The organism is Massilia sp. Dwa41.01b (assembly GCF_014171775.1).
Lineage (GTDB): Bacteria > Pseudomonadota > Gammaproteobacteria > Burkholderiales > Burkholderiaceae_D > Telluria.
On sequence record NZ_CP050454.1, the window covers coordinates 2,051,554 to 2,109,107 of the forward strand.

Consider the following 57,554-nt stretch of genomic DNA (forward strand, 5'->3'; position numbering starts at 1 on the left):
CGAGGGTGCCTGCAGCACGCGCGGTGTATTCGGGGGCGACCAGGCGGCCAAGCGGGTCGGTGCCCGGCTGGCCGGCGTCGCCGCCGCTGCTGAACACCAGGTTCGCCGGTTCGGCCTGCGGACCCGCATACACCGACATCCGGATCCGCTGTTTGCCCAGCAGGCCGGCGGCGGCCAGGGTGGCGCGCACCAGTTCGCGCCCGCGCACGACCGCGGCGGTATCGCCGATCAGGGCGCCGCTGCTGTCGTACACCGGCATCAGGAGCTGGAAACTCGGCTGGGGAACGGGATTCTGCACCAGCGGGAACAGCGTGGAGGCGGCGACCTGGCGCCCGGCGTGGGCACGCGCCAGTGCCGCATTGATCGCAGGGCGCGTTGCCGAATCGAAGCCGAAGGCCGCTTCATTGCCGGCCATCGGTTCCAGGTACTGGACGATGTTATAGCGTGCGCGCCGCCCGGCCGGCACCATCCTGCCGCCCTGCGCCTCGCTGATGAAACTGCCTGGAACGACCGTGTTCAGGTCCGCCTCAACTGCCGCGCGCTCGCTGTCGGCGATTTGCCGGTGGAAGTTGAAGGCCTGGATGTAGGGATGGCGCTGCAGCAGCGGCGTCGTGAAATCGTGGAACTGGCTGCGCGTGACCGGTGCGCCGAGGGCAAACAGCTGGTTGGTGACCGCTACCACCTCGACGGCGTCATGCAGGCCCTGGCGCACCGTGGCCACGCGCTCGTCGGCCTCCTGGGCGAACACCAGTGCCAGGTTGTCGTATTCGAGTCGGCTGACCCCGACGAACAGCACGCAGGAGGCGGCCAGGCCGGCCCCCAGGGTGAGGGCCGCCGCGCGGGTCAGGGAAAACGGCAGGCGACGCAACATGTCCTGTTCCTAGAAAGATTTTTTGCCTGTAGGCATGAAAACGACCAAGTGTGTCATATCTTGGCCCGTTTTCGCAAACACTTCCTCTCCCGGGCAGCGGTGGGCGGTGTCATTGTCGCCGCGATCAGACAAGCGCCGTTGTCGGGCTGATCAGGTTTGCATCCGCCGTGCGGCGCGCGCGGGCCGCCATGCCAGCCAGGCGACGACGGCGCGCGCGAGCAGCCGGTTCAGCAGGCCGAAACCGAGGCCGCGCCGGCGCATGACACGCCGCTGCATGCGCAGCGCGGGGAGCGAGCTGGCGTCGACGCCGGCGCCGGTCCGGACTGCGAAGAGCAGGTGGTTGTTGCCGGCGATGCCCGCAAAATCGCAGACGCGTCCGCCGAAGGCCGCCGCCAGACGCGCCGCCAGCTGGGTGCGGGCAGGGTCGTAGCTGAGGAAGTTGGCGACCAATACGCCGCCGGCGCGCAGGGCGCGGCGGCAATCGGCGTAGAAGCGTTCGCTGCCGAGCGACTCCGGCATGCCGGTGGCGTCGAAGCCGTCGACCAGGATCACGTCGACAACCGCGTCGGGCAAGGCGTCGGCGCAAGCGAGGTAGTCGGCGGCATCGGCATGGACGATGCGCAGGCGCGCGTCGTCCGGCGGCACCCGGAACTGCTCGCGCAGGGCGATGACTTCGCTGCTGATCTCGACCACGGTGATGCGCGTATCGGGGAAATGGCGATGGCAGAACTTCACCATCGAGCCGCCGCCCAGGCCCACCATCAGGATATGGCGCGGATGCGGCACGAACAGGGCAAAGCACATCATGGCGCGCGCGTATTCGAGCACCAGCGCGTGCGGTGCGGACAGCAGCATCTCGCTCTGGATGTCGCCTGGCTGGAATTCGAGGGTGCGGCGGTTGCCGCGCGTGCTCACCAGCGCAGTGGAGGCCCGCGCGGCGGCGGGCGGATCGGCAGGGTCGAGGCGGGGCGGCATGGCGCCAGTATACCGATGGGCGCGCGGCGGCGAGCACCGCTGCCAATGCAAGGGTGGCAAGGCGGCGCTCGCCTTGTCCACAGGCATGAAGTTCTGCTAAGCTGGCCCTTGCCGCCACACGGAGTCGTTCATGTTTCTCGATCATCCATCGATCACCGCCACCAACAGCCAGACCGAGCCCGACCGCATCGAGCGGCTCAACCGCGTCTATGGATATGCGATGGCGCTGGCCGACAGTGCCGGCAATGCGCACTTCGTCGACAAGCTGACCCAGCTGCATGACCACAAAGGCACCCTGATCGTGTTCTGGAACGAGCCGCCCGACGAGGCCGAGCGCGCGTATTTCGCCCGGGCCTGGGCCAGCAAGGTCGGCGACGGCAGCAGCAACGTCGAACACGAATGCTGAACCCGACCATGCTCGCACTCGATTCCACCACCATGGTGCTGGTGCTGGCACTGGGCAACCTCGCCCTGTGCAGCCTGCTGTTCTTCTTCGATTACGGGGCCGTGCGTACGCCGGCAATGGCGAGCTGGAGTTTGTCGCGCCAGGTCCAGGCCGCGAGCTGGCTGCTGCTCTGCCTGGGCGGCGCGCGCGTGGTGCCCGAACCGCTGGCGCTGCCGGCCGGCTGGGCCCTCCTGATCGGCGGCGTGGCACTCGAAGCCGGCGCGCTGTGGGAAGGCGCCGGTTCGGCGCGCCTGCGGCGAGCCGCTGTGCCGCTGGCGGTGGCCGCGGTGCTGGTGTTCCCGGTGTCGTACTGGATCGATCCGCTCGGCCTGCGCACGCTGGCCGCGGCGCTGCTGCTGGGCGCTTTCTACCTGATGGGCGCGGCGGCGCTGGCGCGCGGCTGGCGGGCTGCCAGCATGCTGCAGCGTGCGCTGGCCATCGTCACGGCGCTGCTGGCGCTGGTGGTGGCGGCGCGCGGCATCCTGGTGCTGGTCATGCCCGACGGCTGGCGCTGGCTTTCGCACGACCTGCTGCGCCAGTTGTCCACCGCCGCCTTCTACCTGCTGATGCTGGTCGGCGCCTTCGGCTGCCTGCTGCTGGCGCGCGAGCGCCAGCAGGTCGACCTGGCGCGCCTGGAGACAAGCGACCTGGTGGCCGACGTGGCGAACCGGCGCGGCTTCTTCCGTGCGCTCGCGCCCTGGATCTCGCTGGCGCGCCGCCCAGGTTCGGCCACTGCGCTGCTCGTCCTGGACCTCGACAGCTTCCGCCGCGTCAACGACGGCTACGGCCACCCGGTGGGCGACGTCGTGCTGCGCCATATCGCCGACCTGTGCAAGCGCCAGCTGCGCGACAGCGACCTGCTGGGGCGCCTGGTCGGCGGCGAATTCGTGCTGCTGCTGCCGCGCACCGGCGCCGAGGAAGCGCTGCTGGTGGCCGAACGCATGCGCGCCGCGATCGAGGCGACGCCGGTCAAGACCGAGCGGGCGATGATCTCGATGACGGCCAGCTTCGGCGTCACCACGATCCGCCCGGACGACAGCAACGTCACGCTGCTGCAGCGCGCCCGGAAGCGCTGCGGGGCGCCAAGGACGCGGGCCGCAACCAGGTGCGGCTGGCGCCGCGTCCCCAGGCCGTCGAGAGCCAGGAGAGCTAGGCCGCAGCCAGCCACGGCTTGCCGCGTCGTCATCGGGCCGTCACAATGGCGGCCCATACTCGGGGTTCCTCCATGACCAGGACGAACCGATGGCCGTCACTTATTCCGTCCCGATGTATGCCGCGGTCGAACTCGGCTCGAACGGCGTGCGCATGCACGTGGCCAGCTGCGAAGCCGGCGTCGTGCGCGTGGCCGCGACCCTGAGCGAGACGATCCGCCTGGGCGCGCCCGGGCGGGACGGCGGCGTCGACGCCGCCACGATGCGGCGGGTGCTGGCCTGCCTGCGCCAGTACCGCCAGGCGCTGCAGCCCTGGTCGCCGCGCGCGGTACGGGTGGTTGCCACGGCCGCGCTGCGCGCCGTCTGCGAGACGCCGGCCTTCCTGCCCGCGGCCGGCGCGGCGATCGGCCATCCGGTGGAACGCATCGGCAGCGAAGAAGAGGGCCGCCTGGTCTACCTGGGCGTGACCGGTGCCCTCGGTCGCGGCAGCGAGCGGCGCCTGGTGCTCGACATCGGCGCCGGCTCCACCGAAATCGTCCGGGGCCAGGGTGCCGAGGTTGAACTCGTGCAGTCTTTCGGCGTCGGTGCGCTGCGCCATGGCCTGGCATTTTTGGCGCGGGTATCTCGCAGGCGGCATTCGACGCGGCGCTGGCGTCGGCGCGCAGCCGCTATGCCGATTGCGCCCAGCTGCCCGGCATGCGGGGCTGGGAGTGCGCGTATGCCGCGCCTCGGGAACCGTGCGCGCGCTGGCCGAGCTGGCAGGCGAGCCGCTGCTGGACGCGGCGCGCCTGCGGCTGCTCTGCCGTACCCTGGTGGCGGGGAGGGCGATGGCGGCAGGCGGGGAGCAGGCCCTCGGCGCGGCCCAGGTGGCGGGCGGCCTGGCGCTGCTGCTGGCCATGGTCGAGGAACTCGGCATCGAGGCCGTCATTCCGGTGCGCGCCGGCCTGCGCGCGGGCGTCATCCGCGAGCTGCATGCACGCCATGAAGGTGCCGCACGGCAGGACGCGCCCTATCCGGAATGCGCCTGATCGACTATATTGTTTATCTTGTTAAGTTGTGGAATACCCAATGACCAGAAAATCGGTTGCCGTGGCCGCGGGCGCAGCCCCGTCGGCACGGACGAAAGCGGGCACGCCGCCCAAGGCCGCCTCGACGGCATCGCGCGAGAGCGCTTCCAGCACTGCCCCAGCCAGAAGCGCGCGCGACAACGGGCATCGCTGCAAAGCCCGCTGTAAAGCCTGCCGCAAAGCCTGCTGTAAAGCCTGCCGCAAAGCCTGCTGCAAGATCCGTGAAGCCGCCGTCGACAGCCGCCGCCAAGCCTGCCGCGAAGCCCGCCGTGAAAGCGGCTGTCAAACCGGCTGCGAAGCAGCCCGCGAAGGCGCCGGCGCGCCCTGCGGCGAAGCCGGTCGTGAGGGCTGCCGCAAAGCGCGGCGCCAAGCCAGCTGCCGCCAGGTCCGCCACCGGGGTTGCAGGCAAGTCCGCCGCTGCGCTCAAGACCGCGGCGAAAGCCGTGGTCAAGGCGGGCGCCGGCCGTGCCGCGCCAGCGCCTTCGCCGGCGACGGCGCGTCCCGCGCTGGTACGCGACAGCTTCACCATGCCCGAAGGGGAATATGCGGTGCTGGCCGCCGTGAAGGGGCCTGCCTGAAGGCGGGTTTCGAGGTCAAGAAAAGCGAACTGCTGCGTATCGGCGTGGCCACTGGTGGGCCGCCTCGACCTGGCAACGCTGCGCCAGGTGCTCGACAGCCTTCCCCAACTCAAGACGGGCCGTCCGCCCGCGCCGTAAGACGCGCTGGCGACTTACGGCGACTCGTGCCGGGACGCTTGCCGTCCCGGGGGCGCGAACGCCGGGCGCCAGCGGCGCGGCGTGCGCCTGCGCTAGTGCACCGAGGCCGAGGTCAGCTCCTTCAGTTCGCGGATAGGGATATTCGATTTCTCGTGCATGCGCAGCAGGATCGTGGCACCGACATTGAGCTTGCGGTGACGAATCTTGCTGATGATCGGCGGCTGCACCTCGAGTACGCGGCACAGCTCCGCGTCATTCTTGAGATGCATCTTCTCGATCAAGGTGTCGAGCAGCTTGTTGGGGACGAAGCTCGACGGCTCGAGGGCGCGGGCGCGGTGCATCGCGGCCAGCATTTCCTGCTTTTTTTGGCGTACGTTCATGTACTCCTCCAATACATTGGTTGGGGGGACAGGACCGTTTTGGAAGCGCCCGTTGTTGTGATAGCTTCGAGCACCTGACAACAGCTTCATGGCGGCCTTGCATCGCCTCGCCGTACACACGTACCGCCTTCGCGGTCCGCCGATGCGGGCAACGCGCCTGGCCTCGAGGCGCTCGGCCTCAAGGCCCATGAAGGCCGTATTGGATGCTCTTCTGCGTGCGGGTCGTTGTGATAGTACTACGGCTTTGCAGGGTACTCCGCACGATTCAACACAACAGCATGCAAGCTGATTGTTTCTTCGCGGAACTCACGCCAACTTGAGTCCATCTTTGGTCAGGAGCAGCACCTGGTCGGCCATGTCGGCCGCCGCGTGCGAGTGCGTCACCATGATGGCGCCGGCACCGTTGGCCCGGATTTCCTCGCGCAGCAGGCGCAGCACGCCGCCGGCCGTTTCCGGATCGAGGTTGCCGGTCGGCTCGTCCGCCAGCAGCAGCGCCGGCCTGTGCACCGGGGCGCGCGCAATCGCGACGCGCTGCATCTCTCCGCCCGACAGCTGGCGCGGGAAATCGGCGCCGCGTCCCCCAGGCCGACCGCCGCGAGCATGCCCTCGGCACGTGCCGCGCTCTCGCGTCCGTGTTCGCCGTTTAACAGCAGCGGCAGCGCCACATTCTGGTGCAGGGTCAGGTGCGGCAGCACGTGGAAGGCCTGGAAAATGAAACCCATGCGCGTTCGGCGCAGGCGCGTGGCGGCGCCGTCGTCGAGCGAGGACATCGGCGTGCCGTCGACGATCACCTGGCCGCTGTCAGGGACGTCCAGGCCCGCGATCAGGTTCAGCAGCGTGGACTTGCCGACGCCCGATTCGCCCATGATGGCGACGAACACGCCGGCCTCGAAGCGGTGCGACAGGGCCGACAGCACGGTGCGGCCGCCATAGGTCTTGGTGAGCTGCGACAGTTCGAGCATGGGTGCCTTTCGCTTAACGGGTGAGCGTGCGCCGCAGCGCGAAGCTGGCGGCATCGACCAGGGCGACCAGCACCAGCATGGCCAGCACCACGGTGGCCGCGCTCGGCATCTGGAACAGCGACAGGTGGTACTTCAGCATCTGGCCAAGCCCGCCCGCACCGACCACGCCCAGCACGGCGGCGGCGCGGATATTGTTCTCCCAGCGGTACAGGGTATAGGACAGCATTTGCGGCAGCGTCTGCGGCAGCGTCGCATAGAAAAAGGCGGCCAGGCTGGGGGCGCCGTTGGCGCGCAGCGCCGCTTCCGGCAGCGGCTCGGCGTTTTCCAGCGCGTCGGCAAAGAGGCGCCCGAGCACGCCCGCGGTGTGCGCGGCCAGGTCCAGCGTGCCGGCAAACGGACCCAGGCCGGCGGCCACCAGCAGCAGCGCGGCCCACACCAGTTCGGGAATCGAGCGCAGCACGTTCAGGACAAGACGCACCAGCGCGCGCGGCACGGCGCCCCAGCGCCCGCCTGCCGGCAGCGCCAGTACCAGCCCGGCGACGACCGCCAGCAGCGTGCCCAGCGCCGACATCGACAGGGTCTCGAGGGCGGCGAACGCGGTTTTCTTGAGAAAAGCCGGCGCCAGGTCGGGCGGCGCGAACCCGTCCAGGAATTCGAGCATGGTGCTGGCCGCCTCAGGCGTGAAGAAGGCGCCAAGATCCATGCTGAGGGTGGCGAAGCTGGCCACCACCAGTACCAGCAGGGCGCCGACGAGGAGCAGGGTACTCAGGCGCGCGCGGGCGCCGCCGGCATGGTCTTCATCCCAGCCTCCGGCGCAAGAGGGTCGAGACCAGGTCGGCCGCGGCCACCAGCAGCACGAACACGATCAGCATCGTCGCCACTTCGCCGCCGGCCATCATCCGGGTCGATTCTTCCATGCGCTGCCCGAGGCCGCCGGCACCGACGAAGCCCATGATGGCCGAACCGCGGATCGCGCACTCCCAGCGGTAGACGGTGTAGGACACCAGCTCGGCGGCCGACTCGGGCAGGGCGCCGTAGAGCAGGGCGGCCAGGCGCGAGCCGCCGTTGGCCAGCAGTGCGTCGCTGGCGTGGAAGTCGCCGGACTCGAGGATCTCGGCATAGACTTTCGCCAGCATGCCGCAATAGGTGAGGGCGATCGCCAGCACGCCGGCCGTGGGCCCGAGGCCGACCACGCGCACGAACAGCAGCGCCCACACCAGTTCCGGCACGCTGCGCAGCAGCACCAGCACCCAGCGCACGGCCTGGCGCAGCAGCGCGGCCAGCGGGCGGATGCGCCCCGTGCCCGGCGCGAGATCGACAGCCGTTCGCTGACTAACAGGGTGGCGGGAATCGCGCCCAGCAGGGCCAGTGCGAGTCCGGCCGTGGCGATCGCGACCGTGACCCAGGTCTGCTCCAGCACCAGCAGCAGGAATTCGGCGCCGTGCGCCGGGTGCAGGAAGTCCTTGAGGAAAACGCCAGCCGCGGCCAGGCTTTGCAGGTCGAACAGCAGCCGGGGCTTGAATTCGCTGTAGACGAGCATGGGCCAGAGCAGCACCAGGGCGCAGCCGCAGGCGACGAGGCGCCCGCGCCAGGCGGGGTCGGGATGCAGGGGAGCGCCGCCATCGTCAGAAGCAGGCGCCCACGGCGATGCGGTCGGGGCTTTCGTGCTCCGGATGCGGGTGCGGCGCCGCGCTCTCGTTCGCGTAGAGGGCGGCGACCATCGCGTCGGTGACCTCTTCGCGCGGCAGGTCGAACACGATGCGGCCGGCGCGCAGGCCGACGATGCGCGGAAAGTGGGCGCGCGCCATCTCGACCTGGTGCAGGCTGCAGACCAGGGTGGCACCACGTGCCCTTGCTTCGTCCAGCAAGGTGGAGAGGGTCAGGCGTGCCAGCGCCGGGTCGAGCGCGGAGATCGGCTCGTCGACGAGGAAAGCCTCGGCGCGCGAGAGCAGCAGTCGCGCCAGGCTGCAGCGCTGGCGCTCGCCGCCGGACAGGCGGTCGACGCGCGCATAGAGTTTGTCGCCCAGGCCGAAACGCGACAGTGCCTCGAAGGCGGCGTCCGGGTCGCTGGGCTTGAACAGCGAGGCCAGCGCCTGCCACAGGCTCCACTGCGGCAGGCGGGCGGCCAGCACCGCCGTGACCACGCGCTGGCGCGGCGGCAGCGGCGGCGTTTGCGGGGCGAGGAACAGGCGTGCGCGCAGGGCATGGCGCGCCCCTGCGGCAATGCCCGGGGATCCTCATCGAAGACGGTAAAACCGCCCCCGGCCGGCCGGTGGGCGCAGGCCAGCGTCGAGAGCAGGGTGGTCTTGCCGGCGCCGGACGGCCCGATCAGCGCGACTTGTTCGCCCTGCGCCAGCGCGAGGTCGAGTTCGTGCAGCGCGACCGCGCGCGTGCCGGTCAGGTGGCGCACGGTCAGCTTGTCGAGCCTGAAGGTCATGGCGTGGCGGTCCGTTCTTGCAAGGCTTACTTCAGCAGGCCGGCATTCTTCGCCGCCGCTTCAATCGCCACGTAGTTCTCGGCCCTGGTCGGGACGAATTTCGTTGCGCGTTGCAGTTCCAGGATTTCCTTGCCCTGCGCAGTAGAAGCGTCCAGGGCCAGGAAGGCGTCGCGGATTTTCTTCTGCAGCGCCGGGTTCATGTCCGAGCGCACCGACCAGTTGTAGTCGAAGTAGCCGGGCGTGGTGTAGAACACGCGCACGGCTTTTGGGTCGACCTTGCCGGCTTCGACCAGCTTTTCCCAGACCGAGATGTTCAGGGCGCCGGCATCGACCTTGCCGCCGGCGACAGCCGCGACGGTGGCGTCATGCGCACCCGAGAAGGCCACGCGTTTCAGGTCGGTGTCCGGATCGATCCTGGCGGTGAGCAGGAAGGAACGCGGCATCAGGTGGCCCGAGGTCGACGATTCCGAGCCAAAGGAGAGCGTCTTGCCACGCAGGTCTTCCAGCTTGTTGATGTCGGCCTTGGTGGTGATGAAGACCGAGCGGAATTTTTCGTCTTCGGCGCGCTGCACCAGCGGCACGACCTGGCCCTTGGAACGGACCTTGGCCTGCACGAAGGTGAAGCCGCCGAACCAGACCATGTCGAGCTTCTTGTTGACCAGGCCTTCGACCGAGGCGGCGTAATCGGTGACCGGGGTGAATTCCACTTTCAGGCCGGTCGCCTTGGCCAGGTAGTCGCCCAGCGGCTTGAACTTGCGCTGCAGTTCCGTCGGCGCCTCGTCGGGAATGGCGGACACGCGCAGCACGCCCGGCGTATTCTGGGCGGCGGCATGGCCGGCGGCGAACAGCAGGGAGGCGGTGGCGGCCGCGGCAAACAGCGACTTGAAGGTCGACTTCGAAACGGACAATGGATTCATGCGAACTTTCTCTTTTTATGGGGAATCGAATGGTCTGCACGCTTGGGCAGCAGGCGAACGCGGGATCGAGGGGGTTCCGCTATCATAGCAAAAACGGCAACTCATCCCATGCCGGGCGCATCGGGCGCCTCGGCGGCACGAATGATAAACCTTATGCTGACGTCCTGCACAATCGAGAAGCCGGCCGCGCCCAGCGCCCATGTCCCGGCGGAGCTGTACGCCGGCCTGGCGGCCGAAGCGGCCTGCATTTCGCCGAAATTCCTCTACGACGCGCTTGGCTCGAAGCTGTTCGAGGCGATCTGCGAGCTGCCGGAATACTATCCGACCCGTACCGAGGGCGCGATCTTCGAGCGCCATGGCGCCGAGATCGCCCAGGCCTGCGGGGCCGGCACGACCCTGATCGATCTTGGCGCCGGCAATTGCGCCAAGGCGGCGGCGCTGTTTCCGCTGCTGCGCCCGAGCCAGTATGTCGCAGTCGACATTTCCACCGATTTCGTGAGCGAAGCCCTGGCGCGCCTGCGCCAGCGCTTTCCGCACATCGCCATGAGCGCGCTCGGACAGGACTTTTCCAGCGGCCTGCGCCTGCCCGACAGCGTGCGTGCCGAGCGCCGCCTGTTCTTCTATCCGGGTTCATCGCTGGGCAATTTCACGCCGGCCGAAGCACGTGCCTTCCTGCGCCGCCTGCGCGGGCAGTGCGGGCTCGACGGTGCGCTCCTGATCGGCATCGATCTCGCCAAGGAGAAGGCCCTGCTCGATGCCGCCTATGACGACGAGCTCGGCGTCACGGCCGCCTTCAACCTCAACGTCCTGCGCCATGTGAACCGCCTGCTCGGCGCCGATTTCGACGTCAGGCGCTGGCGCCACGCCGGCTTCTACAACGAGGCGCTGGGCCGGGTCGAGATGCACCTGGAAGCGCGCGAGGCGCAACGCGTGCGCTGGCCGGGCGGCGGACGCAGCTTTGCCGCGGGCGAGCGCATCCACACGGAAAACAGCTACAAATACCGCCAGGCCGACGCCATCGCGCTGCTCGAGCAGTCCGGCTTCGAAGCCACCCGCGTCTGGCTCGACCCGCGCCGCTGGTTCGCCGTGATCCATGCGCGGGCGATCGCGCCGCTGGGCGCCTGAGGCCAGGGGAAAGCATGAGCGCGCGCGACGGGGGACTGGCCGGACGACTCGACTACGCGGCCGTGCGTGCGCGCTCGCTGGCGCTGGCCGCACCCCTGTCGCCGGAAGATTGCTGCGCCCAGTCGATGGCGGACGCCAGCCCGGTGAAATGGCACCTGGCGCACACCACCTGGTTTTTCGAGACCTTCATCCCGGAAGCGCGCGAGGCCCGGTTTGCGCCGTTCGACCCGGCCTTCCGGGTGCTCTTCAATTCCTACTACAACGGCATCGGCGCAAAGCACCCGCGCGCGGCCCGGGGCCTGCTTACCCGGCCCTCGCTGGACGAGGTGCGCGCCTACCGGGCCGACGTCGATCGGCGCATGGCGCGCCTGCTGGCTGCCCATCCTGCGGATGCCGGTCTGGACGCGCTGGTGGAACTGGGCCTGCAGCACGAACAGCAGCACCAGGAATTGCTGCTGACCGACGTCAAGCACCTGCTGGCGCACAATCCGCTGGCGCCGTGCTATGACGACAGTCCCCTCGAGGTGGCTGCCGAGCCCCCGGCCATGGCCTTCCTGCCTTTCGACGGCGGCCTGTTCGAGCTCGGCCACAACGGCCGCGGGTTTTGTTTCGACAACGAACTGCCGCGCCATCGCGTCTATCTCGCGCCTTTCGAACTTGCCTCGCGGCTGGTAACCAATGGCGAATACCTTGCCTTCATCGAGGCGGGCGGCTACCGCGACCCGGCGCTGTGGCTGGCCGAGGGGCTGGGACCGGGTCGCTGGCGGCGAACTGGCCGCGCCCCTGTACTGGCGCCGCGAAGGTGACGCCTGGCACGAATTCACCCTGCACGGCACTGTGCCGCTCGACCCCCACCGCCCGGTTACCCACCTGTCGCTGTACGAGGCCGACGCCTATGCGCGCTGGCGCGGCGCGCGTTTGCCCTCCGAGGCCGAATGGGAATTCGCCGCGCGCCAGGCGGCCATCGACAGTGGCGGCCTGCACCCGGGTGCGGCAAGCGGCGCAGGCCTGGCCCAGATGTTCGGCGCCTGCTGGCAATGGACGAGCAGCAGTTATGCACCGTATCCCGGCTATGCGCCGGCTGCCGGCGCGATCGGCGAGTACAACGGCAAGTTCATGGTCAACCAGTATGTGCTGCGCGGCGCGTCCTGTGCCACGCCGGCCGGGCACGCGCGCGCCAGCTACCGCAATTTCTTCCCGTCGGGTGCGCGCTGGCAGTTCACCGGACTCAGGCTCGCACGATGATGCCGGGCGGGCGCCTGCGCGTGCGTCGCCTGCGCGTACGTATCCTCAACCGGCGCGCCAACGCCTACATCCTGTCGCACCCGCTCGCCTTCACGCTCAGCGTGCTCAAGGGCTTTCGCGCCAACCAGGGCCTGCTGCTGGCCGGTGCCGTCGCCTATTACGCGCTGCTGTCGATCGTGCCCTTCCTGATGCTGGTGGTGGTGGTGCTGTCGCACTTCCTCGACCAGGCCGAACTGCTGGTCACGATGCGCCGCTACCTCGAACTGCTGGTCCCGGGCCAGTCGGTCTCGATCGTGGCCGAGGTCGCCAACTTCCTCGACAACCGCGACCTCATCACCTGGGTGCTTGCGGTGACGATGCTGTTCTTCAGTTCCTTCGCCTTCACGGTGCTGGAAAACGCCATGAGCGTGATCTTCATCCACCGGGTGGCGATCCGGCGCCGCCATTTCCTCGTCTCCGCCGTGCTGCCCTACTGTTACATCCTGGCGCTGGGCTTCGGGGTGATGCTCGTGACCCTGGTGGCCGGGACCCTGCAGGTGATGGGGCGGGAGAGCGTGCAGCTGCTGGGCATCACCTGGTCGCTCGGGGGACTGTCCGGGGCGCTGCTCTACCTGCTGGGGCTGGCCGGCGAGATCCTGGTGCTGACCTCGATCTACCTGGTGATGCCGGTAGGGCGCCTGTCGCTCTCGCATGCGCTCGTCGGTGGGGTAACGGCCGCGCTGCTGTGGGAAGTCGCGCGCCATGTGCTGGTCTGGTACTTTTCCACCCTGTCGCAGGTGAACGTGGTGTATGGCTCGATGACGACGGCAATCGTCGTCATGTTCAGCCTCGAGATCGGTGCCACGCTGCTGCTGTTCGGCGCCCAGGTGATCGCCGAGTACGAGCGGGTAGGGCGCGGCAAGCCGGAGCGCCATCCGCCGCTGTCGACCGAGCCGGTCTAGGAGCGCCTGCATCCTGTGTTCGCGCTGCGCTATGTTGCAGACCTGGAATATCTTGCCTGTCAGCATTTTTCAGCGTACGATGTTGAATAGGTGACAACTCGCACGTCGCTCCCTGCCATTGCCGCCGAGTTGATCGCGGCGACTTCCTTCCTTCGACCTGAATGACATGAACGCTTTGAAAAAGAACCCGCAGCACCTGCCCGGCGCCTTTCTTCGCCTCCTTATCACGGCCGTGGCCGCCTTTTTCCTGGCCGCCCCCCTGGCGGTCGGTGCGGCGGAAGCGACCCCAGCCCCGGCCCTGGCAGCGGGAGACGTGCCGCCCGACTATGTCGGCAAAACCCTCGACGGCGTGCCCATCAAACTGTCCGGGCAAGCGGGGAAAGTCATCGTCGTGTCGTACTGGGCAACCTGGTGCCCATACTGCCTGAAAGAACTGCCGATCCTGGACAATTTGCAGAAACTGGCCGGCAAGGAGCACATGTACGTGCTGGGCGTGAATACGGAAGAGCGTGCGGTGTTCCGCAAGGTGCTCGGTGCCGTGTCAAAGATGAACATGCACTTCGCCTACGACCCGGATGGTGCCGCCCAGAAGGCCTACGGCGTCAAGGGCATCCCGCATATGGTCATCATCGGACGAGACGGCAAGATCATTCGGGTGTACCGCGGCTATGGCGAAGACATGCTGGACCAGATCGTTGCCGAGATCAATACGGCGCTGGCAGCGCCGGTGGCCGGTGCCGGTCCGGCGCCAGTCCAGGGCGCGGCGCAATAGCCGGCCCGGTGCCGGGCCGGCCACCCGCAAAGCGGGGCGCTACCCGGAGCGCATCAGGCGGGCATCCATGTGCCCCCGCACAGCACGACGCTTGCGTCAGCTCAATTTCCCTTAAGAATCCCAATGGCACAGTCGGTTCTTGCGCCGGCATGACGCTGGGCAAGGAGAACTGTGATGGAACAAGACGTCATCCCGGGTTTGCCGCTGCTGGTCATGGCAGCGTTCATCGCACTGGTGTTCGGACTGGCGCTGCTTGCGCGCCAGTTGCACCGCCTGCACAAGCCGGTCATCGTGCGCCGCGGGGCCGGCCAGCCCGCATCACGCCAGGCGCCGCCCGAGCGCTAGCGGCCCGCGCGCTTCAGAGCACGACGCTGCGGTTGCGCCCGGCCGACTTGGCCGCGTACAGCGCACGGTCGGCCCGTTCGATCGCCTGGTCGATCGGCTCGCCATCCTCGTAGCGCGCCAGTCCCGCCGAGAAACGCACGCGCAAGTCCGGCAGCGTCGCCACCGAGGCGCTGGCCGCCAGCGTGTCGCGCAGGCGCGCCACGCCCGGTCGGGTCGCCTGGCGGGGTTTCCGGCAACAGCAGCAGGAACTCCTCGCCGCCCCAGCGGCCGATCATGTCGGTCGTGCGCAGCACCGCCTGTGCCTGGTTCGCAAAAGCGCGCAGGACGGCGTCGCCGGCCGCGTGGCCGTAGGTATCGTTGATGCTCTTGAAGTGGTCGAGGTCGATGATGCAGACGAGGAAGCGCGGCCCGCCGCGCGCGTGGCGCGTCGCGTGTTCCTGCAGCAGGGTCATCATGCGGCGCCGGTTCGGCAGCCCCGTCAGTTCATCGCGCGCGGCCATTTCCTTGATGTGGGCCAGCGCTTCCTGGAGCGCAATCTTCTGCGTCTTCAGGCGCGTGCGCATGTCCATCAGCTGCCCCGAGAGCTGGGAGATGGCCAGCATCACGATGGCCGTCAGCGCAAAATTGAACAGTTCCACGTGCGGGGGGTAGGTCGCCGGCTGGTGGTGGGCGCACCACCAGGTCACCAGGCCCATGATGGCCACCGTGTACAGGCAGACGGCGCGCAGGGCGGCCGGCCGCAGGCTGAACATGCCGAACACCATGACCAGCGCCAGCATGATCACGGTCGCGCCATGGACCGAGCCCGTCATCGTGTAGCCCGCCGCGATCAGCGACTGGGCAATGACGGTTTGCGGCAGGGCCAGCGTGGGGTCGGCGAAGCGGCGGTTCAAGCCGCTGCGGATGAAGGTATAGAAACCGCCCATGAACAGCAGGAACATGGTGGCAAGTGCTTCGATCTGGCCGACGCCGGCCACGCCGATCGATGCCATGTAGCACAGCAGCCCGACGACCGTGGCAGTGATCAGCCCCGCCAGGCCAAGCAGGGAGAGCGTCAGGCGCTGCAGGCTGTCGCTGCCGAGCAGGATATCGCCCAGGCGAGCGAACCAGGAGGGCGGGCGATGAGAATCCGGCGCCGTGGTGGTGGCAGCGGCAGTGTGCATACGCATTGTCTCGGAAGAATTTATTGGATGTCAGGGCCGGTCTGCGCCGGCAGCCTGGATTATACAACCGACAATTCTCTAAAAAACAATTTGTTGCCTTACGGATGCAAATAAATCTGCTCCGTCGCTACACTTCGACGGCGTACCGCCCGTCAGGCCCCCACCACCACCCGCGGCGTCCCCGCCGCCATGCGTCCGATCACGGCCGCCTCGCCGAAGCCTTCGCGCGCGAACAGGGCCAGCACGTCGTCGGCGACGCCGCTGTCGCAGGACACCAGCAGTCCGCCCGAGGTCTGCGGGTCGGTCAGCAGCGCACGCTGCGCCGGCGTCAGCGTCCCGGTCAGGGCCACGTCCGCGCCGTAGGCGTCCCAGTTGCGCCCCGATGCGCCGGTGAAGAAGCCGTCCTGGGCCAGCTGCAGCACGCCAGGGAGCAGCGGGATCGCCCCCATGTCGAGCTCGGCGGTGAGGTTCGCGCCTCGCGCCAGCTCGAGCAGGTGGCCCAGGAGGCCAAAGCCGGTGACGTCGGTCAGCGCGTGCACGCCTTTCATGTCGGCCAGGGCCTTGCCTGGTTTGTTCAGCTTGGTCGTGTTGGCGATCATGGCAGCATAGCCGTCCGCCCCCAGCGCATCTTTTTTCAGCGCCGCCGACAGCACGCCCACGCCCAGCGGTTTGCCGAGGATGAGGACGTCGCCGGCACGGGCGTCCGCGTTGCGCTTGACCTTGCCCGGGTGGACCAGGCCCATCACCACCAGGCCGTAGATCGGCTCGACCGAGTCGATCGTGTGGCCGCCGGCGATCGGGATGCCGGCCTCGGCGCACATCGATTCGCCGCCGCGGATGATCTCGCCGATGGTCTCGAGCGGCAGCTTGTTGATCGGCATGCCGACCAGCGCCAGTGCCATGATCGGGGTGCCGCCCATGGCATACACGTCCGAGATGGCATTGGTGGCGGCGATGCGGCCGAAGTCGAAGGGATCGTCGACGATGGGCATGAAGAAGTCGGTGGTGGCGATCAGGGCCTGCTCGTCGTTGAGCTTGTAGACGGCGGCGTCGTCGGCGGTCTCGATGCCGACCATCAGCTGTGGCGGCACGGGGAAGCCGCTCGACTTCTTCAGGATCTCGGCCAGCACGCCGGGGGCGATCTTGCAGCCGCAGCCGCCGCCGTGGGAGAAGGAAGTCAGTTTGATGGTCGGGGGGAGGCTCATGGTCGTTTCCAGTCGTTCGTTGTTCGGGGCGGGTGATCGCGCAGCAGATTATCCACCAAGTCGCGCAGCGCCGCTTGCTCGGCCGCCGGGGCGAACAGCGGCGCGCGCGCGCGCACCCGGCGCGCAGGGTGGCGTCAAAAACGGCGTCGGCTGCACAGCGCTCGATCAGGCGCGCCAGTGCGACAGCATCGCCCACCGGGAAATAGCCGGCATAGTCGGGGCCCAGCATGCCGCGGTTGCCGTCGATATTCGATGCGATCACGGGCACGCCGCTCGTGACGGCTTCGATGATCACGTTGGCGCCGCCTTCCATGGTCGACGCGATCACGAGTGCCCGGCTGCGGCGCAGGTGTGCGCGCGTTTCCTCGTGCGCCAGCGCGCCGAGCCAGCGGTAGCGCGGGTGGCGCGCGGCAGTGGCGCGCGCCGCGGCGGCAAGGCCAGGGTCGAGCGGGCCGCCGATATGCAGCAGGCGCACGCCGGGCGCCGTCACCAGGCTTGCCGCGCGCATGAAAGTGGCCGGATCCTTCTCGGCGCGAAGGTGGCCGATCATGCAGAAGGTGTGCCCGGAGGGCGCCGGCGCCAGCGCGGGCAGGGTGGGGGCGGACTGGTAGATCACGCGTGCCTTTGAATGCAGCCCTGCAGGCAGGCGCTCCAGGGCGGCTTCCTGCAGCACTACCAGCGCATCGGCCTGCTCCAGCGCGGCCTGCGCCTCGGGCGAAGTATCGATGTCGCGGTAGAGGTCGGTACCGGTCAGGACCAGCACGCGCGGCCGCTCCGGGTAACGCGCGGAAAAGGCGGCCAGCGCGGCGGCCGAGCGGCGCGCATGCAGGGCGATGAGCAGATCCGGCGCCATCTCGTCCGCGCCTGGCCAGCCGCTTGCCAGGTCGACCTCGCAGGTATCGGCCAGGAAGGCGGCCCAACGGCTGGCGGTGTGCCAGTTCCCGTTGTTGTCGGCGGCAGCAGCGGGGCTGACGATCGTGATGCGGGGACGGTCCATCGGCAGGCAGGAAAGCGGTGAGATGGGGATTATACGGCTTGTGGCGGGAGGACAAACCGCGTACGGAGCGTGGGATTCCGATCCCCGCCTTGGGCATGCGCCGACACGTCGGTAGGAGTGATCCGATTCCAGGCATTCGCCGGCTGAGGTGTAATACTCCCACGGGAAACGAAAAAGCAGCACGGGGTGGCAAGATGGGCTTCAAGGACAAGGCATGGGTGGCAGTGGGCGCATCGGCGGGAGCGGGACTCGCGCTCTATTTGCTGTCGCAGCGCCTGCGTGCCCGGGAAGCGCGGCGCCCGCTGTTGCCTGGCATGCCCGTCCTGGCTGCCGGCCAATCGCCCTCGACGCAGGCCCGGTACACGCCGGAGCCTGCCAGGCACATCACCGCGCGCGCCGTACGGCCGCACGATGTGCGCCGGGCTGCCGATCGTGTTGCCGCGGCAGGCGCGGACCTGGGCCGCCGCGCCATGGCCTTGCCGGCCGCGATTGCACGCATGCTGGCGCTGGTCGTCAGCCTGCTCCACGGCCTGCTCCGGACGGACTGGCTGAAGTATGTCGGCACGCCGGCAATGCAGAGCGGCCTGTTCCTGCTGATTCCGGCAGCCTGGCTCCTGATCTGGGAAAATTTTCTCGCCAGGAGGCGGGGACATGCGCAGCCAGTCGAGCGCAGGGGGTGGGCCCGCGGCGTGAACGGCGGGCGCCTGCTGGCCGCGGCGAGGGGCAGGGGCTGGAACAGCGTCCCGAGGAACATGCCGCATGAGCGCGCCGCGTGCGCGCGGCCGCGTGGACGAAAAAAAACGGCTGCCGAGGCAGCCGTTTTTCATTGCGGGCAGAACTTAGTTGTCGCCGAAGCTGCGACGGGCACCGTCGGCCGAACGCGGATGGGCACCGCGGTAGCCGCCGCTACCTTCACGGCGTGGTGCGCCGGCGCTCGGGCCGGTGCGGAAACCTTCGCGCGGTGCCGCGTCGCGGCTGTAGCCGCCTTCACGCGGAGCCGAAGGCTTGCTGAAGCTGCGCTGGCCCGGCTTGGCGGCGCTGCGGCCGTCGCCCGGCTTCCAGCCGCCTGGACGGGCGCCGGTGCGTGCCGGTGCCGAACGCTTCGGCTCGAAACCTTCCACCACGTCGACCGGGATGATCTGCTTGGTGAAACGCTCGATGCGCTTGACGTTCATGCCTTCGGCGTGGTTCACCAGCGACACGGCGACGCCATTGCGGCCGGCACGGTCCAGTACGGCCGATACGGTGCACGTAGTCCTCGGGGAACTTCGGCAGGTCGTAGTTCACCACGTGGGTGATGGTCGGCACGTCGATACCGCGGGCGGCAACGTCGGTCGCCACCAGCACGCGCACTTGGCCGCGGCGCATGCTGTCCAGGTGCGGTTGCGCGCGCCCGGTGTGCATGTCGCCGTGCAGCGCGGCGGCTGCGAAGCCGGCGATGTTCAGGCGGTCGGCGATGGTGTCGGCGTCACGCTTGGTGGCGGTAAACACCACGGCCTGGTCCATCGACTCGTCGCGCAGCAGGTGGTCAAGCAGGCGGTTCTTGTGCGACAGGTCGTCGACGAAGTGCACCTTCTGCACGATGTTCTCGTGGCGCTTGGTGCCGCTGGCGATCTGGATCGTCAGCGGGTCCCTGGTGATGCGGCGCGCCATGTTGCCGACGACGCCGTCGAGCGTGGCCGAGAACAGCATGGTCTGGCGGCTGGCCGGGGTGGCGGCCACGATCTTCTCGATGTCGTCGATGAAGCCCATGTCCAGCATGCGGTCGGCTTCGTCCAGGACCAGGATTTCCAGTTCCGAGAAATCGATCTTGCCCGACTCCATGTGGTCGATCAGGCGGCCCGGCGTCGCCACCAGGATTTCAGGGTTTTTCGACAGCAGTTGCATCTGCTTCGGGTAAGGCATGCCGCCCAGGATCGACACGGCGCGGATGCGGCGCATGTAGCTGCCGTATTTTTCGGTCGCGGTGGTCACTTGCAGGGCCAGTTCGCGAGTCGGGGTCAGCACCAGCATTTTCGGCTTGGCTGCGGTGAAACGGACGCGCTCGCCGCGCGAACGGGCCGACTGCGCTTCCTGCGCAGGGGTACGAGCGGGGGCCGGTGCAGGCTCGGCGCTGACCAGCTTGTGCAGGGCCGGCAGCATGAATGCCGCGGTCTTGCCCGAACCGGTTTGCGAGGAGACCAGCAGGTCGCGGCCTTCGATGGCGGCCGGCACGGCTTGTGCCTGCACCGGGGTCGGGACCGAGTAACCGGCTTCGAGGACTGCTTTGACGATCGTGGCGTGGAGGCCTAGTGCTTCAAAACTCATTGTTTTCTTTACTTTCCGTAGTGATCCGCGCTCGGTCGTGGTGACGAGCGCGAAATAGCAACGCGAACCAACAGAACGAAATGACTCAGAGATGAAAGAAATTTCGGCACAAAAGCTTTGCGCCGGGACGGTGTCAAGGATCGACACGCAGGGCGGGAGGGCTTTATGGAAGGCTACCGGACACGGTATGCCTGGCTGCGATGCTGCTTGTTAAACTGCTGTGTTTGGCTTTGCGCGCTGCTTGTCGGGCGACTGGGTGTCGCGACCTGTATTGCAACGCACAAACGACACTATACAGCACTTTGGGAAAGCGTGCAGAGTGTCGTCGATTTGATGCAGCGCAAGAATCGTGTGGGCGAATTTTGCGCTGCGTGGTTGATTGTAGCGCACCCGGCGGACCGGGTGCTTTTTTCAACGGTGCTTGCGGCGGCTGTCAGTGCCGCGGCTCACGCGCGTACCGGCTACGGCCTTGGTCTTGAAACGCTGGGTGCGGGCGCCGCTGCGCTTGTCGCCGCGGTCCGCTTCCAGTGCCATGACGGCGCCGTCGACGATGTTCTCGGCGATGTCCGAGTGCATGGTGGCCGAGGTTTTCGGCACCAGGATGGTCGAACCGGCCTTCAGGCGGGTCTGTGCCGGGATGTTGTTGGCCTGGCGAATGACTTCCGGGGTGGTGCCGAACTTCGACGCGAGCGAAGCGATGCTTTCCTTGGCGCCCGTGATCTTGTGCGTGGTCCAGGTCGACAGTGCCTGACCCCATTGCGCCAGGTTCAGGTGGAATTTCTCGGCGTTCTTTTGCGGCAGCAGGATCTTGGTGCGGTCGTCGCCGGTGATGACGGGGCGCTTGAATTGCGGGTTCAGCGCCTTGAACTCGGCCACCGACATTTCCGCCAGCTGGGCGGCAATGACCAGGTCGATGTCGCTGGTCTTGTCAATGGCCGTGAAATACGGCTGGTTTTCGATCGCCGGCAGGGAGACATTGTACTGGCCGGGGTTGGCGACGATGTTCTTGACGGCCTGGAGCTTCGGCACGTAGTTGCGCGTTTCCGCCGGCATCAGCTCGGCCAGGCTTTCGAAATCGGTTGGCTTGCCCAGCGACTGGTTCTTCTTGATCGCGCGCTGCACGTTGCCTTCGCCCCAGTTATAGGCGGCCAGGGCCAGCTGCCAGTCGCCGAACATCGTGTACAGGCGCTGCAGGTAGGTCAGGGCGGCGTCGGTCGAGGCGAGCACACCGCGGCGCTCGTCCTTGAACGTGTTCTGCTTGAGGTTGAAGTCGCGGCCCGTGCCAGGCACGAACTGCCAGATGCCGGCTGCGTCGGCGGTCGACAGCGCCTGCGGGTTGAAGGCCGATTCGATCACCGGCAGCAGGGCCAGTTCGGTCGGCATGTTGCGCTTTTCCAGTTCCTGGACGACGTGGAACAGGTACAGGGAGGCGCGGCCGGAGATGCGCGCCATGTAGTCGGGCTTGCTGCTATAGGAGCGCACGTGGCGCTCGACCAGGTTGTTGCTGATGTCGGGAATCGCATAACCGCTGCGGATGCGGCCCCAGACGTCGGTTTCCTTGTATTCGTCGACTTTCAGCTGCACGTTGCTGAAAGCGGCCGGGCCGGTGCCGAGGGCAGGGCGCGCGACGGCAGCATTCTGCATGGCGCTGACCGGAGCGGTGTCGATGGCGTGGGCCAGCGGTGCCGAGAGGAGCAGCGCCAGTGCCGTAGCGATAGAGTGTTTGCGGGTCATGTCGTACATAGCCTTCCAGTGTTGCGTCCAGGAACTGCGGACTGACGATAAGGGGGCAGTGTAAGTAGCAGCTGTCGAGCCAGTCAAGCAATTCGGGACCACGGTTACAAAATTTTTTGTCTATATTTTTTGCTAACACGCGATTCCTTTGATAACGAACGCATGGGGTATGCGGATCTGGCAAAGAATTTTACATAGGGTGCGGAGGGTAAGAAAAACGGATACCCCACCGAGTATGCCCAATATTTGGATAGAACAACATTCTACAAGGAAACAACTCAACCATTCCGCATGCTTGTTTGCTTACCAATACGGGCCGGGGATGGCAGCCGCGTTCGCCATGAAACGAACTTACGCGCCATGGATGAGTGGCCTATGAGCGCACGCAAACTGTGCGTACAATCCGGGTAACACCGCCTTGCACCTTCGCCTGCGCGGTTCACTATCTGAGAGCATCACATGAGTACCGCTAATACCAATGCCGACGACGACGCCATCGTCGCCGCCACCCGCGGCTGGCTGGAGCGGGCCGTCATCGGCCTGAACCTGTGCCCGTTTGCCAAGTCCGTCTATGTCAAGGAGCAGGTGCGCTACGTCGTCTCGCCGGCGCGCACGCCCGAGGCCCTCCTCGAGCAGCTGATGGACGAGCTGCAATTGCTCTCGGACACGCCGGCGGAGCAGGTCGACACCACCCTGCTGATCCACCCCTTCGTGCTGAACGACTTCCTCGACTACAACGAATTCCTCGATGTCGCCGATGCCGCCGTCGAGGACATGCACCTCGATGGCGAACTGCAGGTGGCCAGCTTCCACCCCGACTACCAGTTCGCCGATACCGACAAGAACGACATCGAGAACTACACCAACCGCGCGCCTTACCCGATCCTGCAACTGCTGCGCGAAGACAGCATCGAGCGCGCCGTCGAGGCCTTCCCGGATGCCGCCGACATCTTCGAGAAGAATATCGAGACCATGGAAAAGCTCGGCCACGACGGCTGGGACAAGCTCGATGTCGGCCCCGCCCGCTGACATGGGCGCGACGCCCGCCGACCCGGAGCGCACGGAGTCGCAACGTCCTGTCGGGACGACCCCGCGTCCTGTCGGGACGACCCCGCGTCCCGACACCCCCTGCGTCGCGGTCTGCTCCACCACCTTCGACGAAATCTGTCGCGGCTGCGGCCGCACGGTGGCCGAAGTCTCCCAGTGGGTGGTCATGAGCGCCGAGCAGAAGGAAGCCGTCTGGGAGCGCATCCTGGCCCAGGGCTATCCCAGGCGCAACACCTGACCGTGGGCTGCCCCGGCCGGGGCGCATCGTCATTACACCTGAGCACCGTTAAGAAGCGCACCTTCGGCGGCGCGCGGCTGTGCGATGATAGCGGCGTAACCAGTGGGATCGCTCAGTCTGCGACTATCGGTTTCGCGTGCGCCGTCACCAGCGGAATTGGTGACTTTCGGCAACAAGCAGGTGCATAATCGCGGCGTCGACCTTTCCACGATTCATGCCGGCAGCCCCGGCACCACCCATTGCGGCCACTACCATGCCCCGGATTGATGTGCGCGCTTTACCGTCCAGACTGAGCAGGCTCTACGCCAGGTCGATCTATGGCGCGCTGCTCGTGGTCGTCGCCTGCGGCCTGGTGATCCCGGCGCTGCTGGCGAGCTACTTCCTGCTCGGCGTGCAGGAACGCCGCGCCACCGTCGCCGAACTCAACGACACCCTGCAGCGCAATGCCGACATCCTCTCGCTCGGCATGCAGGAGTCGCTCTGGAACATGAACACCGAAGCGGCGCGTTCGCTGGTCGACTCGGTCATGCGCGACCCTTCCGTCGTGCGCGTCCAGGTGCGCGGCACCTCCGACACCGGATTCATCGATGCGCGCGCGCCCGCGCGTCCCCTTGGCCGGGTGGTGCGGGCCAGCCGCGACGTTGTCGTCCAGGGCGAACACATCGGCCAGCTGACGATCGAAATGGACGACCTGCGCAGCGAGCAGGAACTGCACCGCAAGCAGCGCGACTACGCGCTGGTGCTGGCGGTGCAGGTGCTGGTGTCCCTGAGCCTGATCCTTACCTTCCTGCGCCGCCGCCTGCGCATGCCGCTGCGCACCCTGACCGGCTTTTCCGACCGCCTCTCGCGCGGCGACTTCGACACCCCCCTGGTACTGGAAGCGACCGGCGAACTCGGGCGGCTTGGCTACCAGATGGAGCGCATGCGGGTGGCCATCCGCGAGCTGTTCGTCGACGTCGCGCGCCGCGAGGAACAATTCCGCACCATCGTCACCCAGGTGCCGGGCGCCGTGTTCCGCGCCCATCCGGGCGGCCCGATCGAGTTCGTCAGCGACGCCATCGAAGACATCTCCGGCTACCCGGCGGCAACCCTGATGCGCGGCAGCACCGAAGACTGGTCGAACCTGGTGGTGCCGGAAGACCGGCGCATCCAGCGCCAGGTCACGCGCGACGCCATCCTGTCCGGACGCAGCTACGAGATCGAATACCGCATTACCGATGCCCTCGGGCGCGAACGCTGGGTGCTCGAAAGCGGCCAGCCGCAGGGCCGGCCCGGCCAGCCCGGCTTCTGGGTCGACGGCATCATTTCCGACATCAGCGAGCGCAAGAACAATGAAATGCGCATCGAAGCGCTGCTGGCCCAGCAGGGCGCGATCCTCGACAACGTCATGTTCGGCGTCGTCTTCACGCGCGAGCGCCGCATCGTCTCGGTCAACCGCCGCTCCGAAGAACTGTTCGGCTATCCCGACGGCAGCCTGATCGGCAAGCCGGCCTCGGTGCTGTTCGTCAGCGACGACGAGCACGCCCGGGCCGAGGACAAATACTTCCCGGTGCTCGCGCGCGGCGGCGACCCCAGCCACGAACGCCAGTTCCGTCGCCAGGACGGCAGCCTGCTGTGGTGCCTGGTGAGCGGCAGTTCGATCGATCCCGGCCGCCCCGAGGCGGGCAACATCTGGGTCTTTGCCGACATCTCCGAGCGCAAGGCAGCCGAGGAAAAACTGCGCCTGTCCTCCACCGTGATCGAGCACATCGCCGACGGCGTGATGGTGGTCGACGCACATGGCACCATCGTCACCGTCAACCCTGCCTTCAGCCACATCACCGGCTACAGCAGCGCGGAAGTGGTCGGCCAGTCCTGGCTGGTCACGCGCGCCGGCCGCCACGACGGCGAGGCCCATGCCGGCATGCTGCGACAGGTGGCCGAGACCGGCTTCTGGCGCGGCGAACTGTGGAGCACGCGCAAGGACGGCGAGACCTATCTCGAGTGGCTGACCGTCTCCACGGTGCGCAACGATGCCGGCGAGGTGACGCATTATGTCGGCGTCTTCTCCGACATCACGCGCCTGAAGGAGTCGCAGGAAAAACTCGACTACCTGGCCCACCACGACCCGCTCACCAGCCTGCCGAACCGGCTGCTGTTCCAGGACCGCCTGCTGCATGCGATCGGCCGCGCCACCCGCGAACAGCAGCAGCTGGCCGTGATGTTCATCGACCTGGACCGCTTCAAGAACGTCAACGACACCCTTGGCCACCACGTCGGCGACGAGCTCCTCAAGCAGGTGGCCGCCGCCCGGGCGAGCGCCTGCGCGACGGCGACACCCTGGCGCGCCTGGGCGGCGACGAATTCATCGTCCTGCTCGAACACGTGGCGGGCGGCTTCGGCGCCGGCCAGGTGGCGGCCAAGATGATGGCGCTGTTCGAACAGCCCTTCACCGTGTCCGGCCACGAGCTGTTCGTCACCGGCAGCATCGGCATCAGCGTGTTCCCGGACGACGGCCAGGACCCGAACCTCCTGATCCGCAACGCCGATGTCGCCATGTACCAGGCCAAGTCGCGCGGGCGCAATGGCTACCAGTTCTATGCGCCCGAGATGGATGGCGAGGGCATCGAACGCCTGCGCATGGACGCGCTGCTGCGGCGCGCGATCGAACGCAACGAATTCTTCCTCGAATACCAGCCGCAGGTGGAAATTGCCAGTTCCCGCCTGATCGGCGTCGAGGCGCTGGTGCGCTGGCAGAATCCCGAGCTGGGTCTGGTCAGCCCGGTGCGCTTCATTCCGATGGCCGAAGATTCGGGCTTCATCAACCAGCTCGGCGAATGGGTCCTGTTCGAGGCCTGCCGCCAGATGGTACGCTGGGACGCGGCCGGGCTGGCGGTGCCGAAGATGGCGGTGAACCTGTCGGTGCGCCAGGTCGAGCGCGGGGCGATGGCGCCGCTGGTAAGCGCCGCGCTGGCGGCCACGGGCCTCGCGCCGGCGCGCCTGCAGCTGGAAGTGACGGAGTCGGTCATCATGGACAATGCCGACGCCACGGCCTTCGTGCACCAGCTGCATGCGCTGGGCGTGGGCCTGGCCATCGACGACTTCGGCACCGGCTACTCTTCGCTGGCCTACCTGAAACAGCTGCCGGTGGACGTATTGAAGATCGACCGCAGCTTCATCAAGGACATCGCGCTCGACTCCAACGACGAGGCGATCGCGATCGCCATCATCCAGCTGGGCAAGAGCATGAACCTCTCGGTGATCGCCGAGGGGGTGGAAAACGACGAGCAGGCCGCCTTCCTGCTGCGCCACGGCTGCACGCGCGCGCAGGGTTACCTGTACGGCCGGCCGCTGGCGCCAGAGGTGCTGCTGCAAGAATGGGGAACCAGGAACAATGAGAGACACGAACCCGCCCGGCACGACGCCGGCACCTAGCGCCGGCCAGCCGTCGCGCACGCGCCGGCGCTTCCTGCTCGGCGGCCTGGTGGCCGGCGGCGCCTTGCTGGTCGGCTGGGGCACGCGCCCGCCGCGCCAGCGCCTGCACACGAGCATGCCGCTGCTGCCGGTAGCGGATGGCGCGGTGGCGCTCAATGGCTGGATCGCGATTGCGCCGGACGGCATCGTCTCGGTCGTGGTCCCGCGCAGCGAGATGGGGCAGGGCGTACACACGGCGCTGCCCATGCTGCTGGTCGAGGAGCTCGATGCCGATCTCGCCAGCGTGCGCATCGCCCCGGCGCCGATCGACAAGATCTTCGGCAACCTGGCCGTGATGCGCGAAAACCTGCCCTTCCACCCGGACGAGCGCGGCAACGTCAAGGACGGCACCCAGTGGGTGCTCGGGAAAATCGGGCGCGAGCTGGGCATCATGTTCACCGGGGCTCCACCAGCGTGAAGGACGCCTGGCAGCCGATGCGCGAAGCGGGCGCGGTGGCGCGCGCGATGCTGGTCAAGGCCGCCGCCGAAGCGTGGAAGGCACCTGTCGCCCACTGCCGCACCGAGAACGGGTTCGTCATCCACCGCGACGGGCGCCGCGCCTCGTACGCCAGCCTGGTGGGGCGCGCGGCCAAGGTCGGTGCCGGCATCGACGCGGGCGACGTCAAGCTGAAGGAGCCGCGCGAATTCCGCCTGATCGGCAAACCCCTGCCGCGCCGCGACACGCCCGGCAAGGTCGATGGCAGCGCGCGCTTCGGCATCGACGCGCGCCCGCCCGGCATGCTGTACGCGGCGCTGCGCATGGCCCCGGTCATTGGCGCACGCGTGGCCTGGTACGACGCCTCGAGCGTGCTGGCGATGCCGGGCGTCGTGCGCGTGGTGGACGTCTCTTCCTCGGTTGGCCCGTATGCCGGCGCCGGTGCCGGCGTGGCCGTGATCGCGCGCAGCTGGTGGCAGGCGAAAACCGCCGCCGCCGCGCTGACCGTGCGCTGGGACGAGGAGGGCGTGGCGAAGCTGTCCTCGCAATCGATCTTCCAGGGCTTTGCCGACGCGCTCGACAACGCATCCGGCTACGCCTATTTCGAGAGCGGCAGCCAGGACGCCGATGGCGTGGCGAAGACCGTCACGGCCGAGTACCGCGCTCCCTTCCTCGCCCACGCCGCCATGGAGCCGATCAACTGCACGGCCCAGGTCGCGAACGGCAAGGTGACATTGTGGGTGTCGACCCAGGTGCCGAGCATTGCCGTCGACGTCGCCGCCAAGGTAGCCGGCGTGGCGCGCGAGGATGTCGCCATCGAGGTGATGCTGCTCGGCGGCGGCTTCGGCCGGCGCCTCGAGGGCGACATGGTGGCGCAGGCCGTCGCCATCGCGCTGCGCACCGAAGGCCAGCCCGTGCAGCTGATCTGGACGCGCGAGGACGACACCGCCCACGACGTGTATCGTCCGGCCGCGCTGGCGCGCGCTTTACCGCGCGGCTTGGCAGCGACGGCCGCCTGCTGACCTGGGACAACAAGTCCGCCAGCGGCGCCATCGGCCACCAGTACTTCCCGCGCAACCTGGGTCTCCCGGGCATGGGGCCGGACAAGACCACGGCCGAGGGCGAGTACGACATGCAGTACGAGATCCGCAACCAGCGCATCCGCCATGTCATCGTCGACAGCGCCGTGCCGCTCGGTTACTGGCGCTCGGTCGGCCACTCGCACAATGCCTTCTTCAAGGAGTCCTTCATGGACGAGGTGGCGCATGCGGCCGGGCAGGATCCTGTCGCCTATCGCCGGTCACTGCTGAAGGACCACCCGCGCCACCTGGCCGTGCTCGATGCGGCGGTCGCGAAAGCGGGCACTCCGGCGGCTGGGCGCGCCCATGGCGTCGCGCTGCACCAGTCCTTCGGCAGCATCGTCGCGCAGGTGGCCGAGGTCTCGGTGGAAGACAAGGAAGTCCGCGTGCACCGGGTCGTCTGCGCAATCGACTGCGGCATCGTCGTCAACCCGAACATCGTGGCCCAGCAGATGGAAGGGGCGGTGGTGTTCGGCCTGTCCGCCGCGCTGGGCGGCGAAATCACGATCAAGGATGGGCGCGTCGAGCAAAGCAATTTCGGCGACTATCCGGTGCTGCGCATCGACCGCGCACCGCTGGTCGAGACCGTGATCGTACCGAGCGCCGAGGCGCCGGAAGGCGTGGGCGAGCCGGGCGTGCCGCCGATTGCCCCGGCGGTGGCGGCGGCCGTGTTCAAGCTGACCGGGCAGCGCCTGCGCCCTGCCGCTGCGGCTGGCCTGAAGGGCGGGTAATGGCGGCGCCGAAGGCGCCACGCAAGCTGGCGGCGTCCGCGCGGGCGTCGTGATAGCGTGTCCCTTCGCCGTTTTCATTGACCTCATCCGTGACGACCGGGAGACCCGCATGTTCAGCATCGACGACTTCGCCAAACTGCAATTCCTGACCGGGCGCTGGCAGGGCCTGAACAAGGAAGGCAAGGAGCTCTACGAGGAATACGAGCGGCTCGACCCCGCCACCTTTCGCTCGCACAGCTATTCCAGCGCGGCTTTCATCGACCCGGCGGACGGCAGCACCATCGTTTTCAAGGATGGCGAGATCATTTCGACCTGGGGAGAGCTCAGCTGGCGCGCCACCGAGGTCAAGGACGACAGCGCCGTCTTCGAGCCGGTCAGCGCCCCGAGCCGCTTTTCCTGGCACCGCGTCGGCGAGACCGGCCTGGAAGCGCGCCAGCGCTGGACGGCCGAGGGCCGCGAGCAGGAATATACGATCCGGTTCAGCCGCGTGCTCGGGTAGGACCGCTCGCCTTTAACGTAAGCCCGCGCGTAGGGCGGACGGGAGACCCGCCTCGCCGGCCGCGTCCACCCTACGAAACCCGGATCACCCGGCCAGCCCCAGGTCCGTCGTCACCTGCTGGCGCAGCAGGTATTTCTGGATCTTGCCCGTCACCGTCATCGGGAAACTGTCGACGAAACGGATGTAGCGCGGCACCTTGTAGTGCGCGATCTGCCCCTTGCAGAAATCGCGGATCTCGTCTTCCAGCGCGCTCTCGCCGGGGCGCAGCACGATGCAGGCGCACAGTTCCTCGCCATACTTCGCGTCCGGCACGCCCACGCACTGCACGTCGAGCACCTTCGGGTGGCGGTACAGGAATTCCTCGATCTCGCGCGGATAGATGTTCTCGCCGCCGCGGATCACCATGTCCTTGGCCCGCCCGACGATCGTCGCAAAGCCCTGTTCGTCAATCACCGCCAGGTCTCCCGTATGCATCCAGCGCGCCGCGTCGATGGTCTCGCGGGTCTTCTCCTCGTCGCCCCAGTAGCCCAGCATGACGGAATAGCCGCGCGTGAGCAGCTCGCCCTTCACGCCGCGCGGCACGATGCGCCCGTCGGCGTCGACGATCTTCACTTCCAGGTGAGGGTGGACGCGGCCGATGGTCGACACCCGCAGCGGTACCGGGTCGGTGGTCGCACTCTGGAAGCTGACTGGCGAGGTCTCGGTCATGCCGTAGGCGATCGTGATCTCCGTCAGGTGCATCCGTTCGATGACCCTGCCCATCACCTCGGCCGGGCAGGGCGAGCCGGCCATGATGCCGGTGCGCAGGGTCGACAGATCGTACTGGCCGAAATCGGGATGGTCGAGAAGCGCAATGAACATCGTCGGCACCCCATGCAGGCCCGTGCAGCGCTCGGCCTGCACCGTGGCCAGTACCGACTTCGGCTCGAAGCTCTCGCCCGGGAACACCATCGTCGCGCCGTGCGTCACGCAGGCCAGGTTCCCCAGCACCATGCCGAAGCAGTGATACAGCGGCACCGGGATGCAGAGGCGGTCGCGCTGCGACAGCTTCATCGCTTCGCCGACGAAAAAGCCATTGTTCAGGATGTTGTGGTGGGTGAGCGTGGCGCCCTTGGGCGAACCGGTGGTGCCCGAGGTGAACTGGATGTTCACCGCATCGTCGAACTGCAGCGCCGCTTCAATGGTGGCCAGTTGCTGGCGCTGGGCCTGGCTCGGCTCGGCCAGCAATGCGTCGAAATTGAGCATGCCGGGCGTCCTGTCGCTGCCGAGGCGGATCAGGTGGCGCAGCTCGGGCAGGCGGGTTGAGGCCAGCTGGCCCGGTTCGCTCGCGGCCAACTCGGGAATCACGTCATTGACGATGCCGATGTAGTCGCTCGACTTGAAGCTGGGCGCCAGGATCAGCGCGCGGCAACCGACTTTCTCCAGCACGTACTCGAGTTCGGAGCGGCGGTAGGCCGGGTTGATGTTGACGAGGATGAGGCCGGCGCGCGCGGTGGCGAACTGCACCAGCACCCATTCGGCGCAGTTCTGCGACCAGATGCCGATGCGCTCGCCCGGCTGCAGGCCAAGCGCCAGCAGGCCGGCCGCCAGGCGCGTGACGCGCTCGTCGAATTCGCGGTAAGTCCAGCGCACGCCCTGGTGCGGCACCACCAGCGCCTCGTTGTCCCCATGGCGGGCGGCGATGTCGGCCAGGAAGGGGCCGATCGTCTGGCCGATGAGGGGGACGTCGTGGCCACCGTGGACATAGCTCAGGCTCTGTTGCATCGTGTCTCCTCCAGTCTTGTTGTCGTTCCTTCAAGGATAGCCTGATTGTACGGCGATTTCGCCCCGCTGATCCGAAGCCTGGCGCAGGCGCTGGAGGCAGGCGAACCATTTCAGCGCAGGTAAGCCTTCAGCACATCCGCGCCCTGGTCCATGCCGTACTGCAGGCGGTTGGCCGCGTGCGCGACGCAGGCGTCCAGGGTGCCGGTGCCTTCCACCGCGGCCTGGGCGGCAATGGCTTTCGCCGCGATGCCGAAGGCGATGATGGATTCGTCCCAGCTCAGGCCCGATGCCAGCGCATGTTCGACGATGTGCGCGGCGAGGGCGCCCAAGCGGTCGACGCGCGAGTTGTCCATGTTTCCTAGTTTTAGCATGCGGTACTCCCTTCGAATGGTCGAATGAACCGGCGCCGTAGCCGGATGCGGTGTCGGTTCGATGGTAAGCGATTCGCCCGTTCCCACTTCACACGGCTGGCTGCGCGATCGTGCACCGGCCTGCGTCTGGAAATACATTGGCATACAGCTAAGCGCCGATCGGCAGAAACTTTCAGGCGCTTCGTAAAATAGGGGTGGGCGTGTCTTATTTCCTGAAGGCTAGCGAACGCGCTATGCATATTGAATTGTCTATACTGGCTTCACGGTTGAATCCGCTTCTTGCAGAGGCTTGCAAGATAGTGGTTAGCCATTAATTAAAATCGACGTTCAATAACCCAGGAGTGAATTATGAAAAAAGTACAAGCTATTGCAGGTCGAACCATTCTCGCCGTTTCGCTGACCGCTGCCTGCGCACTGCCGCTGCATGCTCAAAATACGGCCGCCGACACTGCCACCACGGGCTCCACCACCACGACCCAGACGGTCCCGGTGCAGGAAGAAGACCATGACTACGGCTGGCTCGGCCTGCTGGGCCTGGCGGGTCTCCTCGGCCTGCGCCGCAAGCACGACGATCATCACCGCACCACCAATACCACCGCGCGTTAATTCGCGGAAAACAAATTCGGCGAATTGGTTTCAGTTTTGCGCTCGCACGCGGAAATGCAATAACTAGTTCGTCAAATTGAAAATGCCGGCACGGCCAATATGAATTTGGCGGTGCCGGCATTTGCCTTTAATGTTGCACGTGGCAGATAAACGGAAGTTGTTTTGCCGGAGCACGCCGCCAATGCATTTCCCAGGCCTCAGGTTTGCAAGCAGATGCGTTGTCGCAATAGAGCGCCGCCCGCCTCTTATTCAGCCTGTTGCAACAACTCCCTTAAATTACAATCCCGCTGCCAGCCACGCCTTTCCTCGCTCGCCTGGCTCAGGCGCGTCAGCTCTTGCGCCGACAGCTCCGCCTGCGCCTGCACCAGCCGGTCAGCCACCTGCGCGTCCGGCAGCATGGTGCCAAAGAAAGCGACTGTCTCGCCGCGCTGGACTAACAAGGTAGGGAAGTTCTCGACATCCAGGTCGCCGACGACATCGGATTCGTCCTCGACATCGATCCAAACGAAGGTCTTGTCCGGATGGCGGGCGGCCAGGCCTTCGAAGGCGGCGCGGTAGGAGCCGCAGGTGCCGCACCAGGCGGCGCAGAGGCAGGCGACGACCCAGCGGCCGGCGGCAAGGGCGTCGGCGAGCTGGTCGCGGTTGCTGGAGTCGAGGGTCAGGCTTTGCATGGGCGAATTCTACCTTGGAGAAAGGGTTTCGGCAGCAACGGGAGGTGTGGCGGCAAGCCCGCGGGCCATGGCCGGCCCTGCCGCGGCGGGTTAAAATAGCGCATGCCTATCATCCTTGCCATCGAAACTTCGTCGGAACTCGCCTCCTGCGCGCTGCATCATGGCGCCACCACCTTCTCGCGCGAATCCGACGGCGTACGCACCCATTCGCAATCCGTGCTGCCGATGGTGCAGGAACTGCTGCGCGAAGCGGGCCTGGCGCTCGCGGACGTCGACGCTGTCGCCTTTGGCGCCGGCCCCGGGTCCTTTACCGGCGTGCGTACGGCCTGCGGCGTTGCCCGGGGCCTGGCCTTTGGTGCCGACCTGCCGGTGCTGCCGCTCATCACCCCGGAGGCGATGGCCGAGGCCTGCCGTGCGCGCACCGGCGCGGGCGAGGTGCTGGCGGTGCTGGATGCGCGCATGAACGAGGTCTACTGGGCGCAATACCGCTACCTGGACGACGAAAGCGGCTGGCAGGTCGCGGCCGGTCCGACCCTGTCCAGCCCGGAAGCCGTCGCGCCGCTGCCGGCGGATGGGCCGCTCGCTGCCTGCGGCAACGGTTTCGCCGTTTATCCGCAAGCGTTTGAAGGCAAGGCCTTTGCCGCGCAGGCCGACGCCACGATCGTTCCGCATGCGCGCGAGCTGGCGCTGCTGGGCGTACGCGCCTTGGCCCGGGGCGAGGGCCTGCCCGCGGCCCAGGCCCAGCCGCCGCTCTACCTGCGCAACAAGGTGGCTTATACCAGCGCCGAGCGCCAGGTGATCAATGCCGCGAAGGCGGCCGAGGCCGCGGCCGGCAAGGCCGCAGCATGAATGGTAGCAAGGTCACCGAGCCGGCCATCGCGATGGCGTCTGCAGCCGGTCCGGCCGCCGGCCTCGCCCTCGTGCCGATGGGGCCCGGCGACGTCGACGAAGTCCATGCGCTCGAGTGCAGCGTGTTCCCCCATCCCTGGAGCCGCGCCAACTTCGCCGATTCGCTCGACGCCGGCTACGATGCCTGGCTGCTGCGCGACGCGGAAGGCAAATTGGCCGGGTACTTCCTGCTGATGTATGCGCTCGACGAAGCCCACCTGCTCGACGTGGCGGTGGCGGGCGAGCGCCATGGCACCGGCCTGGGCCGGTATCTGCTCGAGACGCTGTGCGCGCGTGCAAGGGAAATGGGCGCTGAATCCGTGCTGCTCGAAGTGCGTCCCACCAATGAGCGCGCGCTGCATGTGTACCGGCGCTTCGGCTTCGACGAAATCGGCCGCCGCAAGGGGTATTATCCAGCCCATGAGGGCAAGCGCGAGGACGCGATCGTGATGAGGTGCAGTGTATGAAGGTAAGCGAACGCGACGAGCTGTTCCTGGCCGAGATGGGTATCGGACCCCTGTGGCGCCTGCGCCGGCAGCCGGAGCCCGATGCGGTGGACGAGCCGCCCGCGCAGGAGGCGGCGCCCGCCACGGCGCCCGCGCCGGCCTGGGAGCCCGGTGTCATCCCGCCGCCGCCACGCGATCCGGCCTGGGGAGAGGTTCCCATGACCTCCGCACCCGCACCGGCACCGTGGGTACCGCCCGCGCCGCCCGTCGTGGAGGAAGAACCGGGCGACAGCGATGAGGCCATCGCCGCCATGGACTGGGTTGAGCTCCACGCGGCGATCAAGCGCTGCAAGCGCTGCGGCTCCTGCGAAGGCCGCGAGCCCGTGTATGGCGCCGGTGCGCAAACGGCGCGCTGGTTCGTCGCCGCCGGCGCCTCCACCGCCGCCGACGAAAAGGCGGGCCAGCCGCTGGCGGGCGACGCCGGCAAACTCCTCGACAATATGCTGGGCGCCGTTGGCCTCACGCGCGAGCGCGACGTGTATGTCACCAACCTGGTCAAATGCCGTCCGGCCAGTGCCAACGGCGGCGACCGCGCGCCCACGGCGGACGAAGCGCGCGCCTGCCGGCCTTTCCTTGAGCGCGAACTTGCCTTGACGGGCGCGGGCACGGTGCTGACCACGGGCCAGATCGCCGCGAATGGCCTGCTCGGCAAGCCCCTGCAGGAACCGCTGGCGGGCAGCCGCGGCAGCAATCACGCCTTCGGCGGGGCCGACCTCGTGGCCACACTGCACCCGGGCGAACTGCTGCGCCGCGGCGCCGACAAGGCCCTGGCCTGGGCGGACCTGTGCCGGGCGCGAGCTGCCCATGCGCGACGCGGCCGCTAGCTACCAGGAAGGTTTTCACCGCCGCTGGTCCCACCTGCGGCGCGCGGGGTGCGCGCCCTGGCCTGGCTGCTCGATTCTCCCGACCTGCTCGATGCCGATGCGCCGCACTGGCAGGGCCGCATCGCGACCACCGGCCCGGTGACGCCTGAGGTCGATGCCCGGCTGCGCGCGCTCGATCACGACCCGGCCGAACTCGATGCCGCGCTCGGGCCCCGCGTCTACACGCGCCTCGGCCTGTACGCCGAAAAGCTGATGGCCTTCTACTTCCAGCAGCAGGGCAGGCTGCTGGCGCACGGCCTGCAGATCCGCGCCAGCCGCAACGACACCGTCGGCGAGTTCGACTTCCTGCTCGATGCCGGACCGGATGGCGCCGAGCACATCGAGTTCGCCACCAAGTTCTATCTGCTGCAGGGCGAGGCCGGCGACCGTTTCGATGCGCTGGTCGGCCCGAACCTGGCCGACAGCCTGGGCGCGAAGATGCGCAAGATTTTTGAGCGCCAGCTGGAGCTGGGCGCGCATCCGGCGGCGCAGGCGCTGTTGCCGCGGCCGGTGGTACGTGCTCGCGCACTCGTGAAAGGCTGGCTGTTTTATCCGGCCGGCAGCTGGCCGGCGATGAGCGGCGTCACCGCCGGCCACTGCCGCGGCTTCTGGTGCGCGCTCGAGGAGCTCGACACACTCGGCGCCGATGCCTTTCTCGTCCTGCCGAAGCTGCAATGGCTGGCGCCGTTTCGTGCGGCGCAGGCGGATGCGATACTGAACCGCGCCCAGCTGCATGCGGAGCTGGAGGCGCGGTTCGAGAGCTCGCCGTCGCCCGTGCTGGTAGCAAGCGTGCGCGCAGAGCCGGGATGCGTGGAAGAGGTCGAGCGCGGTTTCATCGTGCCGAACGACTGGCGCGCGCGTGCCGAGGCGCGGCGCGCGCAGGATACGACGCGAAATATTGTTTGGTAAAATTGCAATAATTGCAAATATCGTTTGCCACCGTAGGGTGGCCCCCGTGCCCACGCGTTACGACCCTAACCAAAGCCGCATGCCGCAACGACCCGCTCCGCGGCATATCCACCCCTTGGCTCGTGGATCAAGTGACCGGGTTTTGGGCCGGCGAGCGACACCTCACCGCACCTAGCCGTTTGCATACGTCCGTACCGCGTGCGCACGGGGTGCCTCGGCGGCCCCGCGCACCCTACGGGTGGCATACCCGCGGCTCAGTGCTTGTGTTCCCCAATCAGCGCCAGCGAATCGTGCTGCTTCTGGTTGCGCAGGTGCAGGCGCAGGATGAGGGTGGTGACGCCGGCGATCGACAGGCCGAACAGGACGATGATCACGTCCAGGTTCAGGTTCAGCGTGATCATGATCGCGTACAGGGCGAGCATGGTCAGGATCGACAGGTTTTCGTTGAAGTTCTGTACCGCGATCGAATGCCCGGCGCTCATCAGGACGTGGCCGCGGTGCTGCAGCAGCGCGTTCATCGGCACCACGAAGAACCCAGACAGGAAGCCGATCAGGGCCAGCAGCGGGTAGGCGATGATCACGTCATGGACGAACACCATGATCGTCACGACCAGGCCCATGAAGATGCCCATCGGGATGACCGTCAGCGACTTTTTCAGGGGCACGACGTGGGCGGCCAGCGCCGCACCGATCGCCACGCCGATCGCGACCACGCCGATCAGGCTGGTCGCCTTGTCGAGCGGCATGTGCAGGGAGCGCTCGGCCCATTTCAGCACGATCAGCTGCAGGGTCGCGCCAGCGCCCCAGAACAGGGTCGTCACGGCCAGCGAAATCTGGCCCAGCTTGTCCTTCCACAGCGTCGCCGAGCAGTTGGCGAAGTCGCCAATCAGCTTCATCGGATTGCGTTCCTGGTGCTCGTAGCGGGCGCCGGTGTCGGGAATGCGCAGGTTGAACAGGGTGGCCAGCAGGTAGATCCCGGCGACAACCGCCATCGCCGCTTCGCTGATGCTGTCCACGCCGGTGTCGATGAGGGGGAAGTCGAAGCCGAGCAGCAGGCTTGACCCCTGTTCGCTCACCAGCGCGCCGCCCATCACGGTGCCGAAGATGATCGACATCACGGTCAGGCCTTCGATCCAGCCGTTGGCGGCGACGAGTTTTTCCGGCGGCAGCAGTTCGGTCAGGATGCCGTACTTCGCCGGCGAATACACGGCGGCGCCGAAGCCGACGACGGCATAGGCCACCAGCGGGTGCACGGTCAGGAACATCAGGGCGCAACCGAAGATCTTGATCAGGTTGGCGATGAACATGACGCGGCCTTTCGGCAGCGAATCGGCAAAGGCGCCGACGAATGCGGCCAGCAGCACGTAGAACAGCACGAATGACAGCTTCAGGAGCGGCGTCAGCGAAGCCGGGGCGCTCATCCTCACCAGCACGTCAATGGCTACGAACAGCAGCGCATTGTCTGCCAGCGACGAGAAAAACTGCGCCGCCATGATGGTGTAGAAACCACGATTCATTCGATAGGTCGGAAAACAAGTGTGGGTTGCTTTATACCATGAAAGGGTCGCCCGCCCAAAGAAGCGGAACCTCGCCGCCCCCGGACGGACGCCCGGCGGACCACGCCAATCGTGGCCAGTAGCGGGGGCATGCGAACGCGCGCACCGGGGAATGCTGGCCATATCGGCCATCGGGGGGCGGCGCGCGGCGCCAGCGCAAGGAAAGGCCCCGCTTGGTAAAATAGAGCCTTTCGCCTAATCGCGTTTTTCCTCCCTTTCGTCTTCGTCCTTCGTCTTCATCTATCGCCCATGCCACGCCCGCTCAGCGCCACCATCCATCTCGATTCGATGCAGCATAACCTCGCCCGCGCCCGCGCCTGCGCGCCCGACGCCAAGGCCTGGGCCGTCGTCAAGGCCAACGCCTACGGCCACGGCCTGGAACGGGGCATGAAGGGCTTCGTGCTGGCCGACGGCCTGGCCCTGATCGAGACCGAAAACGCGCTGCGCCTGCGCGAACTCGGCTGGATCAAGCCGATCCTGCTGCTCGAGGGGATCTTCGACGCCAGCGACGTCTCGCTGCTGGCCGAGCACAATATCAACAGCACCGTGCATTGCATCGAGCAGATCAAGATGCTGGAATATACCCAGCTCTACCGCCCGATCGACGTCCACCTGAAGATGAACACCGGCATGAACCGGCTCGGCTTCAGGCCCGAGGACTATGCCGCCGCCTACAAGCGCCTGCGCGCCATCCCGGGCATCCGCCACATCACCCTGATGACCCATTTTGCCAATGCCGACGAACTGGAACACCCGCGCCTGGCCATTGCCGAACAGGTGCGCCGCTTCCAGCAGGGCGCGCAGGGGCTGGACGGCGAGCGCAGCCTGTCGAATTCCGGCGGCGTGCTGCACCAGGCCGAGCTGCAGGCGGAACTGCACAACGACTGGGTGCGCCCCGGCGTCATGCTGTATGGCGGCACCCCGGGCGGCGGACGCACCGCGCATGATTACGGCCTGCGCCCGACCATGACGCTGTCCTCGGAAATCATCGCGATCCAGAACCTGGTTGCCGGCGACACCGTCGGCTATGGCAGCCGCTTCGAGGCAAGCAAGCCGATGCAGGTGGGCGTGGTGGCCTGCGGCTATGCCGACGGCTACCCGCGCCATGCGCCGCACGGCACGCCCGTCATCGTCGACGGCGTGCGCACCTCGGTGGTCGGGCGCGTGTCGATGGACATGATGACGGTGGACCTGACGCCCGTGCGCAACGCGCGCGTGGGCAGCAAGGTGACCCTCTGGGGCGATGGCCTGCCGATCGACGAGGTGGCAAGTGCCGCCGGCACCATCGGCTATGAATTGATGTGCGCGCTCGCGCCGCGGGTGCGCGTCCTGGAAGGAAGGTTGGGAACGAATGGCTAAGGCAAAGACCCAGTTCGTCTGCAGCGAGTGCGGCAGCGTGTCCAGCCGCTGGACCGGCCAGTGCGCCGACTGCAAGGCCTGGAACACGATGGTCGAGCAAACGGTCGAAACGGCCGGCGTGAACCGCATGTCGCAGACCGTGAACCACAAGGCGCTGGCACAGACGGCGCCGGTGCTGTCGCTCGCCGACATCGAGGCCGTCGACGTGCCGCGCTTCGGCACCGGCATCGAGGAATTCGACCGCGTACTGGGCGGCGGCCTGGTGGCCGGCGGCGTCGTGCTGATCGGCGGCGACCCCGGCATCGGCAAGTCGACCCTGCTGCTGCAGGCCCTGGCCAACCTGGCCGCCACACGCAGCACTTTATATGTGAGCGGCGAGGAATCCGGTGCCCAGATCGCGCTGCGTGCGCGCCGTCTGCAGGTGGAAGCGAAAGACCTGAAGCTGCAAGCCGAAATCCAGCTCGAGAAAATCCTGGGGACCCTGGCGGACCTGAAGCCCGAAGTGGCCGTCATCGACTCGATCCAGACCCTGTATTCGGACGCGCTGACGGCCGCCCCGGGTTCGGTGTCGCAGGTGCGCGAATGCGCGGCGCAACTGACGCGCGTGGCCAAGCAGACGGGCGTGACGATCATCCTGGTCGGCCACGTGACGAAGGAGGGCGCACTGGCCGGCCCGCGCGTGCTCGAGCACATCGTCGACACGGTGCTGTACTTCGAGGGCGATACCCAGTCGAGCTTCCGCCTGGTGCGGGCGATCAAGAACCGCTTCGGCGCGGTGAATGAACTGGGCGTGTTCGCCATGACGGAGAAGGGCTTGAAGGGCGTGTCGAACCCGTCCGCCCTGTTCCTGTCGCAGCACGACAACCAGGTGCCCGGCTCCTGCGTGATGGTCACGCAGGAGGGTACGCGCCCGCTGCTGGTGGAGATCCAGGCGCTGGTCGACGCCAGCCACCTGCCCAATGCCCGCCGCCTGTCGGTGGGCCTGGAGCAGAACCGCCTCGCCATGCTGCTGGCCGTGCTGCACCGCCACGCGGGCATCGCCGCTTTCGACCAGGACGTCTTCATCAACGCGGTGGGCGGCGTGAAAATCGCCGAACCGGCGGCCGACCTGGCGGTGCTATTGGCGATCAACTCCTCGATGCGCAACAAGCCGCTCCCGCGCGGGCTGGTCGTGTTCGGCGAAGTCGGCCTGGCCGGCGAGATCCGTCCCGCCCCGCGCGGCCAGGAGCGCCCTGAAGGAAGCGGCGAAACTGGGTTTCTCGATCGCGCTCGTCCCGAAAGGGAATGCGCCGAAGGGCAAGATCGAAGGCATGACCATCATCGCGGTCGAACGGATCGACCAGGCCTTCACCAAGCTGCGCGAACTCGATTGAAGCCGGCCGGCGCCAGCAGGCGCTGGCGGGCTACAGCTTGTGAACGGCCCCGGCATGCGCGGCACGGCCTCGCCCTGCGCCTGGGTCAGCACACCATGCTGGAACAGGGCATCGGCATCGGGATACCACATGTTTTCGGGCGCCGTCTGGTTGATCCGGTAGATGAAGGCCTCGGTCATGCCCAGCTTGCCGTAGGCCTTGCGCACCGCCACCGCGGCGGCCTTGCGGTCGCCTGGGCCGAAACTGTGAAAGCCCGGTGGGCGCCCTCGCGCGCGCTGCGCACTTTGCCGGCCAGGTACGCCAGCGTGCAGGCCGAGCTGCATTCGGTCTCCACGTGCGTGTTCAGGCCGCGCGCCGCGATCAGCCTGCCCAGCTTTTGCCCCTCGTAGGTCCAGCCGCCATTGGAAGCGAGCATCAGCGTCGTCACCACGGGCGCACGCGCCAGCGCTGCTTCGAGCTGGGCGGCAATGCCGTCGTTGATCCCGCCGTGCAGGCTCAGGGTCCTGCCATCAGTCGACAGGAAGAAGGAGGGCGCCGGCCCGGGCTGCTGGCCGCCCGTCTGGCTCCAGTGGTCGCGCAGGTTGCGCAGCGATTCGGGAACGCTGAACAGCTGGAACACGAGGCCGAGGACGACCGCGACCCTGGCCGCCGCCGCCCAGCCGCTCGAGCCGCCGCGCGCCGCATGCTTGCCGGCCGAGACCCAGGCGCCGCGCGCCATGAAGGCCCAGAACGGATACCAGAGCAGGATGACGAGGACGGCCGCCGCCGAGCTGTAGCGCGCCGGGGCGTCTTCCATCACCGTGTCGAGCAGGACGGAGCTACCCGTCTCGAAGATCTTGTTGCCGAAGTAGAGGTGCAGCCAGTAGGTGCGCGGCAGGGAATAGTCGCCCGCCAGGTGCTTGCGCAGGAAGCCGAGCGGACCCGGGTGCTGGCTGGCACCGGCGAGATCGCGGCGGCCGAAGTCGGGAACGGACCAGGCGGTCATGGAGACTCGCTCGAGGAGGCTTGGGCGGCGCGGTGGCCAGGATGGGGGACCAGGGAGTTCATCGTGGGTCATTTCATTCGACGGCGGGCAGGCGGCAGGGGCGGTATCAGGGCGCATCAAGCTGCCCCGCGCTGCGGTGAGCCACACCGGCCAGGCATCTGAAATTGCACTGTGGAAACATGGATTCTAGGTTGATTCCATGCAAGGTGCAATCATCAGGAAGGGCTTGTAGGTTTTATGCCACCGTTCAGATAACAGACCATGTCCTGCCGGCATCATCGTTCTTGCATATAATTGCGCCTCCTCTTACACATGGGTTGGGAAACGTGCAAACAGATCAGCGGCAGTCAGCGCGCAAGGTAATGAAGACCCGTGCCATGGTGGCGGCCGAGGGAGCGGCGCCCGTCATGGGGCGCACCAGCGACCTCAATGAGGGTGGGGTGAGCATCAGCCTGCCGGGGCCGATGGCGGCCGGCCAGACGGCGCAGGTACGCTTCGACCTGCTGGTCGAGGGTCAGCTCGTGCCGATCAATACCCGCGCGCGGGTGCAGTACTGCATCCTCAGCGGCGGCGATTTCAAGATCGGCTTCCAGTTCGTCAACCTGGACATGGGCGCGACGACGGCGCTGTCGCGCTTCCTGCGTTAGGGCCGAGCGAATTCCCGTTGCAGCGCGCCGTGGGCTGCGGGTCTACCTGCAGTTATCCGGCGTCCTGGCGCAGGAAGCATTGAAGAGGTCGACCCAGCGGCCATCGGGTTCCGGCGAGCTTTGCGCCTGGACCTTGAACGGGCCCGGCGCATAGAAGCGCGATACCACGCCCACCACCCGGTTCGAGCCGTTGTTGGCGCCGGCGCCACCGCCCGCCTGCAGGACCTGGAAGTTCTGGATCCAGGGCGCGCCATCGAAGCCGTCTTTCCCATCCGAGCCGGACACCACATTGTTCTCGACGGTCGCGCCGACGTCGGCACTCGTGATCTGCTGCATTTTCTGGCCGCCGTCGAGATTGCCCGCGTAGCCGAGCTTGGTCGTATGGTTCAGGTTCAGGCTGAGGGTCTGCCAGCCGAGCCAGCCGGTCACGTCGCCGAGCGCGCGGACCGCGCCGCCAAGGGCCTGGTCGCCGAATTCGATCATCGCGTAGTCCGCCGGGTTCGGCAGGTAGCCGTTGCTGGTGGCCCAGGTGGCCGTCACGATCGCGGCGCGCCAGCGCCAGGTGAGCAGGGGCGCATTCCCGTCGCGGAAGGCGGGCACGAACAGCCAGTCCCGATAGAAGCCGGCGGCGGTGCCGCTGTGCACGCAGTGCCCGGCGGTGACGACGATGCGGCGCTGGATCACCGAGGCCGAGCAGAAGCGCGGCGTGCCATTGACGGTGAAGAAGAGCTTGCCCGCGGTGATGTAGGGCCAGGCGCGGTCGGCGGAGTAGGGCGCGCTGATGCCCGCGAAGATCGGGAACACCCGGCTGCTGGTGTAGGGCGCGGTACCGTCGTTGCCCGAGGCCCTGGGCGAGACGAGCATGCGCTCTTGCGCCGGCTCGGGTGTGAACAGCCGGCGCAGCGGCAGCCGCAGCTTGAGCGCGGGCGGCCTGGCGTCGCTCCCTTGCGGCTGGGCTGCGACGCGAGGGACAACAGGGCAAACACGGGTGCTGCAAGCAAATGCTTCTTCATGGCGAGCTCCACGGAAGTGAGCGCTCAGCTTGGTACGCGCCCGGCGCACAGTTCGTGCGAAACCGCCTTGCGTTGAGCATGCTCAACACGGTTTCCTGAAGTTAAGAATAGGCGCGGTGCCATCCACCCGCGGGCCGGACCGCGACACCGGAGCGCCGGAAAACGAAAGCGGCGAGCGCCCTGTGGGCCTCGCCGCTTTGTTGATGGCTGCCCGAAGATCGGGCATGTCACTATTCGTGATAGCGGTCGTGCAGGGTACCAGCGCTGCCGCCGACTTCCTGGATGATTTCGTAGGCGATCAGGCCAACCATGCCCGTTAATATTGCGAAGACAAACATATTAAACATAGAAACAAAACGCTCTTCAGCATTCCCTCCTTGGCAGTGAACACGCTTTGAGCATAGCAGCCTGCAGAGACTTTACAAGCAGGCCGGGCACCGAAATTTGCGCGTGAATGCGTAGGGCAATCCTGTATGGACGGCATCGATCATGTGACAGCCGTACGCGGGCTGCGCCTGTGCTGTCATGGAGACGTCATCGTGCCGAAACACGTGTGTGACACGCTCCGCCCAGGCTGTCATCGATATCGTGAAAGCGGCTTTTGGCATGTCATCAACTTGTCATATTCGGCCAGTAGACTGCGCAGCGTGACGGGGAGACCCCCGGCACCACCTGAAAGGATACTGACATGCGAATGAAGCAAGTGCTCGTCTCGATTGCCGTGGCTGCCGCCACCCTGGCCGCCACCGCCGCCCAGGCCGTGAACATCACCGGCGCGGGCGCCACCTTCCCCTATCCGATCTATGCCAAGTGGGCGGAAATGTACAAGGCCGCCAGCGGCAACGGCTTGAACTACCAGTCGGTCGGTTCCGGCGCCGGCATCAAGCAGATCAAGGCGAAAACCGTCGACTTCGGCGCCTCCGACATGCCGCTGCCGGCCGCCGAACTGGCCGAAGCCGGCCTGTTCCAGTTTCCGGCCGTGATGGGCGGCGTGGTGCCGGTGGTGAACCTGCCGGGCGTGACGCCGGGCCAGGTGCGCCTGACCGGTGCCGTGCTGGCCGATATCTTCATGGGCAGGATCACCAGGTGGAACGCCCAGCCGATCGCCGCGCTGAACCCGGGCGTCAAACTTCCCGCAGATGACATCACGGTCGTGCACCGCGCCGACAGCTCGGGCACCACCTTCCTGTTCACCAATTACCTGTCGCAGGCCAGCGCGGACTGGAAGCTGAAGGTTGGCGCCGGCACCGCGGTGAAGTGGGCCACCGGCGTGGGCGGCAAGGGCAACGAAGGCGTGGCCGCCAACGTGCAGCGCATCAAGGGCGGCATCGGCTATGTCGAGTGGGCCTATGCCAAGAAAAACCGCATGGCCCACACCCAGCTGCAGAACCGGGACGGCGCCTTCCTCCAGCCCGACGACGAGGCCTTCAAGGCGGCCGCCGCCAGCGCCGACTGGGCCAGGGTGCCGGGCTTCGCGGTAGTGCTGACCAACCAGCCGGGCAAGGCCAGCTGGCCGATCACGGGCGCTTCCTACATCCTGGTGCACAAGGCCCAGCTCAACGCGGCCACGGGCAAGGAAGTGCTGAAGTTCTTCGACTGGGCGTATAAAAACGGCGACGCGGCAGCCGCCGAACTGGACTATGTGCCAATGCCCGACGCCGTCACCAAGCTGGTCCAGGATGCATGGCGCGCCCATGTCACCGATGCCGGCGGCAAGGCCATCTGGTAAGCCGGGCTTGATGCCAGGACGAACGAGGGACTGCCGCCGCAGCGGCAGTCGCGACGGCCTCTCAGTACGAACCACACAAAAACACACATGAGCGCATACCCTCCCGTCGCCATCGGCCAGCCGGCTCCGAACCCGGCCGTCGACCTGCAGTACGCCGCCCTGCGCAAGACCATGCGCAAGCAGCGCATCCAGGATTTCTTCTTCCACAAGATCACCTTGCTGTTCGCCGCCAGCGTCCTGCTGGCCCTGGTCGGCATCATCGCCTCGCTGGTCATCGGCGCCATGCCCGCCTTCAGGGAATTCGGCCCGGCCTTCATCTACACCGTCGAGTGGGACCCCATCAACGACAAGTTCGGCGCCCTGATCGCGATCTGGGGCACTGTCGTGACCTCGCTGATCGCCCTGGTCGTCGCCTTCCCGATCAGCTTTGGCATCGCGCTCTTCCTCACCGAAATCTGCCCGGCCGTGCTGCGCCGACCGCTGGGCACGGCCGTCGAACTGCTGGCCGGCATCCCCTCGATCATCTACGGCATCTGGGGCCTGTTCGTGTTCGCGCCCCTGTTCGCCGACCACGTCCAGCCGCTGCTGAAGGAGACCGTCGGCCAGCTGCCGGTGATCGGCCAGCTGTTCCAGGGCCCGACCATGGGCATCGGCATCCTCACCGCCGGCCTGGTGCTGGCCATCATGATCATTCCCTTCATCGCCTCGGTGATGCGCGACGTCTTCGAGATCGTCCCGGCCGTGCTGAAGGAATCGGCCTATGGCCTGGGCTGCACCCGCTGGGAAGTGGTGCGCAAGGTAGTGCTGCCCTACACCCGCAACGGCGTCGTCGGCGGCGTGATGCTGGGCCTGGGGCGGGCACTGGGCGAAACCATGGCCGTGACTTTCGTGATCGGCAATGCACACGAACTGAGCCCCTCGCTGTTCTCGGCCGGGAATTCGATCTCCTCGACCCTGGCCAACGAATTCGCCGAGGCGGCCTCGAACCTGCACGTGTCCTCGCTGTTCGCCATCGCCCTGATCCTGTTCGCGATCACCTTTGTCGTGCTGTCGGCGGCCAAACTGATGTTGGCGGGGATGTCCCGCAAGGAAGGTACGAAATGAAGGCGGCCATGAACCCCGTCTACCGCAGGCGCCTGCTGGCGCACCGGGTCGGCATGGCCCTTTCCGTGGCGGCCATGCTCGTGGGCCTGGCCTTCCTGGCCTGGATCCTCTGGACCCTGGTTGCCAACGGCTTCGGCTCGCTCTCGACCGCGCTCTTCACCGCCGACACCCCGGCGCCGGGCGGCGAGGGCGGTGGCCTGCGCAATGCCATCGTCGGCAGCCTGATGATGGTGGGCCTGTCGACCCTGGTCAGCACGCCGATCGGCATCCTGGCCGGCATCTACCTGGCCGAGTACGGCGCCACCAACCGCTTCGGCCAGGTCACGCGCTTCGTCACCGACGTGATGCTCTCGGCCCCGTCGATCGTGATCGGCATGTTCGTCTGGGCCGTCTACGTGGCCAACGCCAAGCACTTCTCGGGCTACGCGGGTTCGCTGGCGCTGGCGCTGATCGCCATTCCGGTCGTCGTGCGTACCACCGACAACATGCTGCGCCTGGTACCGACCAATTTGCTGGAAGCGGCATTCGCCCTGGGCGCGCCGCGCTGGAAGGTGGCGATGACGGTGCGCCTGCGCGCCGTGAAAGCTGGCGTCATCACCGGCGTCCTGCTGGCCCTGGCGCGCATCTCTGGCGAAACCGCGCCGCTCTTGTTCACGGCCCTGAACAACCAGTTCTACAGCACCGACATGAACGCGCCACTGGCCAACCTGCCGATCGTGATCGCGCAGTTCGCCATGAGCCCCTACGACGACTGGCGCGCGCTGGCCTGGGGCGCGGCACTCCTGGTGACCTTCGCCGTGCTGCTGCTGAACATCCTGTCGCGGACCGTCTTCACCCAGAAGACGCCGCGTTGATTCCCGACGAAATGTGAAAACCACCATGATCCACTCCATGCAGGCTGCCCCGGCAGCGCAAGCGAAGACCAAGACCATAGCGATCGCCAACCTCGACTTCTACTACGGGAAGACGCAGAGCCTCAAGAAAGTCTCGCTCGACATCCACGAAAAGCAGGTCACCGCCTTCATCGGCCCCTCGGGCTGCGGCAAGTCGACCCTGCTGCGCACCCTGAACCGCATGTACGACCTGTACCCGGGCCAGCGCGCGGAAGGATCGATCGTCTACCGCGAGCGCAACATCCTCGAGCCGGGCGTCGACGTGAACATGCTGCGCGCGAAAATCGGCATGGTATTCCAGAAGCCGACCCCGTTCCCGATGTCGATCTACGACAATATCGCCTTCGGCGTGCGCCTGTACGAGAACCTGTCGAAAGGCGAGATGGACGAGCGCGTGGAATGGGCCTTGAAAAAGGCGGCGTTGTGGGAAGAGGCCAAGGACAAGCTGAACAAGAGCGGCCTGTCGCTGTCCGGCGGCCAGCAGCAGCGCCTGTGCATCGCGCGCGGCGTGGCGGTCAAGCCCGACGTGCTGCTGCTGGACGAGCCGACCTCGGCGCTGGACCCGATCTCGACGGCCAAGATCGAGGAGTTGATCAGCGAATTGAAACAGGACTACACGATCGCCATCGTCACCCACAACATGCAGCAGGCGGCCCGGTGTTCCGATTACACTGCCTATATGTACCTGGGAGAGCTGGTGGAATTCGGCGAGACGGATCAGTTGTTCATGAACCCGGCTAAAAAAGAGACCCAGGATTACATCACCGGCCGCTTCGGTTAATACGGAAAAGAAGAACAGGGAGAGCAGTAATGATCGGTGAACACTCAAGCAAACAATACGACCAGGAACTCGAAGCGATCCGCTCCAAGGTGCTGCTCATGGGCGGCATGGTGGAAACCCAGTTCGAGGAGGCGCTGCACTGCTTCCGCGTGGGAGATATCGCGCAGGCGGACCACGTGATGGCCGAGGACGCGGCCGTGAACGGGCTGGAAGTGCAGCTCGACGACGCCTGCAGCCACCTGATCGTCAAGCGCCAGCCGGCGGCGAACGACCTGCGCACCATCATGGCGACCATCAAGGTGATCACCGACCTCGAACGCATCGGCGACGAGGCAAGCAAGATTGCGCGCACCGCGAAAAGCCTGCATGCGCGCGGCGTGACCGGTTTTGCCCACTACGACACCATCCGCAGCATCGGCAAGGACACCTCTGAACTGCTGCACGACGCGCTCGACGCCTTTGCGCGCCTGGACGGCAAGCAGGCCATGCGCATCATCGCCGGCGACGAAATCATCGACCACGAGTTCCGCACCATCCTGCGCAACCTGATCACCTTCATGATGGAAGACCCGCGCACGATTTCCTCGGCGCTCGACACGCTGTGGGTGGCCAAGGCCATCGAACGCATCGGCGACCATGCGAAGAACATCGCCGAGTACGTGATCTACGTGGTCGAGGGACGGGACATCCGCCACAGCAAACCCGTCGTCCAGGAAGGCTGAACATGGGAAGCACGCGCGTACTGGTGGTCGAAGACGAACCGGCCATCGTCGAACTGGTGAGCTATTCGCTGCGCGAAGCCGGCTGGAGCATCTCCTCGGTCGGCACGACGGGCGCGGCCTGGGACAGCATCAGCCGCGGCAAGCCGGACCTGCTGCTGCTCGACTGGATGCTGCCAGACCAGAGCGGCCTGCGCCTCCTGGCACGGCTGCGCGCCGACCGCGACTTCCAGGACATCCCCGTCATCATGCTGACGGCAAAGAGCATGGAAGAAGACAAGCTGGCTGGCCTGAACACGGGCGCGGACGACTATGTGACGAAACCGTTCTCGCCACGCGAACTGCTGGCCCGTTCGCGCGCCCTGCTGCGCCGCAAGAGCCCGCACCTGGCCGAGGCGCCGCTGCGCGCGGGGGCTGTCCTGCTCGACCCGGCCAGCTGCACGGTCAGCATCGAGGGCCAGCAGGTCGACATCGGCAATGCCGAATACAAGCTGCTCAAATTCCTGCTGGCCCACCGCGAGCGCGTGTTCTCGCGCGCCCAGCTGCTCGACAAGGTCTGGGGCGACCACGCCGTCATCGAGGAGCGCACGGTGGACGTACACGTGCTGCGCCTGCGGAAGGCCTTGAAGGGCGCCGAAGGGCTGATCCGCACGGTGCGCAGCGTCGGGTATATGCTGTCGGAAAAATAATCGACGATTCACTTCCTTGAAGGCCGCATGAATCCCAAACTGCTGTTCTGGGTGCCGGCGCTGTTGCGCCTGGCCTCCATCTTCGTTGCCGCCGGCGTGGTGTGGTGGATGGCCGGACCGGTCGCGGCGCTGGCGCTGGCGCTGGCCGGTGCGGTTGCCGCGCTGTTCGTGCAGCTGACCTACCTGTACCGGCTGGGCGAGTGGCTGAACGACCCGCACAGCGGACGCCTGCCGGACGGCTGGGGTGCCTGGACGGACGTGTTCGCGCGCCTCTACCGCCTGCGCCGCGAGGACGAGCGCCACCAGGCGGAGCTGGCCGAATGGCTGGCGCGCTTCCGCCAGGCCATGAGCCTGTTGCCGGAGGGCGTGGCCATCATGGACGATGTGCTTTTCCTGGAGTGGTGCAACCCGGCGGCCGAGCGCCACCTGAACCTCACGCTCGAGCGCGACAAGGGCCTGCGCGTGACCAACCTGGTGCGCCATCCGGACTTCATCGACTACATCATCCTGGGACGCTACGAGCAGCCGCTCACGCTGTCGCTGCGCGGCCGCAAGATCGAATGCCGCATCATCCCTTTTGAAAACCGGCGCCAGATCCTCGTCACCCACGATGCCACCGATACCGAGCGTATCGAGGCGATGCGGCGCGACTTCATTGCCAACGCCTCGCATGAATTGCGCACGCCGCTGACGGTCATCGTCGGCTTCCTCGAGATCGCCATGTCCGACCCGTGCATGGATGCCGCCACCCGTGAAGCGCACCTGAAACTGATGACCGAGCAGGGCGAGCGCATGCAGCGCCTGATCGAAGACATGCTGACCCTGTCGCGCCTGGAGTCCGACGAATTCCCGCTGCGGCGCGAGCGCGTGGACGTGGCGGCGCTGGTGGAATCGGTGGCTGCCGAGGCACGGGCGCTGTCGAACGGCCGCCACCGGATCGAGGTAACGGTCGACGGCCCGGACGTGATGGGCAGCATGGAAGAGCTGCGCAGCGCCTTTGCCAACCTGGCCTCGAACGCGGTGCGCTATTCGCCGGGTGGCGGCACCATCGCGCTGTCGTGGCGGCGCGGTGCGGGCGACCTGCAGTTTTCCGTATGCGACAGCGGCATCGGCATCGACCCCCAGCACATTGCGCGCCTGACCGAGCGCTTCTACCGCGTCGACAAGAGCCGTTCGCGCGAGACGCAGGGCACGGGCCTGGGCCTGGCCATCGTCAAGCACGTGCTGCTGCGGCACGGCGGGCGCCTGAACATCAGCTCCGTGCCGGGGGAGGGCAGTACCTTCACCGTGTCCTTGCCCAACACCTCCCTGCCTGGCTAGGACCGGACGCCCTGCGATGCAAACGGCACGGCGGCCGTAGCCAATACCGCCGCGCACCGTAGGGTGGGCTCCGCCCACGCGGTAGGGCGCTTGACCAGTGGAGAGTCGACCCGGCACGCGGCGTTCGCACCACGAGGGGCGGTGCGCTATGCATGGGTACGACTGCCCACCTACGCAAGCTGCCCCGGGGGCCACATGCCTCCGCCCGCCGCGCACCGTAGGGTGGGCTCCGCCCACGCGGTACGGCGTTTGACCAGTGGAGAGTCGAGCTCGGCACGCGGCGTTCGCACCACAAGGGGCGGTGCGGCATGCATGAGTACGACCGCGTGGGCGGAGCCCACCCTACGTTTCGCCGGCTTTGCGGACGAATCGACCGGACCCACTGTATTCAGGTATCGCACAGCATCCGCACACCGCGCCCGCCGCGCACCGTAGGGTGGGCTCCGCCCACGCGGTACGGCGTTTGACCAGTGGAGAGTCGACCCGGCACGCTGCGTTCGCACCATGAGGGGCGGTGCGGCATGCATGGGTACGACCGCGTGGGCAGAGCCCACCCTACGTTTCGCCGGCTTTGCGGACGAATCGACCGGAGCCACTGTATTCAGGTACCGCACAGCATCCGCACACCGCGGCCGCCGCGCACCGTAGGGTGGGCTCCGCCCACGCGGTACGGCGTTTGACCAGTGGAGAGTCGAGCTCGGCACGCGGCGTTCGCATCACAAGGGGCGGTGCGGCATGCATGGGTACGACCGCGTGGGCAGAGCCCACCCTACGTTTCTAACCCACCAGCTCAGCCTCGCGAGGGTACTGCCCACCTACGCAAGCCGCCCCGGGGGGCACATGCCTTCGCCCGCCGCGCACCGTAGGGTGGGCTCCGCCCACGCGGTACGGCGTTTGACCCGTGGAGAGTCGACCCGGCACGCGGCGCTCGCACCACAAGGGGCGGTGCGGCATGCACGGGTACGACCGCACGAAAGGAGTCCACCCTACATTACGCCGGCTTTGCCGGCCAGTCCACCAGCGCTGCCTCGCTCAGGTACGCCCGATGCAAGATGCGCACCATCCGTACAATGCAGCCACCGTCCAGCCAGCGAACCTCAAGGTACCGCCAGCCGCACCCTAAGCCCCGCCTCATCCAGTCTGCATCGATGCGCGGTACAATCGGGAATTGTCTTTCTCGACCCCGCTACCTGCCCTCCATGCTCTCTCGACGCACCTCCCTCATTGCTCTCGGCGCGCTGCTGCTGACCGCCTGCGGCAGCACCCCGCCGCCCCCTCCCGTCCCGGTCGCCGTCCAGGCGCCGCCGCCGCCACCGAAGAAGATCCGCATCGGCCTGGCCCTGGGTGGCGGCGCCGCGCGCGGCTTTGCCCATATCGGCGTGATCAAGGCGCTGGAAGCGCAGGGCATCGTGCCCGAGATCGTTGTCGGCACCAGTGCCGGTTCCGTGGTCGGCGCCCTGTACGCGGCAGGCTATAGCGGCTTCGAGCTGCAGAAGACGGCCATGGGCATGGACGAGGCGACGATCTCGGACTGGGCCATGCCGCTGTTTTCGAAGTCGCCGGGCCTGCTCAAGGGCGAGGCGCTGCAGAACTATGTCAACAAGGCGGTGAACAACCGGCCGATGGAAAAGCTGCCGAAGCGTTTTGGGGCGGTGGTCACCGACCTGAAGACCGGCGAAGCCGTCATGTTCGACAAGGGTAATACCGGCATGGCCGTACGTGCATCGTCCGCCGTGCCCTCGGTCTTCCAGCCCGTCAGGATCGGCAACAAGACCTATGTCGACGGCGGCCTGGTGGCCCCGGTGCCCGTGAAGTTCACGCGCGAGAAGATGGGCGCCGACTTCGTGATCGCCGTGAACATCTCGACCCAGGCCGACACCCAGGCCACGGTCAGCTCGCTTGACGTGCTGATGCAGACCTTCAGCATCATGGGCCAGCGCCTGAACCACTTCGAACTCAAGGATGCCGACATCGTCATCACCCCGGCGCTGGGCAAGATGGGCAGCGCCGACTTCAATGGCCGCAACCTGGCGATCCTCGCCGGGGAACAGGCGGCCGCTGCGGTGATGCCGCAAATCAAGGCCAAGCTGAAGGCCAAACAACAACAACCATAAGGAAGAGAGACCGATGAAAACCAAGCCGATGCTGACCCTGGACGACGTGAAGATCATCGCCGCGGCAAGCGAAGCCGAAGCCCTGACGAATGGCTGGGCCATCACCTTTGCCATCGTCGACGACGGCGGCCACCTGCTGTGGCTGCAGCGCCTGGACGGCGCCCCGCCGGTATCAAGCCACATCGCGCCCGCCAAGGCGAAGACGGCCGCGCTCGGCCGCCGCGAGTCCAAAGTGTACGAAGACGTGATCAACAACGGCCGCGTGTCTTTCCTGTCGGCGCCGGAGATCGAGGGCATGCTCGAGGGCGGCGTGCCCGTGGTCGTTGACGGTCATGTGATCGGCGCGGTCGGCGTGTCCGGCGTGAAGTCGAACGAGGATGCGCAGGTGGCGAAGGCGGGCATCGCCGCGCTGCTGGGCAACGCCTGAGCGGGCGCTTGCTTCGCGTAGGGTAGGCGGCTCGGCCGTGCTGCGTGCGTGGATGTGGCGTATGCGCCGCCTACGCGTTCAAGCGGCTGACGATGTGCCGGGCGGTCTGCCGCTGCGCGCTTGCGGCGTCGTGACACGTGGCGGTAGCGCAGGCCTGGGTTGCACGCGTAGGCGGCGCACACGCCGCGTCCGCATCGCCAGACCGGTCGAGCCGCCTACCCTACGCTGTGTTGAATCGCAGAAAAACGCAGCTCATCTGTAAGTAAAAATCGCGATTTCGCCCGGAATCGCGTCGGCGACGGATTGCCGGATTGGCCAAGCGGCGCTATAATTGAGGGGTTTAACCATTCACTTACTTGCCGTAGCGCCTACCCTCCATTCCTCATTCAAAAGCGACTTCCACCCTCGGGCACGCTCCATTCGCCTGCAGGATTTGGATGCCGGTCTGACGTGGCGCAGCTACGGTAACTTTATTGGGAGTTACCCTTGCCGCCATTTTTTTCTGGCCCAACCGTCCCGGCCATCCTGGCTCTCGCAGACGGAACGATTTTTCGAGGAATTTCGATTGGCGCCGCCGGTCACACGACCGGTGAAGTGGTCTTCAATACCGCCATTACCGGCTACCAGGAAATCCTGACCGACCCCAGCTACTCGCGTCAGATCGTCACGCTGACGTACCCGCACATCGGCAACTACGGCGTCAACGCCGCCGACGTCGAAGCGTCGAAAGTTCACGCCGCCGGCCTGATCATTCGCGACCTGCCGCTGCTGGCATCGAATTTCCGTTCCACGCAGTCGCTGTCGGACTACCTGAAGGCCGAAAATGTCGTGGCAATCGCCGGCATCGATACCCGCAAACTGACCCGCCTGCTGCGCGAGAAGGGCGCCCAGAGCGGCGCCATCCTGACCGGCACGCAAGGCAACCAGCCGTCGGAAATCCAGGCGCTCGAACTGGCGCGCTCCTTCCCCGGCCTGTCGGGCATGGACCTGGCCAAGGTCGTGTCGGTGAAAGAGCCGTACGTCTTCACCGAAACCGAGTGGAAGCTCGGCGAGGGCTTCGGCAAGCAGGACAATCCCCAATACCACGTCGTCGCCTTTGACTACGGCGTCAAGCGCAACATCCTGCGCATGCTGGCCGAGCGCGGCTGCAAGGTCACCGTGCTGCCGGCCGAGTCGACCGCGCAGGACGCGCTGGCCCTGAATCCCGACGGTATTTTCCTGGCCAACGGCCCGGGCGACCCGGAACCCTGCGACTATGCCATCCGCGCCACCGCCGAACTGATCGAGAAGGGCATCCCGACCTTCGGCATCTGCCTCGGCCACCAGATCATGGCACTCGCTTCCGGCGCGAAGACGATGAAGATGAAGTTCGGCCACCACGGTGCCAACCACCCGGTCCAGGACCTCGACTCGAGGAAGGTGCTGATCACGTCGCAGAACCACGGTTTCGCGGTCGACCCGGAAACGCTCCCAGGCAACTGCCGCGTCACCCACGTGTCGCTGTTCGACGGTTCGCTGCAGGGCTTTGCCCGCACCGACAAACCCGCCTTCTGCTTCCAGGGCCACCCGGAAGCGTCCCCTGGCCCGACCGACGTCGCCTATCTGTTTGACCGCTTCATCGGTTTGATGCAAGCGCAGGAGAAGAACTAAATGCCAAAGCGTAGTGATATCAAAAGCATCCTGATCATCGGCGCCGGCCCGATCATCATCGGCCAGGCCGCGGAATTCGATTACTCGGGCGCGCAGGCCTGCAAGGCCCTGCGCGACGAGGGTTATAAAGTCATCCTGGTCAACAGCAACCCCGCCACCATCATGACCGACCCGGAGATGGCCGATGTTACCTACATCGAGCCGATCACCTGGAAGGTCGTCGAACGTATCATCGACAAGGAGCGTCCGGACGCGATCCTGCCGACCATGGGCGGCCAGACCGCGCTGAACTGCGCGCTCGACCTGCACCGCCACGGCATCCTCGACAAGTACAAGGTCGAGCTGATCGGCGCCTCGCCGGAAGCGATCGACAAGGCCGAGGACCGTTCCAAGTTCAAGGACGCGATGACGAAGATCGGCCTGGGTTCGGCGCGCTCGGGCGTGGCGCACTCGATGGACGAAGCACGCACCGTGCAGCGCGAACTCGGCTTCCCGACCATCATCCGGCCATCCTTCACGATGGGCGGCACCGGCGGCGGCATCGCCTACAACGAGGAAGAATTCGAGGCCATCTGCAAGCGCGGCCTGGAAGCTTCGCCCACCAACGAACTGCTGATCGAAGAGTCGCTGCTGGGCTGGAAAGAGTACGAGATGGAAGTCGTGCGCGACAGGGCCGACAACTGCATCATCATCTGCTCGATCGAAAACCTCGACCCGATGGGCGTGCACACCGGCGACTCGATCACGGTCGCGCCGGCGCAGACGCTGACCGACAAGGAATACCAGATCATGCGCAACGCCTCGATCGCGGTGCTGCGCGAGATCGGCGTCGATACCGGCGGCTCGAACGTGCAGTTCGCGATCAACCCGCAGGACGGGCGCATGATCGTCATCGAGATGAACCCGCGCGTGTCGCGTTCCTCGGCGCTGGCCTCGAAGGCAACCGGCTTCCCGATCGCGAAAGTCGCCGCCAAGCTGGCGGTCGGCTTCACGCTGGACGAACTGCGCAACGAGATCACCGGCGGCGCGACCCCGGCATCGTTCGAGCCCTCGATCGACTATGTCGTGACCAAGATCCCGCGCTTCGCCTTCGAGAAATTCCCGGCCGCGGACAAGCACCTGACGACCCAGATGAAATCGGTCGGCGAAGTCATGGCCATGGGCCGCACCTTCCAGGAATCGTTCCAGAAAGCGCTGCGCGGCCTGGAAGTGGGCGTCGATGGCCTGAACGAAATGACGCGCGACCGCGAAGTCATCGAAGAGGAACTGGGCGAGCCGGGACCGGAACGCATCTGGTACGTGGGCGACGCTTTTGCCCAGGGCTTCACGCTGGAAGAAGTCCATGCGCTGACAAAAATCGATCCGTGGTTCCTCATCCAGATCAAGGAAATCGTCGACATCGAGCTCTGGCTGGATCACCAGACGCTGGAGTCGCTCGACAAGCCGACCCTGTACAAGTTGAAGCAGAAGGGTTTCTCGGACGCGCGCATGGCTTTTCTCATGCACACCACGCAGGCCGCGGTGCGCGAGCGCCGTCACGCGCTGGGCATCCGCCCGGTCTACAAGCGCGTCGACACCTGCGCCGCCGAATTTGCCACCGACACCGCCTACATGTACTCGACCTATGACGAGGAATGCGAAGCGGCGCCGACCGACAAGAAGAAAATCATGGTGCTGGGCGGCGGTCCGAACCGCATCGGCCAGGGCATCGAGTTCGATTACTGCTGCGTGCACGCGGCCCTGGCCATGCGCGAAGACGGCTACGAGACCATCATGGTCAACTGTAATCCGGAGACCGTGTCGACCGACTACGATACGTCGGACCGCCTGTACTTCGAATCGCTGACGCTGGAAGACGTGCTGGAAATCGTCGAGCTGGAAAAGCCGGTCGGCGTGATCGTCCAGTACGGCGGCCAGACGCCTTTGAAGCTCGCGCTCGACCTGGAAGCGAATGGCGTGCCGATCGTCGGCACCAGCCCGGACATGATCGATGCCGCCGAAGACCGCGAGCGCTTCCAGAAGCTGCTGCAAGACCTCGGCCTGCGCCAGCCGCCAAACCGCACCGCGCGTACCGAAACCGAGGCGCTGGCACTGGCGCAGGAAATCGGCTACCCGCTGGTCGTGCGTCCTTCGTATGTGCTGGGCGGCCGCGCGATGGAAATCGTCCACGAGCAGCGCGACCTCGAGCGCTACATGCGCGAAGCGGTGAAAGTGTCGAACGATTCGCCTGTGCTGCTCGACCGCTTCCTGAACGACGCCATTGAAGTCGACGTCGACTGCATCTCGGATGGCGAGACCACCTTCATCGGCGGCGTGATGGAACACATCGAACAGGCAGGCGTGCACTCGGGCGACTCGGCCTGCTCGCTGCCGCCTTACTCGCTGTCGCAAGAGACGATCGATGAACTCAAGCGCCAGACCGCGCTGATGGCCAAGGGCCTGAACGTGGTCGGCCTGATGAACGTGCAGTTCGCGATCCAGCAGAAGGAAGAGGGCGGCAAGACGGTCGATACGGTGTTCGTGCTGGAAGTGAACCCGCGCGCCTCGCGTACCGTCCCCTTCGTCTCGAAAGCCACCGGCATCCAGCTGGCCAAGGTCGCGGCGCGCTGCATGGTCGGCCAGACCCTGGCGTCGCAAGGCATCACGAAAGAAGTCACGCCGCCGTTCTACAGCGTCAAGGAAGCCGTGTTCCCGTTCGTGAAATTCCCTGGCGTGGATACCATCCTCGGACCGGAAATGAAGTCGACCGGCGAAGTGATGGGCGTAGGCGAAACCTTCGGCGAAGCCTTCGTCAAGTCGCAGATCGGTGCGGGCATCAAGCTGCCCGAATCGGGCCGCGTCTTCCTGTCGGTGAAGGCCTCCGACAAGCCGCGCGCGGTGCAGGTGGCGCGCGACCTGGTCTCGCTCGGCTTCACGCTGGCCGCCACCAAGGGTACCGCTGCCGTGATCGCCGCCGCCGGCCTGCCGGTGCTGGCCGTGAACAAGGTGATCGAGGGCCGTCCGCACGTGGTCGACATGATCAAGAACCACGAGATCGAGATGGTCATCAACACCGTCGAGGAAAAACGCAGTGCGATCGTCGACTCGCGTACCATCCGTACCTCGGCGCTGGCCTCGCGCGTGGTGACCTACACGACGATTGCCGGTGCCGAAGCGGCGATCCAGGGCATGCGCCACCTGAACGAGATTCGGGTCTACGATTTACAAGGTCTGCATAACACCTTAAACTAGGCATCAAGTAGTACCCGTCAAACCACAGAGTTCGCGCGGCTCCCGTCGTGTGGCTCTGTGGTTTTCGCTTGGTACGTCCACGAGAACTGTCAACAAGCCTCGAGCAGCCGGCATCGTGCCGCCTGCTCGACGTTTTTTAGTCATAAGC

45 protein-coding genes and 10 pseudogenes (1 of these 55 running past the window's edge) are annotated in these 57,554 nt (G+C 66.7%); 35 read left to right on the forward strand and 20 right to left on the reverse strand.

Going from position 1 to position 57,554, the window contains the following annotated elements; genetic code table 11:
* Both G4G28_RS25675 and G4G28_RS09360 read right to left on the reverse strand, forming a co-directional pair.
* Positions 1 to 871, reverse strand: the 5' portion of a protein-coding gene (locus tag G4G28_RS25675) for a CHASE domain-containing protein (protein ID WP_229507980.1). 104 nt of this gene lie to the left of the window's left edge; only the first 871 of its 975 coding nucleotides appear in the window; it begins with the start codon at positions 869 to 871; its stop codon lies beyond the left edge, outside the window.
* A 150-nt stretch (positions 872 to 1,021) separates the two neighbouring features.
* On the reverse strand, positions 1,022 to 1,846 hold the full coding sequence (locus tag G4G28_RS09360; protein ID WP_183108278.1) for a methyltransferase domain-containing protein: 825 nt from the start codon (positions 1,844 to 1,846) through the stop codon (positions 1,022 to 1,024).
* 130 nt (positions 1,847 to 1,976) lie between these two features.
* Between G4G28_RS09360 and G4G28_RS09365 the strand changes: the two genes are divergently transcribed.
* From G4G28_RS09365 to G4G28_RS25690, 5 genes and pseudogenes are all read left to right on the forward strand, one after another.
* The gene (locus G4G28_RS09365; RefSeq protein ID WP_182988055.1) at positions 1,977 to 2,252 is read left to right on the forward strand and encodes a hypothetical protein; all 276 of its coding nucleotides are present in this window, start codon (positions 1,977 to 1,979) and stop codon (positions 2,250 to 2,252) included.
* The gene (locus G4G28_RS09370) at positions 2,246 to 3,520 is read left to right on the forward strand and encodes a GGDEF domain-containing protein (protein ID WP_229507981.1); all 1,275 of its coding nucleotides are present in this window, start codon (positions 2,246 to 2,248) and stop codon (positions 3,518 to 3,520) included. The genes G4G28_RS09365 and G4G28_RS09370 overlap by 7 nt, the downstream gene beginning before the upstream one ends.
* 76 nt (positions 3,521 to 3,596) lie before the next feature.
* A pseudogene (locus G4G28_RS28960) lies at positions 3,597 to 4,055 on the forward strand (hypothetical protein); the annotation flags it as partial.
* Between the two features lie 124 nt (positions 4,056 to 4,179).
* Positions 4,180 to 4,470 carry a hypothetical protein gene (locus tag G4G28_RS25685; protein WP_229507983.1) on the forward strand — a complete coding sequence of 97 codons (291 nt, stop codon included), beginning with the start codon at positions 4,180 to 4,182 and terminating at the stop codon, positions 4,468 to 4,470.
* Positions 4,471 to 4,850: 380 nt separating this feature from the next.
* Positions 4,851 to 5,087 carry a hypothetical protein gene (locus G4G28_RS25690; RefSeq protein WP_229507984.1) on the forward strand — a complete coding sequence of 79 codons (237 nt, stop codon included), beginning with the start codon at positions 4,851 to 4,853 and terminating at the stop codon, positions 5,085 to 5,087.
* A 230-nt stretch (positions 5,088 to 5,317) separates the two neighbouring features.
* On the opposite strand, the gene G4G28_RS09385 is transcribed toward G4G28_RS25690, so the two are convergent.
* From G4G28_RS09385 to G4G28_RS09410, 6 genes and pseudogenes are all read right to left on the reverse strand, one after another.
* Complete coding sequence (locus G4G28_RS09385; RefSeq protein WP_182988058.1) at positions 5,318 to 5,605, reverse strand: hypothetical protein; 288 nt, start codon at positions 5,603 to 5,605, stop codon at positions 5,318 to 5,320.
* Positions 5,606 to 5,911: 306 nt separating this feature from the next.
* Positions 5,912 to 6,567: pseudogene (locus G4G28_RS09390) on the reverse strand (ABC transporter ATP-binding protein).
* Positions 6,568 to 6,580: 13 nt separating this feature from the next.
* A complete protein-coding gene (gene phnE / locus G4G28_RS09395; RefSeq protein ID WP_183108457.1) occupies positions 6,581 to 7,336 on the reverse strand; it encodes a phosphonate ABC transporter, permease protein PhnE in 756 nt (251 codons plus the stop codon).
* Between the two features lie 28 nt (positions 7,337 to 7,364).
* Positions 7,365 to 8,107, reverse strand: a pseudogene (locus tag G4G28_RS09400) (PhnE/PtxC family ABC transporter permease).
* 85 nt (positions 8,108 to 8,192) lie between these two features.
* A pseudogene (locus G4G28_RS09405) lies at positions 8,193 to 9,004 on the reverse strand (phosphonate ABC transporter ATP-binding protein).
* 26 nt (positions 9,005 to 9,030) lie between these two features.
* Complete coding sequence (locus G4G28_RS09410; protein ID WP_182988061.1) at positions 9,031 to 9,921, reverse strand: putative selenate ABC transporter substrate-binding protein; 891 nt, start codon at positions 9,919 to 9,921, stop codon at positions 9,031 to 9,033.
* Positions 9,922 to 10,074: 153 nt separating this feature from the next.
* On the opposite strand from G4G28_RS09410, the gene egtD reads away from it, so the two are divergent.
* From egtD to G4G28_RS09435, 5 genes and pseudogenes are all read left to right on the forward strand, one after another.
* Positions 10,075 to 11,046, forward strand: coding sequence for an L-histidine N(alpha)-methyltransferase (gene egtD / locus G4G28_RS09415; RefSeq protein WP_229507986.1), 972 nt, complete (start codon positions 10,075 to 10,077; stop codon positions 11,044 to 11,046).
* A gap of 14 nt (positions 11,047 to 11,060) precedes the next feature.
* A pseudogene (gene egtB / locus G4G28_RS09420) lies at positions 11,061 to 12,291 on the forward strand (ergothioneine biosynthesis protein EgtB).
* Positions 12,288 to 13,232, forward strand: a complete 945-nt coding sequence (locus G4G28_RS09425) for a YihY/virulence factor BrkB family protein (protein ID WP_229424949.1) — start codon at positions 12,288 to 12,290, stop codon at positions 13,230 to 13,232. The pseudogene egtB and the gene G4G28_RS09425 overlap by 4 nt, the downstream one beginning before the upstream one ends.
* Positions 13,233 to 13,398: 166 nt before the next feature.
* Positions 13,399 to 14,004, forward strand: coding sequence for a TlpA disulfide reductase family protein (locus G4G28_RS09430; RefSeq protein ID WP_183108281.1), 606 nt, complete (start codon positions 13,399 to 13,401; stop codon positions 14,002 to 14,004).
* A 174-nt stretch (positions 14,005 to 14,178) separates the two neighbouring features.
* On the forward strand, positions 14,179 to 14,349 hold the full coding sequence (locus tag G4G28_RS09435; RefSeq protein ID WP_183108282.1) for a hypothetical protein: 171 nt from the start codon (positions 14,179 to 14,181) through the stop codon (positions 14,347 to 14,349).
* Between the two features lie 13 nt (positions 14,350 to 14,362).
* On the opposite strand, the gene G4G28_RS28965 is transcribed toward G4G28_RS09435, so the two are convergent.
* The 6 genes and pseudogenes from G4G28_RS28965 to G4G28_RS09460 form a co-directional block, all read right to left on the reverse strand.
* Positions 14,363 to 14,551 (reverse strand): diguanylate cyclase domain-containing protein, encoded by a 189-nt coding sequence (locus G4G28_RS28965; protein WP_374039796.1) that lies wholly within the window; start codon positions 14,549 to 14,551, stop codon positions 14,363 to 14,365.
* A gap of 79 nt (positions 14,552 to 14,630) precedes the next feature.
* Positions 14,631 to 15,518 (reverse strand): annotated as a pseudogene (locus G4G28_RS09440) (GGDEF domain-containing protein); the annotation flags it as partial.
* A gap of 146 nt (positions 15,519 to 15,664) precedes the next feature.
* Positions 15,665 to 16,717 (reverse strand): selenide, water dikinase SelD, encoded by a 1,053-nt coding sequence (gene selD, locus G4G28_RS09445; protein ID WP_183108284.1) that lies wholly within the window; start codon positions 16,715 to 16,717, stop codon positions 15,665 to 15,667.
* Positions 16,718 to 16,859: 142 nt separating this feature from the next.
* A pseudogene (senB, locus tag G4G28_RS09450) lies at positions 16,860 to 17,714 on the reverse strand (selenoneine biosynthesis selenosugar synthase SenB); the annotation flags it as partial.
* Positions 17,715 to 18,553: 839 nt separating this feature from the next.
* Positions 18,554 to 20,021, reverse strand: a pseudogene (locus G4G28_RS09455) (DEAD/DEAH box helicase).
* Between the two features lie 411 nt (positions 20,022 to 20,432).
* A complete protein-coding gene (locus tag G4G28_RS09460; RefSeq protein WP_182988069.1) occupies positions 20,433 to 21,755 on the reverse strand; it encodes a transglycosylase SLT domain-containing protein in 1,323 nt (440 codons plus the stop codon).
* A 459-nt stretch (positions 21,756 to 22,214) separates the two neighbouring features.
* Here G4G28_RS09460 and G4G28_RS09465 point away from each other — a divergent pair, with 459 nt between their 5' ends.
* From G4G28_RS09465 to G4G28_RS09485, 6 genes and pseudogenes are all read left to right on the forward strand, one after another.
* Positions 22,215 to 22,784, forward strand: coding sequence for a DUF1415 domain-containing protein (locus G4G28_RS09465; RefSeq protein WP_182988070.1), 570 nt, complete (start codon positions 22,215 to 22,217; stop codon positions 22,782 to 22,784).
* A 1-nt stretch (position 22,785) separates the two neighbouring features.
* Complete coding sequence (locus tag G4G28_RS09470) at positions 22,786 to 23,040, forward strand: DUF1289 domain-containing protein (protein ID WP_183108285.1); 255 nt, start codon at positions 22,786 to 22,788, stop codon at positions 23,038 to 23,040.
* Positions 23,041 to 23,293: 253 nt separating this feature from the next.
* A complete protein-coding gene (locus G4G28_RS09475; RefSeq protein ID WP_308602095.1) occupies positions 23,294 to 25,447 on the forward strand; it encodes a PAS domain S-box protein in 2,154 nt (717 codons plus the stop codon).
* Positions 25,393 to 26,454, forward strand: coding sequence for a bifunctional diguanylate cyclase/phosphodiesterase (locus G4G28_RS28145; RefSeq protein ID WP_308602459.1), 1,062 nt, complete (start codon positions 25,393 to 25,395; stop codon positions 26,452 to 26,454). Before G4G28_RS09475 ends, G4G28_RS28145 begins: the two co-directional genes overlap by 55 nt.
* A pseudogene (locus G4G28_RS09480) lies at positions 26,414 to 28,728 on the forward strand (molybdopterin cofactor-binding domain-containing protein). Before G4G28_RS28145 ends, G4G28_RS09480 begins: the two are co-directional and overlap by 41 nt.
* A 120-nt stretch (positions 28,729 to 28,848) precedes the next feature.
* Positions 28,849 to 29,238, forward strand: coding sequence for a hypothetical protein (locus tag G4G28_RS09485; protein ID WP_182988072.1), 390 nt, complete (start codon positions 28,849 to 28,851; stop codon positions 29,236 to 29,238).
* 84 nt (positions 29,239 to 29,322) lie between these two features.
* Here G4G28_RS09485 and G4G28_RS09490 read toward each other — a convergent pair whose 3' ends face one another.
* Positions 29,323 to 31,002, reverse strand: coding sequence for an AMP-binding protein (locus G4G28_RS09490; protein ID WP_182988073.1), 1,680 nt, complete (start codon positions 31,000 to 31,002; stop codon positions 29,323 to 29,325).
* Between the two features lie 110 nt (positions 31,003 to 31,112).
* The gene (locus tag G4G28_RS09495) at positions 31,113 to 31,373 is read right to left on the reverse strand and encodes a hypothetical protein (protein WP_182988074.1); all 261 of its coding nucleotides are present in this window, start codon (positions 31,371 to 31,373) and stop codon (positions 31,113 to 31,115) included.
* A gap of 348 nt (positions 31,374 to 31,721) precedes the next feature.
* Here G4G28_RS09495 and G4G28_RS09500 point away from each other — a divergent pair, with 348 nt between their 5' ends.
* The gene (locus G4G28_RS09500) at positions 31,722 to 31,979 is read left to right on the forward strand and encodes a WGxxGxxG family protein (protein ID WP_182988075.1); all 258 of its coding nucleotides are present in this window, start codon (positions 31,722 to 31,724) and stop codon (positions 31,977 to 31,979) included.
* A 245-nt stretch (positions 31,980 to 32,224) separates the two neighbouring features.
* Here the strand turns inward: G4G28_RS09500 and G4G28_RS09505 are convergent, their stop codons facing one another.
* Complete coding sequence (locus tag G4G28_RS09505; protein ID WP_182988076.1) at positions 32,225 to 32,650, reverse strand: thioredoxin family protein; 426 nt, start codon at positions 32,648 to 32,650, stop codon at positions 32,225 to 32,227.
* Between the two features lie 102 nt (positions 32,651 to 32,752).
* Between G4G28_RS09505 and tsaB the strand changes: the two genes are divergently transcribed.
* From tsaB to G4G28_RS09525, 4 genes are read left to right on the forward strand one after another with little or no spacing between them, the layout of a single operon-like run.
* Complete coding sequence (gene tsaB / locus G4G28_RS09510) at positions 32,753 to 33,499, forward strand: tRNA (adenosine(37)-N6)-threonylcarbamoyltransferase complex dimerization subunit type 1 TsaB (protein WP_183108286.1); 747 nt, start codon at positions 32,753 to 32,755, stop codon at positions 33,497 to 33,499.
* Positions 33,500 to 33,531: 32 nt separating this feature from the next.
* On the forward strand, positions 33,532 to 34,005 hold the full coding sequence (rimI, locus tag G4G28_RS09515) for a ribosomal protein S18-alanine N-acetyltransferase (protein ID WP_182991780.1): 474 nt from the start codon (positions 33,532 to 33,534) through the stop codon (positions 34,003 to 34,005).
* Positions 34,002 to 34,868 carry a uracil-DNA glycosylase gene (locus G4G28_RS09520; RefSeq protein WP_183108287.1) on the forward strand — a complete coding sequence of 289 codons (867 nt, stop codon included), beginning with the start codon at positions 34,002 to 34,004 and terminating at the stop codon, positions 34,866 to 34,868. The genes rimI and G4G28_RS09520 overlap by 4 nt, the downstream gene beginning before the upstream one ends.
* Positions 34,869 to 34,916: 48 nt before the next feature.
* The gene (locus G4G28_RS09525) at positions 34,917 to 35,816 is read left to right on the forward strand and encodes a DUF1853 family protein (RefSeq protein WP_308602103.1); all 900 of its coding nucleotides are present in this window, start codon (positions 34,917 to 34,919) and stop codon (positions 35,814 to 35,816) included.
* A 254-nt stretch (positions 35,817 to 36,070) separates the two neighbouring features.
* On the opposite strand, the gene lplT is transcribed toward G4G28_RS09525, so the two are convergent.
* Positions 36,071 to 37,333, reverse strand: a complete 1,263-nt coding sequence (gene lplT / locus G4G28_RS09530) for a lysophospholipid transporter LplT (protein ID WP_182988079.1) — start codon at positions 37,331 to 37,333, stop codon at positions 36,071 to 36,073.
* Positions 37,334 to 37,621: 288 nt separating this feature from the next.
* Here lplT and alr point away from each other — a divergent pair, with 288 nt between their 5' ends.
* Together alr and radA are read left to right on the forward strand one after the other, a co-directional pair.
* Complete coding sequence (gene alr, locus G4G28_RS09535; RefSeq protein ID WP_182988080.1) at positions 37,622 to 38,731, forward strand: alanine racemase; 1,110 nt, start codon at positions 37,622 to 37,624, stop codon at positions 38,729 to 38,731.
* A pseudogene (radA, locus tag G4G28_RS09540) lies at positions 38,724 to 40,104 on the forward strand (DNA repair protein RadA). Before alr ends, radA begins: the two are co-directional and overlap by 8 nt.
* Before the next feature lie 175 nt (positions 40,105 to 40,279).
* Here the strand turns inward: radA and G4G28_RS09545 are convergent.
* The gene (locus G4G28_RS09545) at positions 40,280 to 41,089 is read right to left on the reverse strand and encodes a hypothetical protein (protein ID WP_182988082.1); all 810 of its coding nucleotides are present in this window, start codon (positions 41,087 to 41,089) and stop codon (positions 40,280 to 40,282) included.
* A 362-nt stretch (positions 41,090 to 41,451) separates the two neighbouring features.
* On the opposite strand from G4G28_RS09545, the gene G4G28_RS09550 reads away from it, so the two are divergent.
* Complete coding sequence (locus G4G28_RS09550) at positions 41,452 to 41,736, forward strand: PilZ domain-containing protein (RefSeq protein WP_229424952.1); 285 nt, start codon at positions 41,452 to 41,454, stop codon at positions 41,734 to 41,736.
* A gap of 42 nt (positions 41,737 to 41,778) precedes the next feature.
* Here G4G28_RS09550 and G4G28_RS09555 read toward each other — a convergent pair whose 3' ends face one another.
* The gene (locus G4G28_RS09555; protein ID WP_183108288.1) at positions 41,779 to 42,600 is read right to left on the reverse strand and encodes a serine protease; all 822 of its coding nucleotides are present in this window, start codon (positions 42,598 to 42,600) and stop codon (positions 41,779 to 41,781) included.
* Positions 42,601 to 43,437: 837 nt separating this feature from the next.
* Between G4G28_RS09555 and pstS the strand changes: the two genes are divergently transcribed.
* The 11 genes from pstS to carB all read left to right on the forward strand — a co-directional run bounded on the left by pstS (position 43,438) and on the right by carB (position 57,406).
* Complete coding sequence (gene pstS / locus G4G28_RS09560) at positions 43,438 to 44,478, forward strand: phosphate ABC transporter substrate-binding protein PstS (protein ID WP_182988085.1); 1,041 nt, start codon at positions 43,438 to 43,440, stop codon at positions 44,476 to 44,478.
* 171 nt (positions 44,479 to 44,649) lie between these two features.
* Positions 44,650 to 45,582 carry a phosphate ABC transporter permease subunit PstC gene (gene pstC, locus G4G28_RS09565; protein WP_229425602.1) on the forward strand — a complete coding sequence of 311 codons (933 nt, stop codon included), beginning with the start codon at positions 44,650 to 44,652 and terminating at the stop codon, positions 45,580 to 45,582.
* Positions 45,579 to 46,436, forward strand: a complete 858-nt coding sequence (gene pstA / locus G4G28_RS09570; protein WP_182988087.1) for a phosphate ABC transporter permease PstA — start codon at positions 45,579 to 45,581, stop codon at positions 46,434 to 46,436. The genes pstC and pstA overlap by 4 nt, the downstream gene beginning before the upstream one ends.
* Positions 46,437 to 46,461: 25 nt before the next feature.
* A complete protein-coding gene (pstB, locus tag G4G28_RS09575) occupies positions 46,462 to 47,256 on the forward strand; it encodes a phosphate ABC transporter ATP-binding protein PstB (RefSeq protein ID WP_182988088.1) in 795 nt (264 codons plus the stop codon).
* Between the two features lie 29 nt (positions 47,257 to 47,285).
* Entirely contained in the window at positions 47,286 to 47,978 is a 693-nt protein-coding gene (phoU, locus tag G4G28_RS09580) for a phosphate signaling complex protein PhoU (RefSeq protein ID WP_182988089.1), read from the forward strand.
* Between the two features lie 2 nt (positions 47,979 to 47,980).
* Positions 47,981 to 48,664: a response regulator gene (locus G4G28_RS09585; protein WP_182988090.1), complete on the forward strand. Its 684-nt coding sequence runs from the start codon at positions 47,981 to 47,983 to the stop codon at positions 48,662 to 48,664.
* Positions 48,665 to 48,691: 27 nt separating this feature from the next.
* Complete coding sequence (gene phoR / locus G4G28_RS09590) at positions 48,692 to 49,984, forward strand: phosphate regulon sensor histidine kinase PhoR (protein WP_182988091.1); 1,293 nt, start codon at positions 48,692 to 48,694, stop codon at positions 49,982 to 49,984.
* A gap of 1,199 nt (positions 49,985 to 51,183) precedes the next feature.
* On the forward strand, positions 51,184 to 52,098 hold the full coding sequence (locus tag G4G28_RS09595; protein ID WP_182988092.1) for a patatin-like phospholipase family protein: 915 nt from the start codon (positions 51,184 to 51,186) through the stop codon (positions 52,096 to 52,098).
* 13 nt (positions 52,099 to 52,111) lie between these two features.
* Entirely contained in the window at positions 52,112 to 52,525 is a 414-nt protein-coding gene (locus G4G28_RS09600) for a heme-binding protein (RefSeq protein WP_182988093.1), read from the forward strand.
* 486 nt (positions 52,526 to 53,011) lie between these two features.
* A complete protein-coding gene (gene carA / locus G4G28_RS09605; protein WP_182988094.1) occupies positions 53,012 to 54,175 on the forward strand; it encodes a glutamine-hydrolyzing carbamoyl-phosphate synthase small subunit in 1,164 nt (387 codons plus the stop codon).
* Positions 54,176 to 57,406, forward strand: coding sequence for a carbamoyl-phosphate synthase large subunit (gene carB / locus G4G28_RS09610; protein WP_182988095.1), 3,231 nt, complete (start codon positions 54,176 to 54,178; stop codon positions 57,404 to 57,406).
* Positions 57,407 to 57,554 lie beyond the last annotated feature (148 nt).

Coding starts and splice junctions, on each gene's coding strand:
- G4G28_RS09360 (WP_183108278.1), bottom strand. CDS start 1,846: ATGCCGCCCCGCCTCGACCCTGCCGATCCGCCCGCCGCCGCGCGGGCC.
- G4G28_RS09365 (WP_182988055.1), top strand. CDS start 1,977: ATGTTTCTCGATCATCCATCGATCACCGCCACCAACAGCCAGACCGAG.
- G4G28_RS09370 (WP_229507981.1), top strand. CDS start 2,246: ATGCTGAACCCGACCATGCTCGCACTCGATTCCACCACCATGGTGCTG.
- G4G28_RS09385 (WP_182988058.1), bottom strand. CDS start 5,605: ATGAACGTACGCCAAAAAAAGCAGGAAATGCTGGCCGCGATGCACCGC.
- G4G28_RS09410 (WP_182988061.1), bottom strand. CDS start 9,921: ATGAATCCATTGTCCGTTTCGAAGTCGACCTTCAAGTCGCTGTTTGCC.
- egtD (WP_229507986.1), top strand. CDS start 10,075: ATGCTGACGTCCTGCACAATCGAGAAGCCGGCCGCGCCCAGCGCCCAT.
- G4G28_RS09425 (WP_229424949.1), top strand. CDS start 12,288: ATGATGCCGGGCGGGCGCCTGCGCGTGCGTCGCCTGCGCGTACGTATC.
- G4G28_RS09430 (WP_183108281.1), top strand. CDS start 13,399: ATGAACGCTTTGAAAAAGAACCCGCAGCACCTGCCCGGCGCCTTTCTT.
- G4G28_RS09435 (WP_183108282.1), top strand. CDS start 14,179: ATGGAACAAGACGTCATCCCGGGTTTGCCGCTGCTGGTCATGGCAGCG.
- selD (WP_183108284.1), bottom strand. CDS start 16,717: ATGAGCCTCCCCCCGACCATCAAACTGACTTCCTTCTCCCACGGCGGC.
- G4G28_RS09460 (WP_182988069.1), bottom strand. CDS start 21,755: ATGACCCGCAAACACTCTATCGCTACGGCACTGGCGCTGCTCCTCTCG.
- G4G28_RS09465 (WP_182988070.1), top strand. CDS start 22,215: ATGAGTACCGCTAATACCAATGCCGACGACGACGCCATCGTCGCCGCC.
- G4G28_RS09470 (WP_183108285.1), top strand. CDS start 22,786: ATGGGCGCGACGCCCGCCGACCCGGAGCGCACGGAGTCGCAACGTCCT.
- G4G28_RS09475 (WP_308602095.1), top strand. CDS start 23,294: ATGCCCCGGATTGATGTGCGCGCTTTACCGTCCAGACTGAGCAGGCTC.
- G4G28_RS09485 (WP_182988072.1), top strand. CDS start 28,849: ATGTTCAGCATCGACGACTTCGCCAAACTGCAATTCCTGACCGGGCGC.
- G4G28_RS09490 (WP_182988073.1), bottom strand. CDS start 31,002: ATGCAACAGAGCCTGAGCTATGTCCACGGTGGCCACGACGTCCCCCTC.
- G4G28_RS09495 (WP_182988074.1), bottom strand. CDS start 31,373: ATGCTAAAACTAGGAAACATGGACAACTCGCGCGTCGACCGCTTGGGC.
- G4G28_RS09500 (WP_182988075.1), top strand. CDS start 31,722: ATGAAAAAAGTACAAGCTATTGCAGGTCGAACCATTCTCGCCGTTTCG.
- G4G28_RS09505 (WP_182988076.1), bottom strand. CDS start 32,650: ATGCAAAGCCTGACCCTCGACTCCAGCAACCGCGACCAGCTCGCCGAC.
- tsaB (WP_183108286.1), top strand. CDS start 32,753: ATGCCTATCATCCTTGCCATCGAAACTTCGTCGGAACTCGCCTCCTGC.
- rimI (WP_182991780.1), top strand. CDS start 33,532: ATGGCGTCTGCAGCCGGTCCGGCCGCCGGCCTCGCCCTCGTGCCGATG.
- G4G28_RS09520 (WP_183108287.1), top strand. CDS start 34,002: ATGAAGGTAAGCGAACGCGACGAGCTGTTCCTGGCCGAGATGGGTATC.
- lplT (WP_182988079.1), bottom strand. CDS start 37,333: ATGAATCGTGGTTTCTACACCATCATGGCGGCGCAGTTTTTCTCGTCG.
- alr (WP_182988080.1), top strand. CDS start 37,622: ATGCCACGCCCGCTCAGCGCCACCATCCATCTCGATTCGATGCAGCAT.
- G4G28_RS09545 (WP_182988082.1), bottom strand. CDS start 41,089: ATGACCGCCTGGTCCGTTCCCGACTTCGGCCGCCGCGATCTCGCCGGT.
- G4G28_RS09550 (WP_229424952.1), top strand. CDS start 41,452: ATGAAGACCCGTGCCATGGTGGCGGCCGAGGGAGCGGCGCCCGTCATG.
- G4G28_RS09555 (WP_183108288.1), bottom strand. CDS start 42,600: ATGCTCGTCTCGCCCAGGGCCTCGGGCAACGACGGTACCGCGCCCTAC.
- pstS (WP_182988085.1), top strand. CDS start 43,438: ATGCGAATGAAGCAAGTGCTCGTCTCGATTGCCGTGGCTGCCGCCACC.
- pstC (WP_229425602.1), top strand. CDS start 44,650: ATGCGCAAGCAGCGCATCCAGGATTTCTTCTTCCACAAGATCACCTTG.
- pstA (WP_182988087.1), top strand. CDS start 45,579: ATGAAGGCGGCCATGAACCCCGTCTACCGCAGGCGCCTGCTGGCGCAC.
- pstB (WP_182988088.1), top strand. CDS start 46,462: ATGATCCACTCCATGCAGGCTGCCCCGGCAGCGCAAGCGAAGACCAAG.
- phoU (WP_182988089.1), top strand. CDS start 47,286: ATGATCGGTGAACACTCAAGCAAACAATACGACCAGGAACTCGAAGCG.
- G4G28_RS09585 (WP_182988090.1), top strand. CDS start 47,981: ATGGGAAGCACGCGCGTACTGGTGGTCGAAGACGAACCGGCCATCGTC.
- phoR (WP_182988091.1), top strand. CDS start 48,692: ATGAATCCCAAACTGCTGTTCTGGGTGCCGGCGCTGTTGCGCCTGGCC.
- G4G28_RS09595 (WP_182988092.1), top strand. CDS start 51,184: ATGCTCTCTCGACGCACCTCCCTCATTGCTCTCGGCGCGCTGCTGCTG.
- G4G28_RS09600 (WP_182988093.1), top strand. CDS start 52,112: ATGAAAACCAAGCCGATGCTGACCCTGGACGACGTGAAGATCATCGCC.
- carB (WP_182988095.1), top strand. CDS start 54,176: ATGCCAAAGCGTAGTGATATCAAAAGCATCCTGATCATCGGCGCCGGC.